The organism is Pseudomonas triticifolii (assembly GCF_014358015.1).
GTDB classification, from domain to species: domain Bacteria; phylum Pseudomonadota; class Gammaproteobacteria; order Pseudomonadales; family Pseudomonadaceae; genus Aquipseudomonas; species Aquipseudomonas triticifolii.
On the sequence record NZ_JACONV010000007.1, the window covers coordinates 57,672 to 115,342 of the forward strand.

44 protein-coding genes and 4 pseudogenes (2 of these 48 cut by a window edge) are annotated in these 57,671 nt (G+C 57.3%); 37 read left to right on the plus strand and 11 right to left on the minus strand.

The annotated features are described in order from the left end of the window. Together dnaN and dnaA are read right to left on the minus strand one after the other, a co-directional pair. Positions 1 to 856, minus strand: the 5' portion of a protein-coding gene (gene dnaN / locus H8S56_RS12480; RefSeq protein WP_024694924.1) for a DNA polymerase III subunit beta. The gene continues 248 nt to the left of window position 1, outside the view; only the first 856 of its 1,104 coding nucleotides appear in the window; the start codon lies at positions 854 to 856; its stop codon lies off the left edge, out of view. Between the two features lie 38 nt (positions 857 to 894). Continuing rightward, a complete protein-coding gene (dnaA, locus tag H8S56_RS12485) occupies positions 895 to 2,427 on the minus strand; it encodes a chromosomal replication initiator protein DnaA (protein WP_187518806.1) in 1,533 nt (510 codons plus the stop codon). 584 nt (positions 2,428 to 3,011) lie between these two features. Here dnaA and rpmH point away from each other — a divergent pair. From rpmH to H8S56_RS24695, 24 genes are all read left to right on the plus strand, one after another. Further along, entirely contained in the window at positions 3,012 to 3,146 is a 135-nt protein-coding gene (gene rpmH, locus H8S56_RS12490; RefSeq protein WP_002551315.1) for a 50S ribosomal protein L34, read from the plus strand. 16 nt (positions 3,147 to 3,162) lie between these two features. Beyond that, positions 3,163 to 3,564, plus strand: coding sequence for a ribonuclease P protein component (gene rnpA / locus H8S56_RS12495; protein ID WP_024686644.1), 402 nt, complete (start codon positions 3,163 to 3,165; stop codon positions 3,562 to 3,564). Then, complete coding sequence (yidD, locus tag H8S56_RS12500) at positions 3,557 to 3,802, plus strand: membrane protein insertion efficiency factor YidD (RefSeq protein ID WP_024686643.1); 246 nt, start codon at positions 3,557 to 3,559, stop codon at positions 3,800 to 3,802. The genes rnpA and yidD overlap by 8 nt, the downstream gene beginning before the upstream one ends. 2 nt (positions 3,803 to 3,804) lie before the next feature. After that, on the plus strand, positions 3,805 to 5,490 hold the full coding sequence (gene yidC / locus H8S56_RS12505) for a membrane protein insertase YidC (RefSeq protein ID WP_187518807.1): 1,686 nt from the start codon (positions 3,805 to 3,807) through the stop codon (positions 5,488 to 5,490). 78 nt (positions 5,491 to 5,568) lie between these two features. After that, complete coding sequence (mnmE, locus tag H8S56_RS12510; protein ID WP_187518808.1) at positions 5,569 to 6,939, plus strand: tRNA uridine-5-carboxymethylaminomethyl(34) synthesis GTPase MnmE; 1,371 nt, start codon at positions 5,569 to 5,571, stop codon at positions 6,937 to 6,939. Between the two features lie 690 nt (positions 6,940 to 7,629). After that, positions 7,630 to 9,522 carry a tRNA uridine-5-carboxymethylaminomethyl(34) synthesis enzyme MnmG gene (mnmG, locus tag H8S56_RS12515; RefSeq protein WP_024686640.1) on the plus strand — a complete coding sequence of 631 codons (1,893 nt, stop codon included), beginning with the start codon at positions 7,630 to 7,632 and terminating at the stop codon, positions 9,520 to 9,522. Continuing rightward, positions 9,519 to 10,175, plus strand: a complete 657-nt coding sequence (gene rsmG / locus H8S56_RS12520) for a 16S rRNA (guanine(527)-N(7))-methyltransferase RsmG (RefSeq protein ID WP_187518809.1) — start codon at positions 9,519 to 9,521, stop codon at positions 10,173 to 10,175. The genes mnmG and rsmG overlap by 4 nt, the downstream gene beginning before the upstream one ends. An 18-nt stretch (positions 10,176 to 10,193) precedes the next feature. After that, a complete protein-coding gene (locus tag H8S56_RS12525) occupies positions 10,194 to 10,985 on the plus strand; it encodes a ParA family protein (RefSeq protein WP_024686638.1) in 792 nt (263 codons plus the stop codon). A 9-nt stretch (positions 10,986 to 10,994) separates the two neighbouring features. After that, positions 10,995 to 11,867, plus strand: a complete 873-nt coding sequence (locus H8S56_RS12530) for a ParB/RepB/Spo0J family partition protein (RefSeq protein ID WP_024686637.1) — start codon at positions 10,995 to 10,997, stop codon at positions 11,865 to 11,867. Positions 11,868 to 12,013: 146 nt separating this feature from the next. After that, entirely contained in the window at positions 12,014 to 12,421 is a 408-nt protein-coding gene (locus H8S56_RS12535; RefSeq protein ID WP_004882442.1) for a F0F1 ATP synthase subunit I, read from the plus strand. Between the two features lie 16 nt (positions 12,422 to 12,437). After that, positions 12,438 to 13,307 carry a F0F1 ATP synthase subunit A gene (gene atpB / locus H8S56_RS12540; protein WP_024686636.1) on the plus strand — a complete coding sequence of 290 codons (870 nt, stop codon included), beginning with the start codon at positions 12,438 to 12,440 and terminating at the stop codon, positions 13,305 to 13,307. Between the two features lie 138 nt (positions 13,308 to 13,445). Beyond that, complete coding sequence (gene atpE / locus H8S56_RS12545; protein WP_002555987.1) at positions 13,446 to 13,703, plus strand: F0F1 ATP synthase subunit C; 258 nt, start codon at positions 13,446 to 13,448, stop codon at positions 13,701 to 13,703. A 57-nt stretch (positions 13,704 to 13,760) separates the two neighbouring features. Continuing rightward, positions 13,761 to 14,231 (plus strand): F0F1 ATP synthase subunit B, encoded by a 471-nt coding sequence (locus H8S56_RS12550; protein WP_024686635.1) that lies wholly within the window; start codon positions 13,761 to 13,763, stop codon positions 14,229 to 14,231. Positions 14,232 to 14,243: 12 nt separating this feature from the next. After that, complete coding sequence (locus H8S56_RS12555; protein ID WP_004882439.1) at positions 14,244 to 14,780, plus strand: F0F1 ATP synthase subunit delta; 537 nt, start codon at positions 14,244 to 14,246, stop codon at positions 14,778 to 14,780. 21 nt (positions 14,781 to 14,801) lie between these two features. Beyond that, the gene (gene atpA / locus H8S56_RS12560) at positions 14,802 to 16,346 is read left to right on the plus strand and encodes a F0F1 ATP synthase subunit alpha (protein WP_024686634.1); all 1,545 of its coding nucleotides are present in this window, start codon (positions 14,802 to 14,804) and stop codon (positions 16,344 to 16,346) included. A 50-nt stretch (positions 16,347 to 16,396) separates the two neighbouring features. Further along, positions 16,397 to 17,257, plus strand: a complete 861-nt coding sequence (gene atpG, locus H8S56_RS12565) for a F0F1 ATP synthase subunit gamma (RefSeq protein WP_024686633.1) — start codon at positions 16,397 to 16,399, stop codon at positions 17,255 to 17,257. 27 nt (positions 17,258 to 17,284) lie between these two features. Next, positions 17,285 to 18,664: a F0F1 ATP synthase subunit beta gene (gene atpD / locus H8S56_RS12570; RefSeq protein ID WP_004882436.1), complete on the plus strand. Its 1,380-nt coding sequence runs from the start codon at positions 17,285 to 17,287 to the stop codon at positions 18,662 to 18,664. Between the two features lie 44 nt (positions 18,665 to 18,708). Then, the gene (locus H8S56_RS12575) at positions 18,709 to 19,134 is read left to right on the plus strand and encodes a F0F1 ATP synthase subunit epsilon (RefSeq protein WP_004882435.1); all 426 of its coding nucleotides are present in this window, start codon (positions 18,709 to 18,711) and stop codon (positions 19,132 to 19,134) included. A 121-nt stretch (positions 19,135 to 19,255) separates the two neighbouring features. Next, entirely contained in the window at positions 19,256 to 20,623 is a 1,368-nt protein-coding gene (gene glmU, locus H8S56_RS12580) for a bifunctional UDP-N-acetylglucosamine diphosphorylase/glucosamine-1-phosphate N-acetyltransferase GlmU (protein ID WP_187518810.1), read from the plus strand. Positions 20,624 to 20,844: 221 nt separating this feature from the next. Next, entirely contained in the window at positions 20,845 to 21,612 is a 768-nt protein-coding gene (locus H8S56_RS12585; protein ID WP_024686458.1) for a DeoR/GlpR family DNA-binding transcription regulator, read from the plus strand. Between the two features lie 9 nt (positions 21,613 to 21,621). Further along, positions 21,622 to 23,457: a glutamine--fructose-6-phosphate transaminase (isomerizing) gene (gene glmS, locus H8S56_RS12590; RefSeq protein WP_187518811.1), complete on the plus strand. Its 1,836-nt coding sequence runs from the start codon at positions 21,622 to 21,624 to the stop codon at positions 23,455 to 23,457. A 210-nt stretch (positions 23,458 to 23,667) separates the two neighbouring features. Next, entirely contained in the window at positions 23,668 to 24,219 is a 552-nt protein-coding gene (locus tag H8S56_RS12595) for a hypothetical protein (RefSeq protein ID WP_187518812.1), read from the plus strand. Between the two features lie 662 nt (positions 24,220 to 24,881). Next, complete coding sequence (locus tag H8S56_RS12600; protein WP_187518865.1) at positions 24,882 to 25,283, plus strand: hypothetical protein; 402 nt, start codon at positions 24,882 to 24,884, stop codon at positions 25,281 to 25,283. Between the two features lie 558 nt (positions 25,284 to 25,841). Next, the gene (locus H8S56_RS24695) at positions 25,842 to 27,863 is read left to right on the plus strand and encodes an FIST N-terminal domain-containing protein (RefSeq protein WP_187518861.1); all 2,022 of its coding nucleotides are present in this window, start codon (positions 25,842 to 25,844) and stop codon (positions 27,861 to 27,863) included. A gap of 638 nt (positions 27,864 to 28,501) precedes the next feature. On the opposite strand, the gene H8S56_RS12610 is transcribed toward H8S56_RS24695, so the two are convergent. Then, positions 28,502 to 28,657 (minus strand): hypothetical protein, encoded by a 156-nt coding sequence (locus tag H8S56_RS12610; protein ID WP_187518813.1) that lies wholly within the window; start codon positions 28,655 to 28,657, stop codon positions 28,502 to 28,504. A gap of 127 nt (positions 28,658 to 28,784) precedes the next feature. Next, positions 28,785 to 29,444, minus strand: a pseudogene (locus H8S56_RS12615) (EamA family transporter); the annotation flags it as partial. Between H8S56_RS12615 and H8S56_RS12620 the strand changes: the two are divergent. The 3 genes from H8S56_RS12620 (at position 29,380) to H8S56_RS12630 (ending at position 36,564) form a co-directional block, all read left to right on the plus strand. Then, entirely contained in the window at positions 29,380 to 29,787 is a 408-nt protein-coding gene (locus tag H8S56_RS12620; protein ID WP_408003812.1) for a winged helix-turn-helix transcriptional regulator, read from the plus strand. The pseudogene H8S56_RS12615 and the gene H8S56_RS12620 overlap by 65 nt on opposite strands. Before the next feature lie 547 nt (positions 29,788 to 30,334). Next, entirely contained in the window at positions 30,335 to 35,626 is a 5,292-nt protein-coding gene (locus H8S56_RS12625; RefSeq protein WP_187518815.1) for a PAS domain S-box protein, read from the plus strand. Continuing rightward, on the plus strand, positions 35,623 to 36,564 hold the full coding sequence (locus H8S56_RS12630; protein WP_187518816.1) for a diguanylate cyclase: 942 nt from the start codon (positions 35,623 to 35,625) through the stop codon (positions 36,562 to 36,564). Before H8S56_RS12625 ends, H8S56_RS12630 begins: the two co-directional genes overlap by 4 nt. A 92-nt stretch (positions 36,565 to 36,656) precedes the next feature. Here H8S56_RS12630 and H8S56_RS12635 read toward each other — a convergent pair whose 3' ends face one another. Next, positions 36,657 to 37,601 (minus strand): methyltransferase, encoded by a 945-nt coding sequence (locus tag H8S56_RS12635; RefSeq protein ID WP_187518817.1) that lies wholly within the window; start codon positions 37,599 to 37,601, stop codon positions 36,657 to 36,659. Beyond that, complete coding sequence (locus H8S56_RS12640) at positions 37,598 to 39,049, minus strand: iron-containing redox enzyme family protein (protein ID WP_187518818.1); 1,452 nt, start codon at positions 39,047 to 39,049, stop codon at positions 37,598 to 37,600. The genes H8S56_RS12635 and H8S56_RS12640 overlap by 4 nt, the downstream gene beginning before the upstream one ends. Positions 39,050 to 39,568: 519 nt before the next feature. On the opposite strand from H8S56_RS12640, the gene H8S56_RS12645 reads away from it, so the two are divergent. From H8S56_RS12645 to H8S56_RS24885, 6 genes and pseudogenes are all read left to right on the plus strand, one after another. After that, entirely contained in the window at positions 39,569 to 39,793 is a 225-nt protein-coding gene (locus tag H8S56_RS12645; RefSeq protein ID WP_024686085.1) for a DUF6555 family protein, read from the plus strand. Between the two features lie 47 nt (positions 39,794 to 39,840). Continuing rightward, positions 39,841 to 40,080 (plus strand): hypothetical protein, encoded by a 240-nt coding sequence (locus H8S56_RS12650; protein ID WP_187518819.1) that lies wholly within the window; start codon positions 39,841 to 39,843, stop codon positions 40,078 to 40,080. Positions 40,081 to 41,351: 1,271 nt separating this feature from the next. Continuing rightward, positions 41,352 to 41,519, plus strand: a pseudogene (locus tag H8S56_RS24870) (HAMP domain-containing protein); the annotation flags it as partial. A gap of 159 nt (positions 41,520 to 41,678) precedes the next feature. Next, on the plus strand, positions 41,679 to 42,389 hold the full coding sequence (locus H8S56_RS24875; protein ID WP_408003813.1) for a methyl-accepting chemotaxis protein: 711 nt from the start codon (positions 41,679 to 41,681) through the stop codon (positions 42,387 to 42,389). Between the two features lie 429 nt (positions 42,390 to 42,818). Beyond that, positions 42,819 to 43,805: pseudogene (locus H8S56_RS24880) on the plus strand (methyl-accepting chemotaxis protein); the annotation flags it as partial. A 309-nt stretch (positions 43,806 to 44,114) separates the two neighbouring features. Beyond that, positions 44,115 to 44,708, plus strand: a pseudogene (locus H8S56_RS24885) (methyl-accepting chemotaxis protein); the annotation flags it as partial. 280 nt (positions 44,709 to 44,988) lie between these two features. On the opposite strand, the gene H8S56_RS12665 reads toward H8S56_RS24885, so the two are convergent. Beyond that, positions 44,989 to 45,780: a substrate-binding periplasmic protein gene (locus H8S56_RS12665; protein ID WP_024694477.1), complete on the minus strand. Its 792-nt coding sequence runs from the start codon at positions 45,778 to 45,780 to the stop codon at positions 44,989 to 44,991. A 262-nt stretch (positions 45,781 to 46,042) separates the two neighbouring features. Here H8S56_RS12665 and H8S56_RS12670 point away from each other — a divergent pair, with 262 nt between their 5' ends. The 4 genes from H8S56_RS12670 to H8S56_RS12685 are packed head-to-tail and all read left to right on the plus strand — an operon-like array spanning position 46,043 to position 50,879. Continuing rightward, positions 46,043 to 47,797 carry an ABC transporter permease gene (locus tag H8S56_RS12670; RefSeq protein WP_187518822.1) on the plus strand — a complete coding sequence of 585 codons (1,755 nt, stop codon included), beginning with the start codon at positions 46,043 to 46,045 and terminating at the stop codon, positions 47,795 to 47,797. Positions 47,798 to 47,822: 25 nt separating this feature from the next. Next, on the plus strand, positions 47,823 to 49,124 hold the full coding sequence (locus H8S56_RS12675; protein WP_024685993.1) for an ABC transporter ATP-binding protein: 1,302 nt from the start codon (positions 47,823 to 47,825) through the stop codon (positions 49,122 to 49,124). A gap of 52 nt (positions 49,125 to 49,176) precedes the next feature. Then, a complete protein-coding gene (locus H8S56_RS12680; RefSeq protein ID WP_187518823.1) occupies positions 49,177 to 50,241 on the plus strand; it encodes a sensor histidine kinase in 1,065 nt (354 codons plus the stop codon). Beyond that, positions 50,241 to 50,879 carry a response regulator transcription factor gene (locus H8S56_RS12685; RefSeq protein WP_187518824.1) on the plus strand — a complete coding sequence of 213 codons (639 nt, stop codon included), beginning with the start codon at positions 50,241 to 50,243 and terminating at the stop codon, positions 50,877 to 50,879. The genes H8S56_RS12680 and H8S56_RS12685 overlap by 1 nt, the downstream gene beginning before the upstream one ends. A gap of 163 nt (positions 50,880 to 51,042) precedes the next feature. Here the strand turns inward: H8S56_RS12685 and H8S56_RS12690 are convergent, their stop codons facing one another. From H8S56_RS12690 to H8S56_RS12705, 4 genes are all read right to left on the minus strand, one after another. Further along, positions 51,043 to 52,926, minus strand: coding sequence for an acyltransferase family protein (locus tag H8S56_RS12690; protein WP_187518825.1), 1,884 nt, complete (start codon positions 52,924 to 52,926; stop codon positions 51,043 to 51,045). 374 nt (positions 52,927 to 53,300) lie between these two features. Then, positions 53,301 to 54,629 (minus strand): glycoside hydrolase family protein, encoded by a 1,329-nt coding sequence (locus H8S56_RS12695; protein ID WP_187518826.1) that lies wholly within the window; start codon positions 54,627 to 54,629, stop codon positions 53,301 to 53,303. 12 nt (positions 54,630 to 54,641) lie between these two features. Continuing rightward, complete coding sequence (locus H8S56_RS12700) at positions 54,642 to 55,943, minus strand: hypothetical protein (protein WP_187518827.1); 1,302 nt, start codon at positions 55,941 to 55,943, stop codon at positions 54,642 to 54,644. A 558-nt stretch (positions 55,944 to 56,501) separates the two neighbouring features. Continuing rightward, positions 56,502 to 57,671, minus strand: partial view of a glucan biosynthesis protein D gene (locus H8S56_RS12705; RefSeq protein WP_024686437.1) — the 3' portion only. It continues 450 nt past the right edge of the window; the window shows 1,170 of its 1,620 coding nt (coding positions 451-1,620); its start codon lies off the right edge, out of view; the stop codon is at positions 56,502 to 56,504.

Sequence of the window (57,671 nt, forward strand, 5' to 3'; positions counted from 1 at the left end):
GTTGCAGGCGAATGCCGCGGTACTTTTCGTTGGACAGAATCGCCGTTCGGCTAAAGGCTTCACGCAACGCCTGACGATCACCAAGCACCAGCTTGTCGCCGCCTTTTGGCAGAACGCGCTCGTAGTCGGGGAATTTGCCATCGACCAGTTTGGAGGTGAACGTGAACTCGCCGGTCGTAGCTCGAATGTGGTGCTGACCCAGAACAATGCTGACCAGGCCGTCTTGCTCGGTGAGCAGGCGCGCCATTTCCAGAATACCTTTGCGTGGCACGATGACTTGATGACGATCGGCATGTTCGATGTCTGCCGTCATGGAGCACATCGCCAGACGGTGACCGTCTGTGGCAACGGCGCGCAACACGCCTGCACTGACTTCCAGCAGCATGCCGTTGAGGTAGTAACGGACATCCTGTTGAGCCATGGCGAAGCTGGTGCGCTCGATCAGACGGCGCAGTTTGCTCTGCACCAGTTCGAATTTCAGCGAGCCCGGGCCTTCTTCGACGGTCGGGAAATCATTGGCTGGCAGCGTGGACAGCGTGAAGCGGCTGCGACCGGCCTTGACCACCAGCTTGGCGTCGTCGACCTTGATATCGATCAGCGCGTCATTGGGCAGGCTCTTGCAGATGTCCATCAGCTTGCGCGCAGGGACGGTGATTTCCCCTGGCTCGGCAGGCTCTTCCAGCTGGACACGGCCAACCAGTTCCACTTCAAGGTCCGTACCGGTCAGCGACAGCTGCTGACCTTCGACGACCAATAGCACATTGGATAGCACCGGCAAGGTCTGGCGGCGTTCAACCACGCCGGCGACCAATTGCAGGGGTTTCAACAGGGCTTCGCGTTGAATGGTGAAATGCATGGTCTAGTCCCTTGCCTTAATAAGCTGCACTGGCGTCATCACGTGGTCAGAGTTCGCAGCAGGTTCTTGTAGTCCTCGCGGATATCCGCGTCGGATTCCTTGAGTTCGTTGATCTTTCTGCAAGCGTGCAGAACAGTGGTGTGGTCTCGTCCGCCAAACACGTCGCCGATCTCGGGCAGGCTGTGGTTGGTCAGCTCCTTGGAGAGCGCCATTGCGACCTGCCTCGGTCGCGCGACAGAACGCGAACGTCGCTTGGACAAGAGATCGGAGATTTTGATCTTGTAGTACTCGGCCACCGTGCGCTGAATGTTATCCACACTCACCAGCTTGTCCTGGAGTGCGAGCAAATCCTTGAGGGACTCACGGATCAATTCGATGGTGATGTCACGGCCCATGAAGTGCGAGTGGGCGATGACCCGCTTGAGCGCACCCTCCAGTTCACGGACGTTGGAGCGAATACGCTGGGCAATGAAGAACGCCGCATCGTGGGGCAGATCGACCTTCGCCTGGTCTGCCTTCTTCATAAGAATCGCGACGCGGGTCTCAAGCTCTGGGGGCTCGACCGCAACGGTCAGGCCCCAGCCGAAGCGCGACTTCAGGCGCTCTTCAAGACCTTCAATCTCTTTCGGGTAGCGGTCGCTGGTCAGAATGACCTGCTGTCCGCCTTCCAGCAACGCGTTGAACGTGTGGAAAAACTCTTCCTGCGAACGCTCTTTGCGGGCGAAGAACTGAATGTCATCGATGAGCAGCGCATCGACCGAGCGATAGAAGCGCTTGAACTCGTTGATCGCATTGAGCTGCAGCGCCTTGACCATGTCGGCGACGAAGCGCTCCGAATGCAGGTACACGACCTTGGCATTGGGGTTCTTCTTGAGCAGGTGGTTACCCACCGCGTGCATCAAGTGAGTTTTACCCAGGCCCACACCGCCGTACAAAAACAGCGGGTTGTAGCCATGCTTGGGGTTGTCGGCCACCTGCCAGGCAGCGGCGCGTGCCAGCTGGTTGGACTTACCTTCGACGAAATTCTCGAAGGTGAACGTGCGGTTCAGGTAACTGGTGTGCTTGAGCGCACCTTCGACCTGCACGGTCCGTTGTTCGGCACGTGCCGGTGCCTGCTGTGAGCTGGCACCTGCCATCGGATCAAAGCTGTCGCGGGACGGTTCATCGTGAGTCGTTGCAGTCTGGACCGCTGGCGAGGGCGTTGCCACGGGAGCGGCCTGCGCAACAGGAGCCGGGGCTGGCGCGCTATTGACCGACGAAGCAGACAAGGCCTGCGAGGCGGCAGCCGCCAGCGGTGCATTGGGAGCAGCACGAGGCGCGGAGCTGCGCTTGCTTCCTATTAATAAGGAAAGCGAAGGCGCCATGCCCTGGCCACGCTCACCCAGAAGCTCGAGCAGACGACCGAGGTATTTTTCATTGACCCAATCGAGTACGAAGCGGTTCGGTGCATAGACGCGCAACTCGTCGCCTTCGGCTTCGACCTGTAGCGGACGGATCCAAGTGTTGAATTGCTGGGCAGGCAGCTCCTCGCGCAAAAGCTCCACGCACTGCTGCCAAAGTTCCACTGACACGGATATCCCCTAAGTTGAAAGCCGGTGAGGCAAAAACAACCGCCATTGTAACGATCCGGGGAAGACTTATCCACATGTAGCGTATGCACAGAGGGCTATAAATCAGTCATTTATGACCTTGAAACATGACGAACGGTATGTGAATAAGCCCTGTGGATAAACCGCCCTCAGCCCGTTGCATAACCCGGGTCGTAAATCTGTGGATAACCAGCCTGTGGATAAGATGGCATTCCATGCACAGCTTTTCCGACGGTGTGGCACAGGCAAAGCACCGTTTCTGGACAACCTTTTGAAACGCTGTACACCTTGCTGATCAAGCCTTTCAGAATGTTATCCACAGATGATCGCTGCGTAAGAGTTATAAGCTCTATAAAGAAGCTTTAAATACTCTCTCTTCTTATTTCTATAACAGGTCAACCTCGGTGCAGACAAAAAGGCACGGCCGAAGGGCAAATGACCCTTGTCAGGGCTATATGAAGAAAAACTGGTTGGAAATTGACCTGAGGCCCTGCTTTCTCTAGAATCCCCGGTCTCTTAAAACGGGGGCCATTCCGGCCCGTAGTGGACGAACCAGGTAACACGCCATGAAACGTACTTTCCAACCCAGCACTATCAAGCGCGCCCGCACCCACGGTTTCCGTGCACGTATGGCCACCAAAAACGGCCGTGCAGTCCTGTCGCGTCGTCGCGCCAAAGGCCGTAAGCGTCTGGCAGTTTGATAAATCGGCACAGGAGGTGAGTCGAGACTTCAGTCGGGAAAAGCGTTTGCTGACTCCCCGGCATTTCAAGGCAGTCTTTGACTCCCCTACCGGCAAGGTTCCGGGGAAAAATCTCCTGCTCCTTGCGCGCAACAACGACCTTGATCATCCCCGCCTGGGGCTGGTGATAGGTAAAAAGAGCGTGAAGCTTTCCGTTGAGCGCAATCGTTTGAAACGCCTGATGCGCGAATCATTTCGCCAACACCAAGACAGTTTGGTCGGTTGGGATATCGTTATCGTCGCGCGTAAAGGTTTGGGTGACGTAGAAAACCCTGAACTCATTCAGCATTTCGGCAAGCTGTGGAAACGCCTGGCACGTAGCCAGCCTGTTCCTGCGGCGAAATCCGAACCTGCAGGGGTGGACAGTCCCGATGCGTAAACTGGCACTCGTTCCGATCCAGTTTTATCGCTATGCCATTAGCCCGCTCATGGCCAGCCACTGTCGTTTCTACCCCAGTTGCTCCTGCTACGCGTATGAAGCCATCGATAATCATGGCCTTTTACGCGGCGGCTGGCTGACAATTCGTCGCCTGGGTCGCTGTCATCCGTGGAATCCCGGTGGTTATGACCCGGTTCCACCTGTTCCCACCTCCCGTTCTTCTTCGATGGCCGAGTAATCATGGATATTAAACGCACGATCCTGATCGTCGCCCTGGCAATCGTGACCTACGTCGGGGTTCTGAAATGGAACCAGGACTACGGTCAGGCAGCCATGCCGACCCAGAATGTTGCAACCAGCAACACCGCACCGGGTATTCCGGATACGGCTGCTGGTAATAATGGTTCTGCTAGCGCCGATGTTCCAAGCGCCAGTGCGACCAATGCCACGGCACCTCTTGAGACTCCGGCCGTAGCCAGCAAAGACCTTATCCAGGTCAAGACCGACGTGCTCGATCTGGCGATCGATCCGGTAGGTGGTGACGTTGTACAGCTTCGTCTGCCTCTGTACCCACGCCGTCAGGATCGTCCTGACGTTCCGTTTCAGCTGTTTGATAACGGCGGCGAGCGTACTTTTCTCGCACAGAGCGGCCTGACAGGGACCAATGGTCCTGATGCGCGTGCTTCCGGTCGTCCGGTTTACACCTCGGCGCAGAAGACTTATCAACTGGCTGACGGCCAGAACGATATGGTCGTTGACCTGAAATTCTCGGATAACGGCGTCAATTACATCAAGCGCTTCACGTTCAAGCGCGGCCTGTATGACCTGGTCGTGACGTACGTTGTGGATAACCAGAGCGCTCAGCCGTGGGCCGGTAATCTGTTCGCGCAATTGAAGCGCGATTCCAGCTCCGATCCTTCGTCGACCACCGCTACCGGCACCGCAACTTACCTGGGTGCTGCCCTGTGGACAGCGGCCGAGCCCTACAAGAAAGTGTCGATGAAAGATATCGACAAGGGTCAGGTCAAGGAAACGGTTCAAGGTGGCTGGGTTGCATGGTTGCAACACTACTTCGTCACCGCGTGGATCCCTGATCACAACGCAACCAACGTCGTTCAGACCCGCAAAGACAGCCAGGGTAACTACATCATCGGCTTCACCAGCCCGACGTTGTCCGTTGCTCCGGGTGCCAAAGGCGAAACCACTGCTACGTTGTACGCAGGTCCGAAAAGCCAGGCGGTACTCAAAGAGTTATCCCCAGGCCTGGAGCTGACTGTCGACTACGGCTTCCTGTGGTTCATTGCCCAGCCGATCTTCTGGTTGCTGCAACATATTCACGCCATCCTGGGCAACTGGGGCTGGTCGATCATCGTCCTGACCATGTTGATCAAAGGCCTGTTCTTCCCGCTCTCGGCAGCCAGCTACAAATCCATGGCTCGCATGCGCGCCGTGGCGCCTAAACTGGCGCTGTTGAAGGAACAACATGGCGATGATCGCCAGAAAATGTCCCAGGCCATGATGGAGTTGTACAAGAAAGAGAAGATCAACCCGCTGGGTGGATGCTTGCCGATTCTTGTGCAGATGCCGGTGTTCCTGTCGCTGTACTGGGTTTTGCTGGAAAGCGTGGAAATGCGTCAGGCCCCGTGGATCCTGTGGATAACCGACCTGTCGATCAAGGACCCGTTCTTCATCCTGCCGATCATCATGGGCGCAACCATGTTCATCCAGCAGCGTCTGAACCCTACGCCTCCGGATCCGATGCAGGCCAAGGTCATGAAAATGATGCCAATCATCTTCACGTTCTTCTTCCTGTGGTTCCCTGCCGGTCTGGTTCTGTACTGGGTTGTGAACAACACCCTGTCGATCGCACAGCAGGCCTACATCACTCGCAAGATCGAAGCGGCTACCAAGAAAGCTGCTGCCTGATCTAACCTGTGAATAAGTTCTACAAAGCGCCCCCTCGTGGGGCGTTTTGCTATCTGTCAGTTGTACAGGAGCCGGACCATGAACGTCCCTCGTGAAACAATCGCCGCCATCGCCACCGCTCAAGGTCGGGGAGGCGTCGGCATCGTCCGTATCTCAGGGCCATTGGCCAGCAAGGCTGCGCACGCCATCATCGGCCGAACGCCCAAACCGCGTTATGCCCATTACGGACCGTTCACCGACGCAAACGGCCAGGTCCTGGACGAAGGCATCGCCCTGTATTTTCCCGGCCCGAACTCGTTTACCGGTGAGGATGTGCTGGAGCTGCAGGGCCATGGTGGTCCGATCGTGCTCGACATGTTGTTGCAGCGTTGTCTGGAACTGGGCTGCCGACTGGCACGTCCTGGTGAATTCAGTGAACGGGCATTCCTCAACGACAAGCTGGACCTTGCGCAGGCCGAGGCCATTGCCGACCTGATCGAAGCCAGTTCTGCACAGGCTGCGCGTAATGCACTGCGCTCACTGCAGGGCGTTTTTTCCCAGCGTGTGGATAACCTCACCGAGAAACTGATCAGTCTGCGGATCTATGTCGAAGCAGCCATCGACTTTCCGGAGGAGGAAATCGACTTCCTCGCCGACGGCCATGTGCTGAGCATGCTCGATGATGTGCGCGATGAGTTATCCACAGTCCTGCGCGAGGCGGGTCAAGGCGCTTTGTTGCGTGATGGCATGACGGTGGTGATCGCAGGTCGCCCCAACGCGGGAAAATCCAGCTTGCTCAATGCACTGGCCGGGCGCGAAGCGGCCATCGTGACCGAAATCGCCGGCACCACCCGTGACGTATTGCGCGAACATATCCACATCGATGGCATGCCGTTGCACGTAGTGGACACAGCCGGTTTGCGTGACACGCAGGATCAGGTGGAGATGATTGGTGTACAACGCGCTCTGAAGGCCATCAGCGAGGCCGATCGGATCTTGCTGGTAGTGGATGCCACAGCACCAGAAGCGCGTGATCCCTTTGCCCTGTGGCCCGAATTCCTTGAGCAACGCCCAGACCCGGCCAAGGTCACGCTGATCCGTAACAAGTCGGACCTCAGCGGCGACAGAACTGAACTTGAAACCAGCCAGGACGGGCACGTGACCATCAGCCTTAGCGCCAAGGCGGGTGGAGAAGGCCTTGAACTGCTGCGTGAACACCTCAAAGCGTGCATGGGCTATGAGCAGACGTCGGAAAGCAGCTTCAGCGCCCGTCGCCGGCACCTTGAGGCACTGCGACATGCCAGCGACTCTCTGGAGCACGGAAGGGCACAATTGACGCTGGCGGGTGCAGGAGAGCTGTTGGCCGAGGATTTACGCCAGGCGCAGCAGTCGCTGGGTGAAATCACCGGTGCTTTCAGCTCAGATGATCTGCTCGGCAGGATCTTCTCCAGTTTCTGCATCGGAAAGTAGCCAGGCAACACGCTGACGTCATCTGTTTTTGAACAGGGCGTCAGCATCCGGGCACCCGTCATGTCACTCACGACACCACGGTAAGGACACGGCAATCGTTCCTGCGGCCTGTTGATAAGTCATCACATCAACCTGCATCTCAGCCCATATGAGACTCACTAACGGCCGAATGTGTTGCTGAGTGAGTATGTTCGTGCAGGTCGTTCGTCCAGAAAATACGATTTTTGACCGCTGTGGAATTCATTCACGGCCGCATAACGCCTCTCAAAACGTACCCAACAACGGAATTTCAACATTTTCTGTGAAATAAGCCCTGTGCATAACCGCGCCTTAGCTCGGTTGATAACCGGGGTTGAAACCTGAAGATAAACCCGCCTGTGGACAAAGTGCACTTTAATCCACAGGCTCAGGACGGTTATCCCAAACCCTCATTGGCACCTGACCACAGACTTTTGATTCTCTGTACACATTGAAAATAAAGGCCTGTAGCGATCTATCCACAGAAAGTAGGCCCAGTAAGAATAAACATAAAAACAAGGCTTTATAAACTTTCTTTCCTTTTTATTTTCTTTATCCGCGAGTTTTCCACAGCTGGTTAAATTTTGTGCAACGGGTTTCATTCAGGTGGGGTAAGTCCCTATACTTGTCAGCTATCCCAATTTCCCATCGACAACAGGCACGAGGTGCGTGGTGGATTTCCCTTCCCGTTTTGAAGTGATCGTCATCGGTGGCGGTCATGCCGGTACCGAGGCCGCACTTGCGTCGGCACGCATGGGTGTCAAAACCCTGTTGTTGACGCATAACGTGGAAACCCTCGGCCAGATGAGCTGCAACCCCGCTATCGGTGGCATCGGTAAAAGCCATCTGGTCAAGGAAATCGACGCCCTTGGCGGCGCGATGGCCATGGCCACTGATAAGGGCGGCATCCAGTTCCGCGTGCTGAACAGCCGCAAGGGCCCAGCGGTACGGGCAACCCGTGCGCAGGCAGACCGGGTTCTGTACAAGGCGGCTATTCGTGAAACGCTCGAGAATCAGCCGAACCTGTGGATATTTCAGCAGTCCTGTGACGACTTGATCGTCGAGCAGGACCAGGTACGCGGTGTCGTGACCCAGATGGGTCTGCGTTTCATGGCCGACTCTGTTGTGTTGACCACCGGTACATTCCTGGGCGGCCTTATCCACATTGGTATGCAGAACTATTCCGGTGGCCGTGCAGGTGATCCGCCGTCCATCGCACTTGCACGCCGTCTGCGTGAACTGCCTTTGCGAGTAGGGCGCCTGAAAACAGGCACACCGCCACGTATCGATGGTCGATCTGTCGATTTTTCGGTGATGACCGAGCAGCCGGGTGACACACCGATTCCGGTCATGTCGTTCATGGGGTCCAAGGAACAGCATCCGGCGCAAGTCAGTTGCTGGATTACCCATACCAACGCGCGGACTCACGAAATCATCGCGTCCAACCTTGATCGCTCGCCGATGTATTCCGGTGTGATCGAAGGCATCGGCCCGCGTTACTGCCCGTCGATCGAAGACAAGATTCATCGCTTTGCTGACAAGGAAAGCCATCAGGTCTTCATCGAACCGGAAGGGCTGACTACGCATGAGCTTTACCCGAACGGGATTTCCACGTCGTTGCCATTCGACGTTCAGTTGCAAATCGTTCGCTCGATTCGCGGTATGGAGAATGCGCACATCGTTCGCCCGGGTTATGCCATCGAGTACGATTACTTCGATCCTCGCGATCTGAAGTACAGCCTCGAAACCAAAGTGATCGGCGGCCTGTTTTTCGCAGGCCAGATCAACGGCACAACCGGCTACGAAGAAGCGGGTGCTCAAGGTTTGCTGGCCGGAACCAATGCCGCGCTGCGCGCGCAGGGCAGAGACAGCTGGTGCCCGCGCCGGGACGAGGCGTACATCGGCGTGTTGGTCGATGACCTCATCACCCTGGGTACCCAAGAGCCTTACCGGATGTTCACGTCTCGCGCCGAATACCGTTTGATCCTGCGCGAAGACAACGCCGACCTGCGTCTGACCGAAAAGGGTCGCGAACTGGGTCTGGTCGATGACGTACGCTGGGCTGCGTTCTGCACCAAGCGTGAAAACATCGAACGCGAAGAGCAGCGTCTGAAAAGTACCTGGGTCCGTCCCGGTACCGAACAAGGCGATGCCATTGCCGCACATTTCGGCACGCCACTGACGCACGAATACAACCTGCTCAACCTGCTGACGCGTCCGGAAATCGATTACGCCAGCCTGATTTCCCTCACGGGTGAAGGCTGCAGCGACCCACAAGTCGCCGAGCAGGTCGAGATCAAGACCAAATACGCTGGTTACATTGATCGGCAGCAGGACGAAATCGCGCGTCTGCGGGCCAGCGAAGACACGAAACTGCCTGAAGACATCGACTACGCCGGGATTTCCGGGTTGTCGAAAGAGATTCAAAGCAAGCTGGGGATAACTCGTCCCGAGACGCTCGGACAGGCCTCGCGCATTCCGGGCGTTACGCCGGCGGCGATTTCCCTGTTGATGATTCACTTGAAAAAACGCGGCGCGGGCCGTCAGTTGGAGCAAAGCGCTTGAGTTCTATGGTCACCCCGCAACACGCAGCAGAGTTATCCACCGGTGCCCGTGAACTGGGCATCAGTCTGACCCAGACTCAGCATGAGCAATTGCTGGCGTACCTGGCGCTGTTGATAAAGTGGAACAAGGCCTACAACCTGACGGCTGTGCGCAACCCCGATGAGATGGTGTCCAGGCATTTGCTGGACAGCCTGAGCGTGATTTCTTTCATCGAAGGCGGTATCGAAGGCGAGCGCTGGCTCGATGTGGGCAGCGGTGGCGGTATGCCTGGTATTCCCATGGCCATCATGTTTCCGCAGATGAAAGTTTCGCTGCTGGACAGCAACGGCAAGAAGACTCGCTTCCAGACCCAGGTCAAACTGGAGCTGAAGCTGGACAATCTCGAAGTTATCCACAGCCGTGCAGAAACCTATCAGCCGGCGCTACCGTTCAACGGAATCATTTCCCGTGCGTTCAGCAGTCTGGAAGACTTCACCGGATGGACTCGCCACATGGGCGACATACAGACACGCTGGCTGGCGATGAAAGGGCTGCATCCTGCCGATGAGCTGGTAGCATTGCCCTCGGATTTTCAACTCGATAGCGCACAAGCCTTGACCGTTCCAGGTTGCCAAGGCCAACGCCATCTGCTGATACTGCGCCGCACGGCATGATTGGGAACACAAGCGATAATGGCTAAGGTATTCGCGATAGCGAACCAGAAAGGTGGAGTAGGCAAGACCACCACATGCATCAACCTCGCCGCGTCACTGGTTGCTACCAAACGACGCGTGCTGTTGATCGACCTCGATCCCCAGGGCAATGCGACCATGGGGAGCGGTGTGGATAAACACAATCTGGAGAACTCCGTCTACGACCTGCTGATCGGCGAGTGCGATCTTGCCGAGGCCATGCAGTTCTCCGAACACGGCGGTTATCAACTGCTTCCGGCCAACCGTGACCTGACGGCGGGCGAAGTGGTGCTGCTGGAAATGCAGATGAAGGAAAGCCGTCTGCGCAATGCGCTGGCGCCCATTCGCGAAAACTACGATTACATTCTCATCGACTGCCCGCCATCGCTGTCGATGCTGACGCTCAACGCCCTGGTGGCGTCCGACGGTGTGATTATCCCCATGCAGTGCGAGTACTTCGCGCTCGAAGGTTTGAGCGACCTTGTGGATAACATCAAGCGCATCGCTGAACTGCTCAATCCGCAGCTCAAGATCGAAGGGCTGTTGCGCACGATGTACGACCCGCGCCTGAGCCTGATCAACGATGTCTCGGCGCAGCTCAAGGAGCACTTTGGCGAACAGTTGTACGACACGGTGATTCCAAGAAACATCAGGCTGGCCGAGGCCCCGAGCTTCGGCATGCCGGTACTCGCCTACGACAAGTCCTCCCGGGGAGCGCTGGCCTACCTGGCGCTCGCCAGTGAACTGGTACGTCGTCAACGTCGCGGTACGAAAACCGCTCAGCCAACCTAAGGAATTCCCATGGCCGTCAAGAAACGAGGTCTCGGACGTGGGTTGGACGCACTTCTGAGCAGTCCAACCGTCAGTTCGCTGGAAGAGCAGGCCATCAAGGCGCCCGAACGCGAGTTGCAGCATGTGCCACTGGACATGATCCAGCGTGGCAAATATCAGCCACGCCGTGACATGGACCCTCAGGCGCTTGAAGAACTGGCGCAGTCGATCAAGGCCCAAGGCGTGATGCAGCCCATCGTGATTCGTCCGATCGGCGACAACCGCTTCGAAATCATCGCCGGTGAACGTCGCTGGCGCGCCAGTCAGCAGGCCGGTGTCGAAACAATTCCGGCCATGGTTCGCGATGTGCCGGATGAAACCGCTATCGCCATGGCGTTGATCGAGAACATCCAGCGCGAAGACCTCAACCCCATCGAAGAAGCGATGGCATTGCAGCGTCTGCAGCAGGAGTTTCAGCTGACTCAACAACAAGTGGCCGATGCCGTCGGCAAGTCGCGGGTCAGTGTCGCCAACCTGCTGCGTCTGATTGCGCTGCCTGAGGTCATCAAGACCATGCTGTCCCATGGCGACCTGGAGATGGGGCATGCACGTGCACTGCTCGGTCTGCCGGAAGAGAGACAGGTTGAAGGGGCGCGACACGTTGTCGCACGTGGGTTGACCGTACGCCAGACAGAAGCACTGGTCAGGCAGTGGCTCAGCGGCAAGGAAACCCCTGCTGAACCGGTCAAGACCGATCCTGACATCAGCCGGCTTGAACAGCGTCTGGCCGAGCGTTTAGGGTCTGCCGTCCAGATTCGTCACGGGCAGAAGGGAAAAGGGCAATTAGTCATCCGTTATAACTCGCTGGATGAGTTGCAAGGTGTGCTCGCCCACATTCGCTGAAACAATTACTCCGTAGCGTATAGTCGGAAATCACTACCTGACTGTTGAATAGGGACTTAACCGCCCCTATACTCTGCGCGCATTTTGTCGGCACAAATTATGCCAAGTTACAGATGATGGCGACCGACAGCCAAGGAGCAGATGCGATGGAATCACGCATGCCAGACCGCTTGCCGTTTCATCGCCTCGCGGTTTTTCCGGTTTTGCTGGCTCAATTGATCGTCCTGCTGATAGCCGCGTTGGCGCTGTGGCAGTGGCGTGGAGTCGTAGCAGGATACTCAGGACTCTGTGGAGGCCTGATAGCCTGGCTACCCAATTTATATTTCGCTCACAAGGCGTTCCGGTTTTCCGGGGCCCGAGCCGCTCAAGCCATCGTCCGGTCGTTCTACGCCGGTGAGGCGGGCAAACTTATTTTGACGGCAGTGCTGTTTGCGCTGACGTTTGCAGGCGTGAAGCCGCTGGCACCGCTGGCGGTTTTCGGGGTGTTCATGTTGATCCAGGTGGTCAACTGGTTCGCTCCCCTGCTCACGAGAACAAGACTTTCGAGACCTTAGGGCGTTTGAGGCAACCATGGCAGAGCAAACAGCTTCGGGCTATATCCAGCACCACTTGCAGAACCTGACATTCGGGCACCTGCCCAATGGCGAATGGGGCTTTGCCCACACCGCAGCAGAAGCCAAGGAAATGGGTTTCTGGGCTTTCCACGTCGATACCCTCGGCTGGTCGGTTGCGTTGGGTCTGATTTTCGTTCTGATCTTCCGCATGGCGGCCAAGAAGGCGACTTCCGGCCAGCCGGGCGCCCTGCAGAACTTCGTTGAAGTCCTGGTCGAGTTCGTCGACAACAGCGTGAAAGACAGTTTCCACGGTCGTAGCGCGGTCATCGCGCCACTGGCCCTGACCATTTTCGTCTGGGTGTTCCTGATGAACGCCGTCGACCTGGTGCCGGTCGACTGGATTCCTCAACTGGCGATGATGGTGTCGGGCAATGAGCACATTGCGTTCCGTGCCGTTCCGACTACCGATCCAAACGCGACTCTGGGCATGGCCCTGTCGGTCTTCGCGCTGATCATTTTCTACAGCATCAAGGTCAAGGGCATCGGCGGCTTCATCGGCGAACTGACCCTGCACCCGTTCGGCAGCAAGAACATCTTCGTTCAGGCACTGCTGATTCCGGTCAACTTCCTGCTGGAGTTCGTGACGCTGGTAGCCAAGCCGATTTCTCTGGCACTGCGTCTGTTCGGCAACATGTATGCTGGCGAGCTGGTGTTCATCCTGATCGCCGTCATGTTCGGCAGCGGTCTGCTCTGGCTGAGCGGGCTGGGTATCGTTCTGCAATGGGCATGGGCTGTGTTCCACATCCTGATCATCACCCTGCAAGCGTTCATCTTCATGATGCTGACCATCGTCTACCTGTCGATGGCTCACGAAGATAACCATTGAGATCCGCCTCCGGGCGTTTCTGATGACCGTCTCGCCATGTGCGGACGGTGCCCGCAAGGGCTGATGTAACAAACGATTTTGCTTTACCGCTTTAATTAAAAAAACCTAACCAATACGACGTAAAAGTCGGGAGGAAAGATGGAAACTGTAGTTGGTCTAACCGCTATCGCTGTTGCACTGTTGATCGGCCTGGGCGCACTGGGTACTGCAATCGGTTTCGGCCTGTTGGGCGGCAAATTCCTGGAAGGCGCAGCGCGTCAGCCGGAAATGGTTCCAATGCTGCAAGTTAAAATGTTCATCGTTGCGGGCTTGCTCGACGCCGTGACCATGATCGGTGTTGGTATCGCTCTGTTCTTCACCTTTGCGAACCCCTTCGTTGGTCAACTCGCTGGCTGATCACTCGAATTTTCGAGTTGATTGGTGTGATGGACAACGAACGAGCGAGGTGTTGGCGTGAACATTAATGCAACCCTGATTGGCCAGTCCGTTGCGTTCTTCATTTTTGTGCTGTTCTGCATGAAGTTCGTGTGGCCTCCGGTCATCGCGGCTTTGCACGAACGTCAGAAGAAGATCGCGGATGGACTGGACGCTGCTTCCCGAGCAGCTCGCGACCTGGAGCTGGCCCAAGACAAAGTGGGTCAACAACTGCGCGAAGCTAAGGCTCAAGCAGCTGAAATCATTGAGCAAGCCAAGAAACGCGGTACTCAGATTGTCGACGAAGCCCGTGAACAGGCTCGCGTTGAAGCTGACCGTGTAAAGGCTCAGGCTCAGGCCGAGATCGAGCAGGAACTGAACAGTGTCAAAGACGCCTTGCGCGCCCAAGTGGGCAGCCTGGCAGTCAATGGCGCAGAGAAGATCCTGGGTGCCACAATCGATCAAAACGCGCACGCGGAGCTGGTTAACAAACTGGCTGCTGAAATTTAAGCGAGGGCGATCATGGCAGAACTGACCACGTTGGCCCGACCTTACGCGAAGGCGGCCTTCGAGCACGCGCAGGCCCACCAGCAACTGGCCAATTGGTCAGCCATGCTCGGCCTGGCTGCTGCGGTGTCGCAAGACGACACCATGCAGCGCATGCTCAAGGCCCCGCGACTGACGAGCGCACAAAAGGCCACCACTTTTATTGAAGTGTGTGGCGACAAGTTCGATGCCAAGGCACAGAATTTCATTCACGTCGTTGCTGAAAACGACCGCCTCCCGCTTCTGCCGGAGATCGCCGAACTGTTCGACCTGTACAAGGCCGAGCAGGAAAAATCGGTCGATGTGGATGTCACCAGTGCTTTCGCATTGAACCAAGAACAGCAAGACAAACTCGCCAAGGTTCTCAGTGCACGGCTCGGCCGGGAAGTGCGCCTGCATGCTGCGGAGGATGCCACCCTTATCGGTGGTGTCGTAATCCGCGCCGGCGACCTGGTTATCGATGGCTCAGTTCGCGGCAAAATCGCGCAACTAGCCGAAGCATTGAAATCTTGAGTTTGAAGGGGCAGCAGAGCAATGCAGCAACTCAATCCTTCCGAAATAAGTGAAATCATCAAGGGTCGCATCGAGAAGCTCGATGTAACCTCCCAAGCCCGTAACGAAGGCACAGTCGTCAGCGTGTCTGACGGTATCGTGCGGATTCACGGTCTGGCCGACGTAATGTACGGCGAGATGATCGAGTTTCCGGACGGCGTCTACGGTATGGCGCTGAACCTTGAGCAAGACTCCGTGGGTGCCGTTGTACTGGGCGCTTACACGACTCTGGCTGAAGGCATGAGCGCCAAGTGCACTGGCCGCATCCTGGAGGTTCCGGTAGGTAAGGAACTGCTGGGTCGCGTAGTCGATGCACTGGGTAACCCAGTTGACGGCAAAGGTCCGCTGAACAACACCGAGACCGATGCGGTCGAGAAAGTTGCTCCAGGCGTGATCTGGCGTAAGTCGGTAGACCAGCCTGTACAGACTGGCTACAAGGCTGTCGATGCCATGATTCCAGTCGGCCGTGGCCAGCGTGAGCTGATCATCGGTGACCGTCAGATCGGTAAGACCGCTCTGGCCATCGACGCAATCATCAACCAGAAAGACAGCGGCATCTTCTGCGTCTACGTGGCAATCGGTCAGAAACAATCGACCATCGCCAACGTTGTTCGCAAGCTCGAAGAAAACGGCGCACTGGCTAACACCATCGTCGTGGCTGCAAGTGCTTCTGAATCCGCTGCGCTGCAATTCCTTGCACCGTACTCGGGTTGTACCATGGGTGAATTCTTCCGCGACCGCGGTGAAGACGCGCTGATCGTTTATGACGATCTGTCCAAGCAAGCAGTGGCTTACCGCCAGATTTCCCTGCTGCTGCGCCGTCCGCCAGGCCGTGAAGCGTACCCAGGTGACGTGTTCTATCTCCACTCCCGTCTGCTGGAGCGCGCATCGCGTGTTTCCGAAGAATACGTAGAGAAGTTCACCAACGGCGCAGTGACCGGCAAAACCGGTTCCCTGACTGCACTGCCGATCATCGAAACCCAGGCTGGCGACGTTTCCGCGTTCGTTCCGACCAACGTGATTTCCATCACCGACGGTCAGATCTTCCTGGAATCGGCCATGTTCAACTCTGGCATCCGTCCAGCTGTGAACGCCGGTGTTTCGGTATCGCGTGTAGGTGGTGCCGCTCAGACCAAGATCATCAAGAAGCTCTCCGGTGGTATCCGTACCGCTCTGGCTCAGTACCGTGAACTGGCGGCATTCGCCCAGTTCGCTTCTGACCTGGACGAAGCGACCCGTAAGCAACTTGAGCATGGTCAGCGCGTTACCGAGCTGATGAAGCAGAAGCAATACGCACCAATGTCGATCGCTGACATGGCGCTGTCGCTGTATGCCGCTGAGCGTGGGTTCCTGACCGACGTCGAAATCGCCAAGATTGGCAGCTTTGAACAAGCGCTGATTGCTTACTTCAACCGCGATCACGCCGATTTGATGGCGAAGATCAACGTGAAGGGTGACTTCAATGACGAAATCGACGCTGGCATGAAAGCCGGTATCGAGAAGTTCAAGGCCACCCAAACCTGGTAAGCCGCAGCGGGGGCCGCAAGGCTCCCGCTTGCTAACCTGATAGGTGTTACATGGCAGGCGCAAAAGAGATTCGCAGCAAGATTGCGAGCATCAAAAGCACGCAAAAGATCACCAGCGCCATGGAAAAAGTGGCGGTCAGCAAAATGCGCAAGGCTCAAATGCGCATGGCTGCTAGCCGTCCTTACGCGGAGCGCATCCGCCAGGTGATTGGTCATCTTGCCAACGCTAACCCGGAATATCGCCACCCGTTCATGATCGAGCGCGAAGTAAAGCGTGTCGGTTATGTCGTCGTGAGCAGTGACCGTGGTCTGTGCGGTGGCTTGAATACCAACCTGTTCAAGGCTCTGGTCAAGGACATGGCGGTAAACCGTGAAAACGGCGTAGAGATCGATCTGTGCGTGGTTGGCAGCAAAGGTGCGGCATTTTTCCGCAACTTCGGCGGTAACGTCGTCGCTGCGATCAGCCACCTGGGCGAAGAGCCGTCGATCAATGACTTGATCGGCAGCGTCAAGGTGATGCTGGATGCCTACCTGGATGGCCGTATTGATCGCCTGTCCGTGGTATCCAACAAGTTCATCAACACCATGACGCAACAGCCAACGGTGGAGCAGTTGATTCCGCTGGTGGCAACCCCGGATCAGAAACTCAAGCACCACTGGGACTATCTCTACGAACCCGATGCCAAAGAGCTGCTCGATGGCTTGATGGTTCGCTACGTTGAGTCGCAGGTGTACCAGGCGGTGGTCGAGAACAACGCAGCTGAACAAGCGGCGCGGATGATTGCAATGAAGAACGCCACCGACAACGCCGGTGATCTGATCAGTGATTTGCAGCTGATCTACAACAAGGCGCGTCAGGCAGCGATCACCCAAGAGATCTCGGAAATCGTCGGCGGCGCTGCCGCGGTTTAACGGTTCAAATATTAGAGGAACCAGCTAATGAGTAGCGGACGTATCGTTCAAATCATCGGCGCCGTGATCGACGTGGAATTCCCACGCGATAGCGTACCGAGCATCTACAACGCGCTGAAAGTACAAAGCGCGGCAGAAACCACCCTGGAAGTCCAGCAGCAGCTGGGCGACGGCGTGGTTCGTACCATTGCGATGGGCTCCACCGAGGGCTTGAAGCGTGGTCTGGAAGTGACAGACTCTGGCACAGCCATCTCCGTACCGGTCGGTAAAGCGACACTGGGCCGGATCATGGACGTACTGGGCAACCCGATTGACGAAGCCGGTCCGATCGACACCGAAGAGCGCTGGGGCATTCACCGTCCTGCGCCAACCTTCGCTGAGCAAGCGGGCGGCAACGATCTGCTGGAAACAGGCATCAAGGTTATCGACCTGGTCTGCCCGTTTGCCAAAGGCGGTAAAGTCGGTCTGTTCGGTGGTGCCGGTGTCGGCAAGACCGTAAACATGATGGAACTGATCCGTAACATCGCCATCGAGCACAGCGGTTATTCCGTGTTCGCCGGTGTGGGTGAGCGTACTCGTGAGGGTAACGACTTCTACCACGAGATGAAGGATTCCAACGTTCTGGACAAGGTTGCTCTGGTCTACGGCCAGATGAACGAGCCGCCGGGTAACCGTCTGCGCGTAGCCCTGACCGGCCTGACCATGGCCGAGAAGTTCCGTGACGAAGGTAACGACGTTCTGCTGTTCGTCGACAACATCTACCGTTACACACTGGCCGGTACTGAAGTATCCGCACTGCTCGGCCGTATGCCTTCCGCAGTAGGTTACCAGCCGACCCTGGCTGAAGAGATGGGTACTCTGCAAGAGCGCATCACTTCGACCAAGAACGGTTCGATCACCTCGATCCAGGCGGTATACGTACCGGCGGACGACCTGACTGACCCGTCGCCAGCGACCACGTTTGCCCACTTGGACGCAACCGTCGTACTGTCCCGTGACATCGCCTCCCTGGGTATCTACCCGGCGGTCGATCCACTGGATTCGACTTCGCGCCAGCTGGATCCGAACGTTATCGGCCAGGAACACTACGACACCGCTCGCGGCGTTCAGTACGTGTTGCAGCGTTACAAAGAGCTGAAAGACATCATCGCGATCCTGGGTATGGACGAGCTGTCGGAGACCGACAAGCAGTTGGTTAACCGTGCTCGTAAGATCCAGCGCTTCCTGTCCCAGCCTTTCTTCGTGGCAGAAGTCTTCACCGGTGCTTCGGGTAAATACGTTTCCCTGAAAGACACCATTGCTGGCTTCAAAGGCATCCTCAACGGTGACTACGACCACCTGCCAGAACAAGCGTTCTACATGGTCGGCGGCATCGAAGAAGCGATCGAGAAAGCCAAGAAACTGTAATCCCGGCGCCCGGCAACGGGCGCTAATCAGGTTGAGGCAAGCAAATGGCTATGACAGTCCATTGCGACATCGTCAGCGCGGAAGGGGAAATCTTCTCCGGTCTGGTCGAGATGGTGATTGCGCACGGTAACCTGGGTGATATCGGTATCGCTCCAGGCCACGCGCCGCTGATCACTGATCTGAAGCCGGGCCCGATCCGCTTGATCAAGCAGGGTGGGGAAGCCGAGGTGTTTTACATCTCCGGTGGTTTCCTTGAGGTTCAGCCGAACATGGTCAAGGTGCTTGCCGATACTGTGCAACGTGCTGCCGACCTGGACGAAGCCTCCGCTCAAGCAGCTGTAAAGGCTGCCGAGAAGGCCCTGAACGAGAAAGGCGCAGACTTCGACTACGGATCTGCAACTGCTCGTCTGGCCGAGGCCGCAGCTCAGCTGCGCACCGTTCAGCAAATTCGCAAGAAGTTCGGCGGCTAACCCCGCTGCTTCACGCGCGATTGAGAAAAAGGGTAGCCTCGGCTACCCTTTTTCTTTTTTCAGAATCAGCCCGTTCCCGGTACGTGGCCCTGTTTGCCGCCCCGCTCAGTTGGTAGTCCTCATGTCCCTCGATATCGTTATTCTCGCTGCTGGCCAAGGTACCCGGATGCGTTCGGCTCTGCCGAAGGTCCTTCATCCGGTTGCTGGCAACTCCATGCTCGGTCATGTTATCCACAGCGCCCGTCAGTTATCCCCAACCGGTATACACGTCGTCATCGGCCACGGCGCGGATGTGGTTCGTGAGCGTCTGGCGGCTGACGATCTGAATTTCGTGATGCAGGACAAGCAACTGGGTACTGGACACGCCGTCGCTCAGGCCGTGCCGGCGTTGACCGCCGATACCGTCCTGATTTTGTACGGCGACGTGCCACTGATTGAAGTCGATACGCTGCAGCGCCTCCTCAAGCGTGTGACTCCCATGCAACTGGGTTTGTTGACCGTCACGCTTCAAGATCCGACCGGCTACGGTCGGATCGTGCGTGACGAGCAGGGCCGTGTGTCCGCCATCGTCGAGCACAAGGACGCGACCGAGGCGCAGAGGACGATCAAGGAAGGCAACACCGGCATTCTGGCAGTGCCTGGCAAGCGACTGGCCGATTGGCTGGGTCGTCTGTCCAACAACAACGTGCAGGGCGAGTATTACCTCACCGACGTGATTGCCATGGCGGTAGACGACGGCCTGGTGGTCGCCACCGAACAACCGCACGACCCGATGGAAGTGCAGGGCGCCAATGACCGCAAGCAGCTTTCCGAGCTCGAGCGTCACTACCAGTTGCGTGAGGCCCGTCGTCTCATGGCCGCTGGCGTGACCCTGCGCGACCCTGCGCGCTTTGATGTGCGCGGTAACGTCAGCGCCGGTCGTGATGTGTTGATCGACATCAACGTGGTGCTGGAAGGCAACGTTGTGATTGAGGATGACGTGATCATCGGTCCCAACTGCGTCATCAAGGACAGCACCCTGCGCAAGGGGGTTGTGGTGAAGGCCAACACGCACATCGAAGGCGCAATTCTGGGCGAGGGCAGCGATGCCGGTCCTTTTGCACGTCTGCGTCCAGGCAGCGTGCTGGGTGCGAAGGCGCATGTGGGTAACTTTGTCGAGCTCAAGAATGCCGTGCTCGGTGAAGGTGTGAAAGCCGGGCACCTGACTTACCTGGGTGACACGGTTATCGGGGCTCGTACCAACATCGGTGCCGGTACGATCACCGTTAACTACGACGGTGCGAACAAGCATCAGACCACGATCGGAGAGGACGTCTTCATTGGGTCGAACAATTCGCTGATCGCGCCTGTGGATATCGGAAGCGGTTCGAACACAGCGGCAGGCTCGACCATCACTCAAGATGTGGATAAGTCACAGCTCGCCGTGGCTCGCGCTCGCCAGCGCAACATCGACGGCTGGAAGCGTCCGGTGAAAATCAGGAAGGACTAGTTATCCACAGCCTGACTGTATGTAAGGGCCGTTCAAGCGTTAAACAGGTCTTTCTTGGGAGCCAGCTTGCTCGCGAAAGGCCTGGCGCTGACGCCATGGCCTACATCGCTTGATGAGCAATCTCACTCCCTGGCTCTGTGAGCCACCTGAGCGCTTGACCAATGCCTTCAAATAGGTTTTGATTGCCTTCGTTATCTTTCGAAACGAAACTTAAGGTTGTCATGTCGAAGCGCAATACACCGCAACGCCGCCACAACATCCTTGCCTTGCTCAATGAGCAGGGTGAGGTCAGCGTGGATGACTTGGCCAAGCGCTTCGAAACCTCCGAAGTTACGATTCGAAAGGATCTGGCCGCGCTCGAAGCCAATGGCCTGTTGTTGCGTCGTTACGGCGGCGCCGTCACGTTGCCCCACGAGCTGATCAGCGAAGGCAGCCAGCCGGTCTCCAAATACAAACAGGCCATTGCCCGCGCCGCCGTCACGCGCATTCGTGAGCACGCCCGAATCATCGTCGACAGCGGCAGCACCACCGCAGCGTTGATCCCTGAACTGGGCGCACAGCCTGGCCTTGTGGTCATGACCAACTCGCTGCACGTCGCGCGCGCCCTGACCGAGCTGGAACAGGAGCCCGTCCTGCTGATGACCGGCGGAACGTGGGACCCGCATTCCGAGTCCTTTCAGGGGCAGGTCGCCGAACAGGTGCTTCGCTCCTACGATTTCGATCAATTGTTCATTGGTGCCGACGGCATCGATCTGATCCGTGGTACCACGACCTTCAACGAACTGCTGGGCCTGAGCCGCGTCATGGCTGAAGTCGCCCGGGAAGTCGTCGTGATGGTCGAGGCCGACAAGGTCGGCCGCAAGATCCCCAATCTGGAACTGCCCTGGGGCAGTATCCACACCCTTATTACCGATGATCGTCTGCCCACCGAGGCGCGCGACCAGATAAAGGCCCGCGGCATCAATCTGATTTGTGCCGCTGTCAGCTAGGAGAAAACCATGTGTGGAATCGTCGGCGCAGTCGCTGAACGGAATATCACGGCCATTTTGCTCGAAGGCCTGAAACGTCTTGAATACCGTGGCTATGACAGCGCAGGCGTGGCTGTTTTCAGCAATGACGGCACGCTGGAGCGTCGTCGTCGTTCGGGCAAGGTCAGCGAGCTGGAGCAGGCACTTGCCGGCGAGCCACTGGTCGGCCGTCTGGGCATCGCCCACACCCGCTGGGCCACCCACGGTGCGCCCTGCGAGCGTAACGCCCACCCACATTTCTCGGCCAACGAGCTGGCAGTTGTCCACAACGGCATCATCGAAAACCATGAAGCCCTTCGTGAGCAGCTCAAGGCTTTGGGCTATGTGTTCTCGTCCGATACCGACACCGAAGTCATCGTTCACCTCCTGCACCACAAGCTCAAGGACACGCCGGACCTGGCCGTTGCCCTGAGGGCGGCGGTCAAGGAACTGCACGGTGCTTACGGGCTGGCAGTGATCAGCGCTGCCCAGCCGGATCGTCTGCTGGCGGCACGCAGTGGCAGCCCGCTGGTGATCGGTATGGGCCTGGGCGAAAACTTCCTCGCTTCCGACCAGCTTGCATTGCGTCAGGTGACTGACCGCTTCATGTACCTGGAAGAGGGCGACATCGCCGAGATTCGCCGCGACAGCGTGCAGATCTGGACCGTGGACGGCCTGCCGGTCGAGCGCGAAGTGGTGCAGTACCACGAAGGTGCCGAAGCCGCTGACAAGGGCGAGTATCGCCACTTCATGCTCAAGGAAATCCACGAGCAGCCCAAGGTCGTGCAGCGCACACTCGAAGGCCGCCTGGGTCAGCAGCAGGTGCTGGTCCACGCCTTTGGTCCACAGGCCGCCGAGCTGTTTGCCAAGGTGCGCAACGTGCAGATCGTGGCGTGCGGCACCAGCTACCACGCCGGTATGGTCGCGCGTTACTGGCTCGAAGGCCTGGCCGGCATTCCGTGTCAGGTAGAAGTGGCCAGCGAATTCCGTTATCGCAAGGTGGTGGTTCAGCCCGACACGCTGTTCGTGTCGATCTCCCAGTCCGGCGAAACCGCTGACACCCTGGCTGCGCTGCGCAACGCCAAGGAACTGGGTTTTCTGGCCAGCCTTACGATCTGCAACGTGGGCATCAGCTCGCTGGTGCGCGAATCCGACCTGACCCTGCTGACCCAGGCCGGACCGGAAATCGGCGTCGCCTCCACCAAGGCATTCACCACTCAGTTGGTCGCCTTGCTGCTGCTGACCCTGTCGCTGGGTCAGGTCAAAGGCTCGCTGGAAGAGGGCGTCGAAGCGCAACTGGTCGACGAACTGCGCCGCCTGCCAACCCGCCTGGGCGAAGCGCTGGCGATGGACACCACGGTGGAGAAAGTCGCCGAACTGTTCGCCGAGAAGCACCACACCCTGTTCCTCGGACGCGGCGCGCAGTTCCCGGTTGCGATGGAAGGCGCACTCAAGCTCAAGGAAATCTCCTACATCCACGCCGAAGCCTACCCGGCTGGCGAACTGAAACACGGCCCGCTGGCGCTGGTCGATGCCGACATGCCGGTGGTCACGGTCGCGCCGAACAACGAACTGCTGGAAAAACTCAAATCCAACCTGCAGGAAGTCCGCGCACGTGGCGGAGAACTGGTGGTGTTCGCTGATGAACAGGCCGGAATGAAAAACGGCGAAGGCACCCACGTCGTCGCGATGCCGCACATCATCGATGCCCTGGCACCGATTCTGTACACCATCCCGCTGCAGTTGCTTTCGTACTACGTGGCGGTGCTCAAGGGCACGGATGTGGATCAGCCACGCAATCTGGCGAAGTCGGTGACGGTGGAGTAGTTATCCACAGGGTGTGTGGTTGTGTGAATCAAACCGGTCGCTTGTGAATTAAAACGTTCGCAAGTGGCCGCTTTCCCACTTCGAGTTTTCATGACGCCGCGAATGCAGCGAGCTGTGGTCTGAGCGATCAGGGCATCTAGCTTCTGCGCAACAAATTGCTGTTGGCTAGTACTTAACCAACATGGCATTTAACAGGGTTTGAATTTATCTATGGGTCGTTCCTTTGCCTGGGTCTTTCCGTTGTGCCTGGTGGCTGTTTTGGGTGCGGGTTGTTCTTCTCATAAAGGCCCGCCGCCGGCCAAACCCAAGCCGGTCGTACTGATGGCAGATGACCAACATGCGAAGATTATTTTCAGAATGCTCAGCACCGAATCGCTGGTGAGCTTCAGCGCTGGGCCCGCGGGGAATCTGAGCAGCGTGGGGGTTGTTTACAACGATTCCCTGGAGCAACAGGCGCCGGCGTTGTTCCGAGGGTTATACAAGGGCATGGTCCGTGGGCTCAATCGTGCCCGGCCGTTCCGTGAGACGTTGGTGCCGGCGGATCAGTGGACGGTGGTGGAGGGCGTTGCGAACTGGCGCATTCATCACGGGACCACGTACAGCCTGGAAAAGTGCGGGCCGTTGCCGCTCAGCTTTCTGCCGAAAGCGAACAAGACCTATCTGGTTGAGTTTGATTTGCAGGGGTTCTCGGAGTGCAGCCAGAAGGTTTATGACGTGACGGTGGAAGGGCAGAAGGAGTTGGTTTTACCGGTAACGAAATGAGCATTCACGACGCGCAAAATACGGCGAGCGCCGCGATCACTCTTGAAAAACGGCGCCTACTCCAGAACTTCTCCGAGGAATACCTGTGCAACGAATTGCGTTATTGCTTTCCATGGCAGCCGTAGGGGGGGCTGTTAGTCAGCCAGTGTCGCTGAACAACAGTGCGGTAAAGGCATGGGGCAGTTCGGGATCAGCATCAACAGCCAGGTTTCAACAGGTTATGAAAGTATCCGAAAACGCCGTGTTAGAGCATGGCTGGTTGTATGCGCATACAGTCTGATTTTGGCGCATGCTTTGTGTCACGAAGGTTCTCAATTGGCGATTACTGCCTGCAGGTAAAAATACACCGGCAGCCCGGGTAAAATCATTGACGTCGGCAGTCCCATTCGTGGCGTATAACGATGTAAAACATCTATCAACTCACTACTATAGACACGTCTAGTGCGAATCGAGTAGGTTGTCAGGCGAATTTGCTTGAGCACGAAGTCGAGCAAACAAGGGTTTCCATCCATGGTGTATAACGTTTTTATACAGCCGTCGGTATGCTGAAAAGCCTTAGCCAGACACGGGTGGCCAGAGGAACAAGGAATGTTGTACACCAGGCCCTCCGGCCAGTTCGCACTGTTGGGTGTCTACTTAGATTTATGCATAAGGATATCTAAATGTATCAAGTTCAAGCCGCATTGATTTGGGTTATTTTGCTTGGGGTTCCATACTTATTTTTACTTAAAAAAGCTGGGCTCTCTCCGTACTGGTCATTAATATTCTTGTTAACACCATTGGGCATACCTGTAGGCGCATGGCTTGGCTTCCCTATTCTGGCGCTTAGAGCTTGGCCTGCCAGAAATGAATTACCCAATAAATACTTCCTGGCAACGCCTCAAAACATAATGTTGATCGTTGCCCATATTGTCATGCCGATACTGTCACTTTTTTTAATTTTCAAGAAGACAGGATACAGCGGATGGTGGTGTTTAACCGCTTTGTTTCCACCTCTTGCAATTATCATGCTATGGGTGTGTGCATTTAAAAAGAATGTAACGCAAGGGTTTGAAAATCCATGAGAAGTCATTAAATCGTTCGCTTTTTAGTGGTGATATGATCCCGGATACGACGTTAAGTCTTTTTCCATTCTGAGCGGATGTTGGTAATCAGAGCTCAAACCATAAGAACGACAGTCTACGACCATTTCAAGCGGACATGATCGCCCTGCCATAAAGCGTCATCATTGAGTCACCCAGCAGGTTCGATGTTCACTTCGGGCTGGAACTTTCCTGAGCTGAACGACTGAAATCAGACGATTCTGTTGAAAAGTCGGTTTTCTCAGATTGCCAGGAATCTGATCGGTGAAAGGGCCATTTTGCGCGGTGCTACGTGAAATCAGTGTCCGGATGCCTGTCCGGCAATTCAAGATTTCAATCTCATGCGCGCACTTTTCTGCCGTTAAAACCGCGTCCGACTTTTTCAACAGAATCGGTCGAAAGCAGCCGGTCAATAACGGTGAAACTCCCTAAAACCGCGTCCATCCGTCATATCTTCCTACAGCCCCCACCCAACCTGCCGATAACCCCACTAATCGTATGACTATCCCCTGTTGCCCCCCCCTCGATCGAGTCCACCACATGAACCCACTCCACCTTCTAAAAAAAGCCCGGGCTGATCGTCAAGGTACCGCCACGCTCACCAGCACTGACAACAACCTGGACGCCGCACTCACCGCTTTACGCATCACCCCCACCCTGATTACCGGCTTTATCTCGCCGCATCTGGACATCGACTCCATCGCCGCCAAGCTCAAACGCCGTTTCCCGCAATCCACACTTAGCCTCTGCACCACTTCCGGCGAACTCTGCAATGCACCCAATTCGCTGTATTGCGCCACGGGTGAGCGCTGGGACCGGGTCGTGTTGCAGCTGTTCGATGACAGTTTGATCGTCTCGGCCGAGGTGGTGATGGTGCCGTTGGAGTGTGAGGATATTCGCGGTGGGGGTAAGCGGTTGGGGATGCAGGAGCGGATTGCCAAGTTGGTTGCCAATATCAAGCGAGTGCAAGTACGCACGTCGATTGATCATCGCGATACGTTGGCGTATGTGGTGTTCGACGGGTTGTCGGCGTCGGAGTCGTTTTTTATGGAGGCGCTGTATGAGTCGGGGCGGTTTCCGTGTTTGTTTGTGGGGGGATCGGCCGGGGGTAAGTCGGATTTCCAGAAGACGCTGATTCATGACGGCCAGCGCAGTTATCAGAACCATGCGCAGATCGTGTTCCTGAAGACGGCGGCGCATGTGCGGTTTGGGGTGTTCAAGAGCCAGAACTTTAAACCGGCGGATCTGACCTTCAGTGTGCTGACCGCGTCGGTGGAAGACCGCACGATTGACCAGGTGATCGACAGCAACGGCAATATCAAGAGCATGGTGCAAGCGCTGTGTGATGCGTTCAGTTGCGCGCCCCAGGCGCTGGATTCGAAGCTGGCGGACTATTCGTTTGCGATCCGGGTGGGCAGTGAGTTGTTTGTGCGATCCATCGCACGCATCGATTATGAGCAGCAGATCGTGCGGTTGTTTTGCGACGTGGCGCCGGGTGAAGAGTTGGTGATGGTGCGGCGCACGCCGTTGCGCGAGGCGACGCGGCTGGACTATGAGCAGTTCCTGCGCGGCAAGGGTGGCCAACCGGTGGCGGGAATGTTGAATGACTGCATTTTGCGCCGACTGAACAACGGCGCCGAGCTGGGCAGCATGGCCGGCATTTTTGGTGATGTGCCGTTGGCGGGGTTTTCGACCTTCGGGGAGATTTTGGGCTTGAACCTGAATCAGACGCTGACGGCTATTTTCTTCTTTCGGGTGGCCAAGGCTGCGAGTTTCAGTGATGAGTACGTGGACAATTTCATCGCCCATTATGGCGAGTTCAAGGCATTTTTCCTGCGGCGCCAGGTGAAGAAGCTGACGGGGTTGAACCATGTAGTGGTCAAGCAGATTACCGCGTTCAAGAACAATGACTTCAGCAATACCCTCAATACCCGTGGGCTGGACCGCAATGTCCTGCCGGTGTTCGAAGGCTTGGCGGACTTGGGTATGGTGTTGGCCCATGCCGAGCGTCAGCAGGAGGACATCGCAGCGCAGCTCAAGCATTACTCGGGTGAATTGCACGCGTCGATGGATGAACTGGTGGGTACGATCGACCGGCAGAACGCCGTGTCTGCCCAGGCCGGGACTACGGTGGAAGGGCTTTCCAGCCAGGCGGATGTGGCGGTGGAAGGTGCGCGCACGCTGGCCGGGTCGAGTTTGCGTATCCAGTCGATTGTGCAGGTGATCCAGCAGATCGCCGGGCAGACCAACCTGCTGGCGCTTAACGCCGCCATTGAAGCGGCGCGCGCGGGCGACCTGGGTCGGGGTTTTGCGGTGGTGGCGGACGAAGTGCGCAAACTGGCGGAAATCACTCGTAAGAATGCGGCGGAAATCGGCGTGGATATTGACTTGCTGTCCAGTGAGATCCAGCGGGTTGCCCAGCAGATCGAAGACCAATCCACCGGAGTCGTCGCGTTGCGCGAAATGCTCAATGCACTGGAGGCGTCGAGCCGCGCGACCGAGGGTACGGCGCAACGCACTAAAACCATTGCGGATACGTTGACCGGGCTCACCCATGCGTAGGCGCAAGCCGAGTCGCCAGCGCTAAAACGCTCATCCGCAATAAGCCGTTGCTGCGCCTGACTGATACGCGGCTTCAAGGTGTGGAATTTTTGATCAGATTGAACAGATGACTGGGCCATACCTAACGTGGGCTCGGCTTTTCGCGGTTACCTGAAAGCGCGTGGAAAATCGTGTGCTCACGCCCTGCGTCTTTGGGAAGGCTCAGGCCGGAGTGCTTAGAACCTGGAACGTCAGGCGGGTCCACTGGCTTGCTGAGTAAGCCAGTGGACTGGTCTATCGTATAGCCCGCCGCCTTGCCTTTCTCGGTGAAGATCCATACTCGGAGTGCAGCCAGAAGGTTTATGACGTGACGGTGGAAGCGCAGAAGGAGTTGGTTTTACCGGTAACGAAATGAGCAGTCATGACGCGCAAAATACGGCGAACGCCGCGATGACTCTTGAAAAACGGCGCCTGCTCCAGAACTTCTCCAAGGAATACCTGTGCAAAGAATTGCGTTACTGCTTTCCATGGCAGCCGTAGGGGGGCTGTTAGTCAGCTAGTGTCGCTGAGCAAGAGTGCGGTAAAGGCATGGGGCAATCCGCGGTCAGCATCAACAGTCAGGTTTTCAACAGGTCATGAAAGTGTCCGAAAACGCCGTGTTAGAGCATGGCGACAGCTTTAATCTCTAGCACTTTTGCTTCCAGTAGCTTTTCGGGCTGTCGCCAAAGAATTAAAACCTGTAAAAAACCGATGCCGGTGCGAACTGGCATCAAACACGCGGCCAACGCCGGACCGATCGTCAGGCGTCCGGTCATGTGTCGGGACAGGTGCTTCCTACCTGTGAGTTTGCTGCCCTGCGAACATGTTGCCTCCAATCAGGGGCGCTCCTACAGTGGGGCCATAAAATCACGTCCCCCAGACTCATACCTGTTCCTTATCGATTCACACTGAAGTGCGCACAGGACGCGCGAACATTGCATTGAAAATACGCTGACCATATAGGCCGACGGCCAGGCCGAGTACGATCAGTACTAACGCCAGTACTTTGCTCACCGGCACACTTTCGTTGAACACCACTACCGAGCTGAGCATGCCGAAGATCGGCACCAGCAGAGACAGCGGCGCCACTGTGGAGACCGGATAGGTTTTGAGCAGCGAGTTCCAGATCCAGTAAGCGAACAACGTGTTGGGATAGACCTGGAACAGGATCGATAACACAGCAGTCGTGTTCACCTGACTGACAAACGCGGTGTAGCCGGCGCTGCCGTTCACCGCGTAATCGAGGATGAACAGCGGAATTGGTGCAAACGCGCTGGACCAGACCAGAAAGCCGAAGACATCCTTGGTGTTGGCTTTCTTGTTGATGATGTTGGCAACGCTCCAGGACGCCGCGCCCACCAGCACCAGCAATACGCCAGTGAGGCTCACCGAAACGTCACTGATCTTGATGATGCACAATAGCCCCGCGAGGGCGATCAACATGCCCAGCACCTGGAAGCGGGTCAGCGCCTCCTTGAACACCCAACTGCCGAGCAGGATGGTGAAGAACGCGCTGAACTGCAGCACCAGCGACGCGATGCCCGCCGACAGCCCGGCCTCGATACGCTTCAATGAATTTCAGAAACGTCTGGGTCTTGCCAAGAATATCCTGACGGTCAAGCTCAAAATGCTTGTCGAGTTGGGCGTATTCACCATCCAGCCGGCATCCGACGGCAGTGCCTACAAAGAATATGTGCTGACGGATATGGGGCGCGCGGTGTTTCCCATCGTCGTCAGCATGCGCCAGTGGGGGGAGCGCTACTTGTTCAACACAGGGGAGAGCTACTCGGTGCTGCTCGACAATGAATTGTCGGAGCCGGTAGAAACCATCGCCGTACGTTCCAAGGCGGCCAAGGTGCTCACTCCGACCGATTGTCATCGGCGCGTCGTCAAGCGTTGGGGTTGACGCGAGTCGAAACGACGGGTCGACAGCAACGGATTGCCGATCAAGTTGGTCCGAAGCGCTGCATCGAACGTAGACCTTGTCGCCGCTGATGCGCAATTGACCCAGCTGCCGAAATCTCGCTGAGCCAAGCTTCTACTTCGTAAAGGGTTAGCAGGTCTGACGTTGGGCTGAACACTTATGGGACAGCGCCAAATCGGCGGATGGGTCTATTCTGGACCAGCGATAATAAACAGATCTCACAGACAGTGAGATTTGATCTGCTATCGTGGATCACACTACATTTCACCCAGGTGGGAGCGATAGTTCAGATTGCGCAAAGCCTCAGACGGGTCGCAGAAGGGGTTGAGCACGAAATTCAAGCTCAAGCACTGCTTGCTCCCGGTAGCTAGGTCATGCGGTGGTATCTAAATGGTATACCGATGCTCGCGTCTGATTTCGAGGCCTTTGTGTTCCGAGGACTTGGTTAACCGCTCAGAAAAAAGCGATGACCCGAATATCGGGTCAGCATTTCGGTTTTTACGCTGCATGCCCAAGTGAAGGAACATGAATGTCCGATTTTATTGACTTAAGGGCGTCAGCTTCAAAGAGGCGTCTTCCCTTTTGGACGTTGCCCGCTTTGATGCTCATGCTAGGGTTGCTTGCCACGGCGGCATTTTGTTTATGGGCTTCACAGCGCAACCAAAATGCTACACACGAGGCAATGGTTGCAGCCACTGAGCAGGCCGTTTCAGCTATTCAGTCCCGGCTCCAGCGCTATCAGTACGGCCTTCGTGGAGCCCGGGGTGCAGTGCTCACAGCAGGCGAGCGTACAGTCACACGTGAGCAGTTCAAGCGTTACAGCGACAGTCGTGACCTTGCTCTCGAATTTCCCGGCGCGCTTGGTTTTGGCTTTATAAGAAGGGTCCCGCAACCCGCAGAAGTCAGTTTTATCGAGGCTGCACGTCGCGATGGCATGCCTGACTTTTCGATAAGGGAGCTCTTCCCGAACGAGGGAGAGCGATACGTAATCCAGTACGTTGAACCGTCCGAACTGAATCGGCCAGCGATTGGCCTGGACATCGCTTCGGAGAGCAATCGCAAGGGTGCTGCACAAAGTGCGATGCTCAGTGGCGAACCCACTCTGACAGGGCCAATCACGTTGGTTCAAGCAACTGGCCAGGCCAACCAATCTTTCCTGTTCTTGATGCCTATTTACCGCACGGGTAAAACACCTGAAACAGAAGCAGAAAAAATAAACCAAGCCTATGGCTGGAGTTATGTTGTTCTGAGGATGCAGGATGTACTGGGCAACAGCGGAGTCAACCTGAAGCAACTACGTTTAGAGTTGCAGGACCTCACAACACCGGAGCGTCCTGTGTTGTTTTACTCGACCGCAAGCCCAGAAGACTCAACACCCGTCATCGATAGTTATGCTGTCAAACAGAGCGTGTATGGCCGGACCTGGCAACTCAAACTGAGTATCTATCCAGCCTTCATTAATTCACTTCATTTGCTGTCCGTGAGCACCTTGGCTTTTATAGGTGTCATGGTGAGCCTGATCATTGCAGGGTTTACCCTATTATGGAGCAATAGCCAGCGCCGCAAAGATCAGCTTGTGATGGCGAGACTAGAGCTTGCCACCATTATAGACACTTCAATTGATGGCATCATTGCAAAAACACTCACGGGCACGGTCGTCAGTTGGAACAAAGCCGCGGAACGTCTTTTTGGCTATACGTCCACTGAAGCGACCGGTCAGTTACTTAGCTCATTGATCGTGCCTGTAGATCTTCAAGAGGAGGAAATATACATCCTGGAGCGTGTTCGCGGCGGCCATGCAGTCGAGCACCTTCAAACCGTTCGGCAACATAAGGACGGTCACCTGATCCAGGTGGCTGTTTCCGTGTCCCCGATGTACGACTCCGCAGGAAGAGTTACGGGAGCCTCCAAGACTATCCGCGACATCACCAAAGAAAAGGAGGCTGAAGCGCAGGTGTTGGCAAGCAATCTCCGGCTGGAGGGGGAGGTCCAGAAACGCACGGCTGAGTTGGACAGCACACAGCGCGCACTGCGAACCGTTTTGGATGGCATTCCGTCAATGATTGGCTATTGGGACACGCAGCTCATTAACCGCGTCGCCAATCATGCCTATCAAGTCTGGTTCGGGCTCGATCCAGAGACATTACCCGGAAGCTCAATGCAGGATGTTTTGGGTGAGAAGTTATTTCAGGCCAATCTCGGTTATATAGAGGCTGTGCTGCGTGGAGAACCGCAGACCTTCGAACGATCGATCCCCGGACCAGATGGGAAGATTCGACATTCGCTTAGCCACTACATTCCGGATATTGCTCAAGGTGAAGTAAAGGGTTTTTTTGTGATCGTACATGACGTGTCTGAGATCACCGAGAACCGCCTCAAACTGGCGCAGGCGCTTCGTGAAAATGACCTGTTATTGCAGACGATAAACGAGCAGTTACTTTACTCCGCAACCAATATAAACGGCGTCATTCTGGATGTGAACGAGCGCTTCTGTGAGGCTCACGGGTTTGCACGAGATCAGCTACTGGGCCAGACTCACCGCTTGCTCCAGTCGGGCGTTCATTGCGAATCATTCTGGGAATCGATGTGGTCGACGCTCCAAGAGGGGAAAGCATGGCATGGCGAAATTTGCAACCGTACCCGCGATGGCCGTCTGTGTTGGTTCGATACCGTTATAGCGCCCCGTTTTGGGACTGACGGCGGTATAAAGAGTTATATTGCATTGCGCATCGATATCACGCATCGACGCGCTGCAGATGAGGAAGTTTCCAGGCTGCATTTGTTACTGCAAACAGTGTTGCAAGCCGCTTCAGAAGTATCCATTATTGCAACTGATAGAGAGGGCGTGATTACCGTATTCAATGCGGGCGCTCAGAATATGCTGGGTTATGAGGCGAGTGAGGTAGTGGGTGTGTTGACGCCGGCCAACTTCCACCTCGAGGATGAAGTCATCGCCCGTGGTCAGGTACTGACCACAGAGTTTAATCAAGTCATTGAAGGCTTCCGTGTATTTATACATATCCCTGAAATCGCCGGCGCTGAAACACGGCAATGGACTTACGTGCGTAAAGATGGCTCACACGTGACCATTTCATTAATCGTTACCGCCATGCGCGATTTACAGGGCAGTATTACCGGTTATCTGGGCATTGCCACCGACATTACTCAGCAAGAACTACAACGACGTGACCTTGCTGCGGCGCGGGATCAACTTGTTCTGGCCGCCGAGGCAGCGCAGCTGGGTATATGGAGCTGGTTGCCTGCGCTAAACGTGATGGAGTGGAATGACCGGATGTTCAGTCTCTATGACACGCCCAGAGACTTAAAGCATGGTGATCAACTCTATGATCACTGGCGCTCGCGTATACACCCGGAAGATGTTGTCGCGACCGAGGCCAGCTTGCTTGCTGCAATAGAGGGCAAGGGGAAATACAATCCCGTATTTAGAGTGATAAAGCCCGACGGTTCAATTCGTTATGTGCAGGCAGGCGCATACGTTGAACGCGATCAAGCTGGCAACGCCACTCGCATAACGGGTATTAACCTGGATACTACCGAACGCAAGGAGGTCGAAGCCGAGCTGCTTGGCGCTATAGAGCGCGCAGAACAAGCCAGCCAGGTCAAAGGCCAGTTTCTGGCTAACATGAGCCACGAAATCCGCACCCCGATGAATGGGGTGCTGGGCATGCTAGAGCTGCTCCGCAAGGGCGGGTTGGATCGGCGACAAGACGACTACGCAAGAAAAGCTCAGACAGCGGCTCAGTCTCTTCTCGGTCTTCTCAACGACATACTCGACTTTTCGAAAATGGATGCGGATAAGTTAGAACTTGACCAGCATCCATTCAGCGTTGAAACACTCATGCGTGACCTGGCGGTTATCGTCTCTGGTAATTTGGCCGGCAAAGACGTCGAATTGTTATTCGATATTCCCGCCCACTTACCCAGTGTTTTGATCGGCGACCAACTTCGTCTGCAGCAGATATTGATTAACCTGACAGGGAACGCAATAAAATTTACCCATGAGGGGCACGTTGCCGTACAACTCACCGAGTTGGCACGCACTGACGAGCAGGTGATATTGCGCATTTCTGTTACAGACACCGGCATCGGTATAAGCCCTGCACAGATCAGCGGGATTTTTGACGAATTCACGCAGGCGGAAACCTCAACAACCCGACGCTTTGGTGGCACTGGCCTCGGTCTGGCGATCAGTAAACGCTTGGTTCAGATGATGGGCGGTGAGCTAAAAATTCGTAGCGAACTGGGACACGGCAGCACGTTCTGGTTTGATATTGCATTTGCTATTGATGATACCGCGCCGCTCACATCGATTCAGATTTCCACGCAGTCCTGCCGTCGTGTATTGGTTGTTGATGACAACGTCTTATCAGGACAGATTTTAGTCAAGACGCTTGAAGCGTTCGGCTGGGATGTCGTTTTTACCAATGAAGGCAGCGCGGCTGTTCAGTTGGTTAATCAATCCATCCAGCTAGGCATGCCTTTCGATGCCGTGATTATGGATTGGCGAATGCCCGAGATGGATGGTGTGACAGCAGCCAGCTTGATAAAAAATTCCCCCGATAACCCAAGCCCTCCAGTGATTGTCATGTTGACAGCATTTGGCCGTGAAGAACTGGCTGACGCGGTTAAGGATCAAGACGCTCCCTTTGAGGACTTCCTTACCAAGCCGATTACGCCCCAACAACTTTATTCTTCGATTCAATATTCCTTAGGAGGCCCTGTTCCCTCCGACGTTTTCCACGCTGCACAGACAACCGCTCGGCAGCTTGAAGGGCTACGCGTTCTTGTGGTTGAAGACAATGCACTCAACCGACAAGTCATCAGTGAGTTGCTGAGTGCTGAAGGTGCTGAAGTGGCCTTGGCAGACTGCGGTCTGCTAGGTGTCGAACTGGCTACACGGGAAAAAGGCGAATTCGATGTCGTCATCATGGATGTACAAATGCCAGATATCGACGGGATGGAAGCCACCCGCCGTATTCGATCCCATGGTCAGTTCGCGTCACTGCCCATCGTCGCCATGACTGCAAATGCATCACGTGCTGATCGCGACGCCTGCCTCGCTTCAGGTATGAATGAACATTTAGGCAAACCCATCGACATGGCCGAAGTCATACCCGTATTACAAAAATTGACGGGGCGAGAGATGGGGAGCCTGTTTAAAGAGGTCGATTCACAGTCTCTCGATCGCAAGAATTTCATTGAGCCGATTGCCAAAATCTTACAACGCCTGGGAGGAAGACTTGATATATACGCCCTGGCGCTAAACACTTTTGGTGGTGAATGTGAACGTCTACTGGGTGAGTTGCAAAAACACGCTGAGACTCTTGAAGCGCGTCGTATTGCCGATACCTTGCACGCCATAAGAGGCGTCGCAGCGACAGTTGGCGCCACGGCTTTAGCCAAACAGGTCGGTGAGTGGGAAGTTTTAGCACGGAAAACGCCGCCGAACGTACCTGTGCCTGGGCTAACCCTTGATGTGATCGCTTCCCTTGCAGAATTGATGAAGGCGAGTAATGAAGGGTTGCAGAGTGCATTTGATACTGGGAGTATCCCGATATCGCGTGAGGAGCCAGAAGAGTCGCACTGGTCTCCCGAACAATGTATTGCATCGCTGGAGGAGCTTTTAGTAATGCTGGATGCAGGTGAGATGAGAGCGCTGGACCATGTCGCTGAGCTAGAGGCCCATACTCCCCGATCCCTAAGGACTTTGATCGGCCCGCTCGTCAGGCAGGTCAGAGACCTGAACTTCGATGAGGCGATACAAACAGCCAGGCATTTACTGGCGGAGCAGTCTAAATGAAAGCGCTTCTCAATGAGCTCATTGCCAATCGAGGGTTCAGGCCAAAAATTCTTGTGGTCGACGATCAACCTGTGAATATTCGACTTATCAACGAACTTTTAAAAGATGAGTACGACATCATTATGGCGACGGAAGGCAAGCAGGCTCTTCTCAAATGCCAAACACAAAACCCGGATTTGATCCTGCTGGACGTATTGATGCCTGGCATGTCAGGCCATGATATATGCCGTAGTCTTAAAGCTGACGAGCAGACACACGATATTCCCGTTATTTTCCTGACCTCCCAGGATGAGGAAGCCGACGAAGCGCTGGGTTTCGAATTAGGCGCCGTGGATTTTATTACCAAACCCGTCAGGTCTACGGTTATCAGCGCGCGGGTCATCGCTCATCTAACGCTCAAGTTACAATCTGATTTTCTGAAAACGATTGGGCTGACGGATGGTCTGACGGGCGTTGATAATCGCAGAATGTTTGATGAAAGCCTGCAGCGGCATGTGCGGCAGTGCGCCAGAAATGTGCAATCCATTTCCCTCTTGATGATCGATATTGACCATTTCAAACTCTACAACGATCACTATGGCCATCAACAAGGAGATGAATGTTTGCGTGCGGTTGCCAATGCAATAAGCAACGGGCTCAGACGTCCTTATGATTCGGTCGCCAGATATGGCGGTGAAGAATTTTCTTGTATTTTGCCAAATACGGATGCCACCGGTGCGTTGAAAATTGCGCAGGATGTGCTGCAGGAAGTCCGAGCATTGGGTATCGAGCACATTAACTCTACGACGCGTGAAATTGTGACCATCAGCATCGGTGTGGCGACTGCAGTTCCGACTACCGATATGTCGCCCGATGAGTTAATTAAAGCAGCGGATAAAGAGCTGTATAAATCAAAACAGTCAGGTCGTGACAGGCTTAGCGCTATCCAGATTAGCTGATTCCTGACGCATAGAAATGTAGCATGCTCGTAAATACAGAGCTCTGAGCCGCCACCTTGAGTCTATACGGCGTGACACACGCTAGCCTTCAACTACCCTCGCCGCGTCACCACCAATTCAACCGCCGCAATACGCTCCGCTTCTTCATAACCTTCTTCCAACAGTTCTTCTCCGAACACGTCCGGGTCCAGCTCGCGATAGGTCCAGTTCAATGCCGTGTTGTCGATATCGCTCTTCACGGCTTCAAGAAACGGATCGTGCTCGCCGGTCATAGCGACACCGGTGTACAGCACCAGCGAGCCGCCGGGTGTGAGGCGGTCGATGGATTCGCGCACGATGCGCACTGACAGGTCAGCGCCCAACGAATCGCCGCCATGGCGATAGGCACGCTTCTGAGTGTCTTTCATGTACGGCGGATTGGCGACGATCAGGTCGAAGCTGCCGGTCAGTCCAGTGAGAATATCGCTGTGGCTGCACTCCAGGTTCTCAAGACCTGCAACGGCGGCGTTGGTGTGCGCAAAGTGCAGGGCCTTGGGGTTGATGTCCACAGCGTGCACATGAGCACCCGGCCGGGCGTGTGCGATGAGCAGCGCACCTGCGCCAGTGCCACAGCCGATGTCCACCGCGCGGGCGATGGTGTGCGGGGTGCTGTGCAAATGGGCTTTGATGGACTGCGCAAACCGGTAGGTGTCCGGGCCGAAGAACACGGAGTCTTCGTCCAGGGTCGGGAAGGCGGAATGCACCAGCAGCAAGTCATCCAGGCTGGAAAATCTGACCCGGCTTTTCAAACCATCATCGCTTCTCGCCAGAATACCGGCTTCCAGCAGCCCTTGAGCTTCCGAGGCGGGCAGCATGGATTCCGGGATGATCCGACTCCATCCGAACACATCACGCAGCGACAAGGCGACGCGATTTTCCGGGCGCTCGTTGACCCGTTGGTGGGTGAGGGGGGTTGGCGTAATGAACCGGTATCCGCCTGCTTTCAAGCGCTGGGCGAGGGTTGTCAGTGCCATGCGGTCGGGCAGCGTCGGATTCATGCGTGAGCTCCTGTCATGCGCTCGGCCATGTGGGAAACGAACAGGCGAGTGGCGTGCAGACCGGCAGCGCTCGCATGGCGTGCAGGTGACATGCTGTCGATCAACGTGGGCATCCTTTCGATTGCAGCAACGGATTCGAGTTTTGCATGCAGTTCGCGGACATCCGGATCCACGTCCGTCGAGGTGTGGGCAGCCTGCAACGGTGCCGGCTGACCGGTGCCAGGGAGGTTGCGAAACCGTGAGCGGAATGCTTCCGGCAGGCGCTTTCCTGCACTGGGCTGAGCGCTGCCATCGGCCAGCCAGTCGCCCGCAATCCAGTCATGCACCAGTTGTTTTTCGTAGCCGTTGAACACGCCGAACATGGGCGCGCCGACACCTTCGAACAATTGCCAGAAGCGGCTGTGGATCGGGTCCTGATGCCGCTTGATCCAGCCTCGGTTCTCCAGAACGGCGAGAAATTCAGGGATCTGATCGGGTTGGGCCAGCCACTCATTGACGGTTTTTCCGTCCAGACGGCAGTAGTCAGAATGCATGTGCTGGCCGAAGGTGCGTTTGCGTTCAAGCATGGCAATGACTTCCTGCTCCAGATCGAACGACTGGATCACCGCAGAAGAGCCGATCCCCAGCTCATTCAGCTTGTAGCCGCTGGCAACGCGGCGATAAAACTCGTCGCGCTCCTGGCCGACAGGCATCAGCGCCATGACGCTCTGCGCTGCCTTGCGGGCATGGCCCGTGCTGGCGTTGTCGATGGTGACATGCAGGGTGAAATAATACGGATCAATGCCCAGCTCGTTCAGCTCGAACGAGGTAATGAGCAAATGCAGAGGCAGTTGTTCATAACCCAGGTTGTAGCCAATGACCTCGGGCAGGTACTGATCGCTCGATACACCCAGCGAAAGCTGGATCGCGCCTTGCAGATAGGCATCGTCCTGCAGCGGGGCGCGGGTATCGCAATCCAGGTCCGACAGCAGCTTGCGATACAGCGACACGTGATTCTGTGCCTGTTCGCCATCGCCCAGCTCTTCCAGATACGTGCGAATCAGCCCGTGAAAACGGTAATCCGCCCAATGCGGCAGCAGTCCATAGAGCCAGGCGCCGTCCACCAGTTTGGTGGGTGCGACCTGCTGGATAAAATACATGGCATGAGCTTTGTTCTTGAAGAAACGTCGCGGCTCGCCCGCCCGGCGTTGTTTAAGGTACGTCGCGTATTGATCGGCAACCTGAGCCACGTTCTGCTCGATCCAGGATTCGAGCGCTTCCGGCTGTTGCGGAAGGTCACAGGTTTCCCGGTCTGCCAAAGCAAGACAACGTTCCAGAAATGCAGCCGCCTCGTGCCGTAGGGCTTCAGCGTTCTCTCTCATGCAAGACTGGTAAACGGTTTTCGATTCTTCTTCCACGAGGGTTGGTTTGACGACAGTGCTGCCCGTCATCATTTGAAGAGACGTCATAAAAAACATACCTCGGCAGTTGAGTGTCACGAGAGACGATCGCGCGAGACTTTCTGTTGTTCTGGTTTAGAAAGGAGTGCCGGGCGTTGCAGAAAATTCAGCGTTTTTTACCGTCTGCCGATAGGTGGCCCCTACCTGAACACTCTCGGGCGATTGCCCCCGCAGCTGCGGATAATCAGGCGCCCACACTCGTCCGGCCTATGAATAGGTGACGGAAAACGTGGATAACAGGAGTTCAATAGAATTTCGTTATTTACCATGGGGTTGCGCAGGCTGCTCCCGATCCATGCCCAGGCGTCTGAAAACAACGGATGCATGAAGCCTTCATCGTATGTCACCGGGCATTAAATTTTTTGCACTTATTAACAATACCTATGGCACAACTTTGGCAACTTCCCTCCTTATGAATCGGCGGCAGGGATGGCTATATGATATCGACTCTATGATCCCTTAAAAAAGTTGGAATTTTTCGAAATGAGCACGATCTGTTTTGCGAGTGGACAAAGCAGGAGCACCAAAATGGCTGATGAAAAACACTACCGCATTGATTATCTATTGCACGGTAGCTACAAGACGTTCTACATCAGGGCCGTCAATATGGATAACCAGGAAGCCTGGCATTGGGCGACGGTCGATGCAGGGTTCGGTGCGATTCCCAAGTACCGCTCCGACAGGGCGCCAAAGCTAAGCAAGCCTCAGGCCGAGAAACTCGGGTTGTCGGATGTGGAGTGGAAGCAGGCGTGAGGCCGGGTCACTGAATAGGCGATGACATTCACCCGCGTGCAGGTTCGATGCCGCAAGCGGGTGGAGGGGTGTGGGGCGATCGATCTGATCCAGCGGCCTTCCATGACGATAACCCTGCAACGGCAGCCAGCACGCAGGCAGCCTTGCTCATGGGGCCGCAACAGCTTCATCCGGCGCAGGTGTTCATTCTGCGTGTCATCAATGGAATCACGTTTCAAATGATCGAGGAGGCGGTGTGCGCCGACCTCGAACTGTGGCGTGCACAAACTTTTCAGCAGAAACAGTGAGTTACACAAATTCATTGCCAAACCTGTTGACGAAAGTCATTTCTGCGTCAATTCGCCGCGCTCAGGTTCCCCTCCAATAGGCCGATAGGTCGGGTATCACATTGCATCGCCCCCATTGAACTAACCAATGAGTGCACGCTCAGAAGTGATGTCACAGTGCCTTCACTCGATATGGGTGTATCCGTTTGAGTGTAAAAAGTGACTGACCGCCCACCTGTCGCGATGCAAAGAAGGGAGTTCTTTCAGCCGTACCAGGCCCCCATTAGAAAGAGAACGATATGAATATTTTGTCGCCTGGTATCTCCCTGACCAACCGTTTGCGCTTCCCTGCCAAGTTCACCGTTTTAGCCATCATCATCGTGATTCCGTTGCTTGTTCTCGGGATGCGCGTGTTCAACAGCCTCAATACGAGTATCGATACCGTCGCGCAAGAGCGCATAGGGCGTGAATACCTGAACGTCGTGACACCGGTATTGCGCCTCTCCATGTTGCAGCGTGCGCTGACCAATAGGATGCTGAACGGCGACGCCGCTGCGGCTCAAGACCTCGTTGCCAATCGCAGCCAGCTGGAAGCCGCGTTCGCCAACCTGGCGGACATTGACGCTCGTCTAGGCCGTACCCTGGAGACAGAAAGTCGTGTTCAACAACTGCGTGATGGTGCCCGTACGATCATGGACAACGTCAAGCCCGGTGCCTCGCCGGACGAAGTGTTCACTCAGTGGAACGAACAACTCACCCAGACCCTCAACTTAATCTATTACCTGTCGGCTACGTCGGGGTTGGTGCTGGATGAAGACTACGCGTCCTTGTTTCTGATCGACCTGAGCACCATCCGCATGCCTCGTCAGATCAACATGGCAGGCCAGATTCGCGGCGTCTCATCCAGTCTGAGCACAGGTCAGAACCTGAGCCCCACCATGCGTGGTTCGCTGGACAGCCTGTTCAAGCAGGAGGCGCAGACCCGCCTGGAACTGGAACAGAGCATTCGCCTGCTCAAGCGCCGAGCGCCCGAACTGGCCGAGCGTATCAATGCGCCGGTCGTGGCCGCCATCGCCGCGATGGACAGTTACCGTGATGAACTCAAGGCCTACGTGAGCGGCACCACGCTGTCGGTACAGCAAGGGCAGTCGTTGAATGCTCGCGGTAATGCCGTTGTTGCCGCTTTCTACAAGGCGCAGGACGAGATCCAGGTTTCGCTGCAAGGCGAGCTGGACTCACGTTACGACGCGCTGTTGCTGCAACGCGAAACGGTGATCGCCATCTGCGTGTTCATGGGCCTGCTGCTGCTCTATGCGTTCTGCAGCATCTATCGCGCCTTGCGTCTGGCTATCGACGGGCTGCTGGACGTCACGCGCCGTCTGGCAGATGGTGATCTGAGTGCACGCGTTCAGGTCCGCAGCCAGGACGAAGTGGCAGACATCGGCAATGGCCTGAACCTGATGGCGCAAGCCTTCTCGGGGTCCATCTCGCACATGGACCGCACGTCTTACGAGTTGTCTGAAGTGGCCGCGCGGCTGGGCAACTCCATCAGCCTGGCCAAACAGTCGATGAACGCCCAGCAGGCTGAAACCGAACAAGTAGCCACCGCCATCAACGAAATGACCGCCAGCGTCGCCGACGTCGCGCAGAACACAGAAGGCGCTGCGCAGGCTGCTGACGAGGCGAATACCGCGTCGCGTACCGGGTTGCGTGTCATGCATCAGGCGCATTCGACGATTCAGGCACTGGCCGAAGAAGTGGAGCTCAGCGCTCAGAAAGTCCAGGCGCTGGCGCTGCACAGCCAGTCGATCGGTGGCGTCATTCAGGTGATCAGCACCATTGCCGATCAGACCAACCTGCTGGCATTGAACGCCGCCATCGAAGCGGCACGTGCCGGTGAGCAGGGTCGTGGCTTTGCGGTGGTGGCTGACGAGGTTCGCACGCTGGCATCGCGGACCCAGTCCTCCACCGAAGAAATCCGCAGCATCATCCAGCAACTGCAAGGTGCGACCGAAGCAGCGGTGCAGCAGATGCAGGCCGGCCAACAGAAAGCGCAGGCGTGCATCAGTGCCGCCGGTGAGGCGTCGGGTAGCCTGTCGAGCATCAGCCAGGGTGTGGAGCGGATCGTTGAAATGAATACCCAGATCGCCAGCGCCGCTGTCCAGCAGCACGCGGTTTCCGAAGACATCAACCGCAACGTGATGGGCATTCGCAGCAGCTCTGGAACCCTGATGGAAGGTATCGAGAACAATGCAGTCACGGCTGACGAACTGGGCCGCGTGGCCAGTGAAATGCGCTTGGTGGTGTCGCGATTCAAGCTGAGTGCGTGACCTGAGCTGAATGAGCATTACCTGATGGTGGGAGGCGGCGTGTAGGCGCCGCTTCCTGTCAAACAACCTGTAACGCGCTGAATACACGCGCTTTTGTGGGAGCGAGCTTGCTCGCGAAAAGGCCAGTACATCCGACAACTATTCAGCGACTGAAACAGAGTATTCGCGGACAAGCAGAACGCCGCCCGGTCCGCTCCTACGAGGTCCGGTTTTTGCTGCACGCCGTGTCGAAACACAGCCCAATCTCTCCTGAATCAGCGCTTTTCCCGCGGATTCTGTCTTTTCGATCAAGTTTTTCCTGATGCCAGCCGATAGCTCTAGCGCGCAGGTTTGCTGTTCATAAAAACAAATCTTCAGCTCTTTCGTTGCGCATAAAAAGCATATTCAGGAGATTGCATGAACAGTAGCTTTGCGAACATCAGCGTCAACATGAAGTTGGCTCTGGGATTTGGCGCCGTCCTTTTTTTCACTGCCATTCTCGCCCTGGTCGGTTGGACCAGCCTCGACACACTCATCTATCGCACCGACAGAATCAGTGACATCACCCAGCTCGGCAACAAGCTTACCGACCTGCGAGTCGCCCGACTGCAATACATGCTGGCCGACGGTGATGAGACCGCTGCGCAGAACATGCAGGGCAAGCTGGATCTCTTCAAACAAAATCAACAATCATTGCTGGCAACCTTCACCAACCCCGCCAACGTCAAAACCCTCAACCAGCTCAGCGACGTCATTCGCGACTATGAGGCGTCGTTGAACCAGATGCGCGCGGTCTACCAGACCGGTGCCAGAGTGCGTAATGAGATGAGCGCCAGCGCGGCCGTGGCCATGCAGTCGATCGGAGCGCTCAACGATGCGGTCCTGCAACTGGATGCCTCGGACCCGGCGCGTTTTGATCAGGTGCAGCTGGTGAACACGGCCCGGCAGGATCTGATCCTGGTGCGCTACGAGGTGCGCGGCTACACCGCCAAGCCCGGCGACAAGTCAGAGAAGGCTGCCTTTGAGCAAATGGGCGTCGCCATTCAGCGCCTGGACAGCCTCAAGTCCGCCCTTGGCGCGGCTAACAGTGTACGGGTCGTGCAGTTGGAAAACGCACTGCGCAGCTATCGCCGTTCGATTGAGGCCTTCAAGGCCACGACTGTCGAAGCGGCAACGGTGCGCAAGGACCTGACTAACCAGGGCGCGACCATCGTCAAGCTGGGCGATGAACTCTATGACCTGCAGATGAAGCTGGGTGACACGGACACCGCTCAGGCGCGCAACCTGCAGATCGGCTGCGTTTTGCTGGTACTGGTGCTCGGGATTCTGGCTGCAGTCATTATCACGCGTCAGATCACGCGGCCGTTGCAGGAAACCCTGGCCATTGTGGATCGCATCGCTTCTGGCGACCTGACGCACACCGAAGTCATCACCCGACGCGATGAGCTGGGCGTGCTGCAGCAGGGCATTCAGCGTATGGGCGCGACCTTGCGTGAACTGATTTCCGGCATTCGTGATGGCGTGACGCAGATTGCCAGCGCCGCCGAAGAGTTGTCGGCGGTCACCGAGCAGACCAGCGCGGGCGTCAACAGCCAGAAGGTCGAGACCGATCAGGTCGCCACGGCCATGAACGAAATGTCGGCCACCGTGCACGAAGTGGCGCGCAACGCCGAACAGGCCTCCGTTGCAGCCTCCGATGCGGACAAGGAGGCGCGCGCCGGTGACAAGGTCGTCGGTGAAGCCATCGGCCAGATCGAACGACTGGCCGCCGAAGTCATTCGTTCTTCCGACGCCATGACGGTGCTGGAGCAGGAGAGCGACAAGATTGGCAAGGTCATGGACGTGATCAAGGCCGTGGCCGAACAGACCAATCTGCTGGCGCTCAACGCCGCCATCGAAGCAGCACGTGCTGGCGAAGCGGGTCGCGGATTTGCTGTCGTGGCGGATGAGGTCCGTGGCCTGGCGCAGCGTACTCAGCAGTCGACCGAGGAAATCGAGGCCCTGGTCGCCGGTCTGCAGAACGGCACGCGTCAGGTCTCGGAGATCATGCTGGGCAGCCGCACGCTGACCGACAGCAGCGTCGAACTGACCCGTAAGGCCGGTGTGTCGCTGGAAAGCATCACCCGTACCGTGTCGAATATTCAGGCCATGAACCAGCAGATCGCCGCCGCCGCCGAGCAGCAAAGCTCAGTGGCCGACGAGATCAGCCGCAGCATCGTGAATGTGCGCGACGTGTCCGAACAGACCGCCGAAGCCAGCGAAGAAACCGCCGCGTCCAGCGTTGAGCTGGCGCGTTTGGGTGGTCAGTTGCAGATGCTGGTCAGCCATTTTCGGGTCTGATGGTTTGACCGGGCGGCGTTCCGCTTGTCCACGAATGCTGTGTTCCAGTCGCTGGATAGTTGTCGGATGTCCCGGCTTTTTCGCGGACAAGTCCGCTCCCACTGGCTGAAACCGGTTTTCAATCTGTGGGCGTGGACGTGTCTACGAAGACTGACTTCCAGACGCGAAACTTCGACTGGATACACCGGCCCCTTCGCGGACAAGTCCGCTCCTACACTCCTTTATTTGTTGCAGTGTGTTCCGCAGGTTCTGACGGCGGCCTCGAGATCCCTTTCCGGGTTCAGCAGGTCACGCCTTTTGTCGTGCAGCCTTTCGAGGACACCTTCGGCAGGTAAGCGTCGCGTATCCGTTGGAGCTCGCCGCGACGTTGCATGTCGAGGATCGCGGCATTGATTTTCGGCAGCAGCGCAGCGTTGCGGTTCGCCAGCATGATCGACAAGTTCGATTCGCTGAGCAGGGCGCCCTGACGAAACCGGTCAGGGTCGATCTGGTGGGTCGTGATGAGGTAGTCATACAGGTCGTCGACCATGGCGACGGCATTCACGCGCTTGTTGGCGATCAGCTCGAGCAGGGCCGAATCCTCCGAGGTTTCAAGCTTGGTCACACGCCGTTCCTGAAGGGCGGAGTCCAGCGCGTGGTAGGTGTAACCGCGGACCATGCCAATCGTCACGTCCTGCAACTCACTCAGCGGCACATGCAACAGTGGATCACCAGCGGCAAAGTATAAGTGTTCACGCACGGCGAGATACGGCATGGAAAAGACATAGTTGTTCGCGTTATTGGCACTGGTCCAGTTCGGTGATTCGGCATAACTGATGTCAATCTTTCCCTTATCCAGCATCACTTGCATGCGGTTGCCCGGATAGGAAACAAACTGAACATCAATGTTCGCCTGTTTGAATACCTGGCGGGCAATATCCGTGGAAACACCGCGCAAGGTGTTGTACTCATCGGTATAGATGAAAGGCCGCCATTCGGTACTGGCGGCTATGTACGACTGTGCCTGCGCCAGGCCGATGGGGTGGCAGATTGCCCATGCACAGGCCAGGACCAGAACGCGTAATCCTCTCATTCGATACCCTTTCTTCGTTCCACCGATACGCACTGATGGGTCGGTCGGACGTTCAGCGGTATGTATATACCTTGGTATATGACATTCATACTTTCGAGTCGATACGGTCTACGTTTGCAGGTTTTAACTGCGCGCCAAAAATCGATAAGCTTTTGTTCAACGAGTGCTTGGACACTCACTGCCATTTTCCCTGTATCCGCTGACATTCAGTTTTCTGAAACGCTGTCGGCGCGTACCCGTGCAGCCGTTTCGAGGTGAGCCCATGCAATCGATTTTCCAGCCCGGTAAAAGCCTGCGTGCCACCCGCTATGGCGATGCAAGAGCCCGCATGCCGTATTGGGTCGACCTCGTCTGTGTGGCGTTGCTGGCGTCGGTGGTCATGCTATTGATGCACGGCGTCGGGCAGATGTTTCAGCCGCTGTCCCTGCTGACGTCAAACCCCATGACCCTTGATCCAGCCAACCTGCCGGAATATGCGTTACGCACCACGCTGCGCATGTTCATCGCGCTGGCGGCCTCGCTGGTCTTCACCCTGATTGTGGCCACGCTGGCCGCCAAAAGCCGCAAGGCCGAACAGGTGATCATTCCAGCGCTGGATATTCTGCAATCGGTTCCTGTGCTGGGGTTTCTGACGTTCACCGTGACCTTTTTCATCGGTCTGTTTCCGGGGCGGCAACTGGGCGTCGAGTGCGCGGCGATCTTTGCCATCTTCACCAGTCAGGCCTGGAACATGGCGTTCAGCTTTTACCAGTCACTGCGCACGGTGCCCAACGATCTGAGTGAGGTCAGCCGTCAGTTTGGCTTGTCGCCGGTGCTCAGGTTCACCCGGCTTGAACTGCCGTTCGCCATTCCGGGGCTGGTCTGGAACATGATGATGTCGATGTCCGGTGGCTGGTTTTTCGTGGTGGCTTGCGAGGCGATTTCGGTGGGCGATACCACCGTCAATCTGCCCGGCATCGGTTCGTGGCTCGCGCTGGCAATCGCACAGAAAGACCTGACGGCGATTGCCTGGGCGGTCGCTGCCATGGCGCTGGTGATCGTGGCCTACGACCAGTTGCTGTTTCGGCCGGTGGTGGCCTGGGCGGACAAGTTTCGCTTCGAACAGACCGCTTCGCAAAAGCGCCCGCGTTCCTGGATGTACAGCCTGCTGGGTCGCTCCCGAATCGCGCCGTTGCTGGGCGCAGCGCTGGGGGCACCCTGGAAGGGCCTGATGCTGATCGACTGGCGCGGCTTGACGCGCTTCTGGAACGTCAAGCCAACGCCAGGGCTCAGTCGTTTTCTCGACACCGCCTGGCTGGGGCTGGTGATTGCCGGTTGTCTGGCCGCCAGTGTCTGCCTGTTCCGCTTCATCGAGGCATCGCTGGGGCTGGGCGATCTGGCCACGGCGTTCGGGTTGGGCCTGGCTACGCTGCTGCGAGTCAGCGTACTGATCGTGATCGCCAGCGTGATCTGGGTGCCTGTCGGGGTGTGGATCGGCTTGCGTCCGGTGTGGGCCGAGCGGTTGCAGCCCATCGCGCAGTTTCTGGCGGCGTTTCCCGCGAACGTGCTGTTTCCATTCGCGGTCATCGCCATCGTTGGCCTGCACCTGAACCCCGACATCTGGCTGTCGCCGCTGATGGTGCTTGGCACCCAGTGGTACATCCTGTTCAACGTCATCGCCGGTGCCAGCGCCTTGCCGACCGACCTGCGCGAAGCGGCCACGATGTTCAATATGCGTGGCTGGCAGTGGTGGCGTCGGGTGGCGTTGCCAGGGGTGTTTCCTTACTACATTACCGGCGCGCTGACGGCATCGGGCGGTTCGTGGAATGCCAGCATTGTGGCCGAGGCCGTGTCCTGGGGCGACAAGCATCTGGAGGCAGCCGGTCTGGGTTCGTACATCGCCAACGCCACTCAGGCGGGCGATTACGCACGGGTCGCGCTGGGCATTGCCGTCATGTCGGTCTTCGTGATCGCGTTCAACCGGTTGCTGTGGCGCCCACTGTACGGGTTCGCCGAGCGACGTCTGAGTCTTGTCTGATGTTGGGTTTGGGGAGGATGCCACGATGATGGCTGTCGAAAAGCGTTGCCTGGTGGATGTGCAGAAGGTTCGACATGTGTACGGCAAGGCCAGCAAAGAGCGGCTGGTGCTGGATGATGTGACGCTGCAACTCCACGAAAACGAAATCATCGGCCTGCTGGGGCGCTCCGGCTCGGGCAAGTCCACGCTATTGCGTTCCATCGCAGGGCTGGTAGTGCCCACCGAAGGCCAGGTGCTTTTCCCCAACCGTGCGCAGGGCAAGGCCATGTCGGTGGGCATGGTGTTCCAGAGCTTCGCGCTGTTTCCGTGGCTGACGGTCCTGCAAAACGTCGAAGTCGGGCTTGAAGCGCAAGGCGTACCGGCTTCACTGCGACGCAAGCGGGCGCTGGCGGCCATCGACCTGATCGGTCTGGACGGCTTCGAGAGTGCCTATCCCAAGGAGCTGTCGGGCGGCATGCGCCAGCGGGTCGGCATGGCGCGGGCGCTGGTGATCGATCCTGACGTGCTGCTGATGGACGAGCCGTTTTCGGCGCTCGATGTGCTGACGGCCGAAACCCTGCGCACCGACCTGCTGGACATGTGGAGCGAAGGCCGCATGCCGATCAAGTCAATCCTGATGGTGACGCACAACATCGCCGAGGCCGTGCTGATGTGCGACCGCATCCTGCTGTTCTCCTCCAATCCGGGTCGGGTGATCAGTGAAATCAAGGTCGACCTCCCGCAGCCGCGCAACCGTCAGGACCCGATCTTTCAGGCACTGGTCGAAGAAATTTACGTGCTGATGACTCAGGACAGTGACGCGGGCGCGATTCGTCAGGGTGTGTTTCCGGGGACCGGGCTGGGCATGGTCCTGCCGCACGTATCGACCAACGCGCTGGCCGGCCTGATCGAGGCGATTCATGCGCCGCCCTACAGCATGAAAGCCGACCTGCCGGAACTGGCCAGTGCGCTGCACTACAACGCCGACGAGCTGTTTCCGATTGCCGAAGTGCTGCAACTGCTGCGCTTCGCCGAACTCAAGGGGGGCGACATTCGCCTGCTGCCTGCGGCCAATCGTTACGCGCTGGCGGACGTGGATGAGCGCAAGCAGTTGTTCGCCCAGCACCTGCTGAGCTTTGTGCCGCTGGTGGCGCATATTCGCCGGGTGCTGGATGATCGCTCCACCCATACCGCCCCGGCACGGCGTTTTCGGGATCAACTGGAAGACTTCATGTCCGAAAGCGATGCTCGCCAGACGCTGGATTCGGTGACGCAGTGGGGACGCTACGCCGAGTTGTTCGCCTACGATGAACTGGCCGATCAGTTCAGTCTGGATAACCCTTCCTGAGGCGTGTCAGCGCATACTGCGCTGGGCCCTTTAAACGAGTGAGATGGTGCTGATGCGCGAGCCTGAATCCTTTGGCAAGGCCGCGATGGCGGTCAGGCTGGCGGCCTTGCTGGTCCTGGCGGTCGTGATCGCGATTGCCGACACCCTGACCGATCTGGAAATTGCCGTGGGTGTGTTCCAGATTGCCGTGGTGCTCATGGCGGTCACGTTCCTGCCGGTCGGGGGAGTTATCGCTGTCGCGGTGACCTGCATGGCGCTGACGGTGCTCAGCTACGAGCTGACGATATCGCGAGGCAGTGAGGCGGCGCTGATCAACTGCATCATCAGTCTGGCGGCGATTGCCATGGCGACTTACCTGGCACTGCGCATGGCGATAGCCATCCGTTCGGTCCACGAAGCACGCTCGCAGCTGGCGCAGATCGCCCGCGTCAACATGCTGGGTGAGCTGACAGCGTCCATCGCCCATGAAATCAATCAGCCGTTGTCGGCCATCGTCACCAGCGGCAACGCCTGTACGCGCTGGCTGGACGCGGAGCCGGCCAATCTGGGCCGGGCGCGCCAGGCGCTTGCGCGAATGATCGGCGATGCCAATCGGGCGGGCGATATCATTGTGCGAGTGCGGGCAATGGCCAAGCGTTCGGCTGCGCACAAGGAGTGGATCAACGTGGCCGATACGGTGGCCGAGATCGTCTCGCTGGCCCACAGTGAAATCGACGAGCAGCAGGTCGCGCTCGCGGTTCAGGTGTCGGAAGGGTTGCCGCCGTTGCTGGCAGACCGGGTACAGATTCAGCAAGTGCTGCTGAACCTGATGCTCAATGCCGTGGACGCGATGAGAAAGGTCGAACCCGGTGAGGCCCGGCTGGAGGTGATGGTGGACTGGAACGCAGGCGGGGAGGTGAAGTTCTCGGTGCGCGACAATGGCGTCGGCGTGCAGCCGGAAAACATCGAGCGCATTTTCGACGCGTTCTACACGACCAAGGAGGAGGGGATGGGAATCGGTCTGGCGATCAGCCGGTCCATTATCGAGGCACATGGCGGGCGTATCTGGGTAACGCCCGATTCGTCAGTCGGTGCTACGTTTCACTTCACGCTGCCTACCGGAAAGATGGACTCCTGATGAACACCACCGACACTACCGTGCAGGCCGAAGAACCCATCATTTACGTGATCGACGACGACCTGTCGGTGCGCACTTCGCTCGAAGACCTGCTGGCGTCGGTGGGGCTGCGTAGCCTGCTGTTCGGCTCTACGCAGCAATTCATGGACACGCCCCGGCCCGAGGCGCCGGGTTGCCTGATTCTGGACATCCGTATGCCAGGCATGAGCGGCCTGGAGTTTCAGGAGCAGATGGCGCGATCGGGGATTTTTCTGCCCGTGATCTTCATCACCGGGCACGGCGACATTCCTATGTCGGTGCGGGCCATGAAAGCCGGGGCGGTGGAGTTTCTGACCAAGCCGTTTCGCGAGCAGGACCTGCTCGATGCCATCCAGCAAGGCCTGGCGCTGGACCGTGTTCGCCGTCAGAGCGCTGCGGTGGAAGCCGAGCTGCGGCGTCGGCATGCGAGCCTCAATCAGGGCGAGCAACAGGTCATGGCACTGGTGGTTACGGGGTTGCTGAACAAGCAGATCGCGGCGCGATTGAACGTCAGCGAAATCACCGTCAAAGTCCGTCGCGGCTCGATGATGCGCAAGATGCAAGCCGACTCCCTGGCTGAGCTGGTCAGGTTTGCCGAGCGTCTGCAGGCGGGAGATTGAGTGGACGAGCGTGTCCGTGCGCCGTGTTCATCGTGATACACACGTCCTGCAGCAATCACTGAACTGACGCCATCGCCGGCAAGCCGCCTCCCACAGGTTATGCGTCCAGTCGGACATTCTGGTTTTAGCCACGTTTTGCCTGGATACGACCAAACCGCGGCAGCTAATTCACCAGGCCGGGCAGCACGTAATGCTTTACCACAAACAGCGAGCCTTCCTTGCTCAGGTGCCCCGAATCGATCTGCAGCAGCGAGTCGGTGTCTTCAAGACGCGCCAGGCAGGCGTCGGCGATGCACAGCCTGTCGATCAGGGAAACGAACTGGATGTCTGCCGACGCGGCCAGTTGCCGGGTCGCCTGATCCACGGCCATGACGCCCTGATCCAGAGCCGGGTCGCTGATGTGTGATTCGTTCAGGCCCCAGTGACGGTTGGCAATGACGCTGGGCAGCGATGGATTCCACTGAGGCAGCGGGCCGATCAACACCACATGTTTCACACCATACCCCTTGAGCCGGATCGCAATGCCGTTCCAGTCGGTCTTGTCGTGACCGTCCTTCTGGGCGATGACCACGATGTTGGGGCGCAACGTTTCGATGCTGTGCAGCGCCAGCCTGTTGGAGTAATCACAGGCCTTGCTGGTGGGAGAGGTCCTGCCCTGATGGACACTCAGGCCGGGGCGGCAACTGGCTGACGCGACCTGATAGAACGGCGTGTCCCTGGCCAGCAAAGTTCGCAAACCCAGCGACAGGGCCTGCGCATGCGAGTCGCCCCACAGAAACACACCGCCTTCACCCTGTTTGCGTGTGCATGACTCATCGATGCTCGATTGCCCGCGCTGCGTGAACGCCGAAAACGCGTCGCACTTGAGCCAGTAGGGCTCGTACAGGTTCTGCTGCCGGTTTACGTAATCCTGAATGAATGAGGCCTTGTCGGACAGGCTGATTTCCCGCATCGGCGAGACCATACCCTGCGTCGCGCTCACTGCCGTGCCGCCCGCGAATACCAGCGCAACGGCCGTACCGAGCGTGGCGAACGCCCAGCGTTGCCTGGGGCGTGCACGGCCAGTGGGTTTTTCGATCAGTTCGTACGAGGCGATGGCCAGCAAAAAGGCCACGCCGATGCCCATCAGGACGTTGCCGACATCGCCCAGCCATCCGGCGTAATTCATCAGCACGACCACCGGCCAGTGCCAGAGGTACAGCGAGTATGAGAGTTTGCCGGTCCACTGCGAAAGCGCGTGGGTCGTCAGCAGCGAGTGCTGACGTGCAGCGACGATCACCGCAAATGCGCCCAGCACGGGCAGCAGCACTAGGTAGCCCGGCCATAGGTCCTGCACCGACACCAGAAAGAAACTCGCCAGCATGAGCGTCAGCCCGACGCTTTCCAGAATGCGCTTCTGAAGGCTGCGCAGCTTGAAGGGAAACAGGCAGGCCACGCCGCCCAACATCAACTCCCAGGCGCGGGTCGGCAGCAGGTAAAACGAAGCCTCCGGCCAGCGTACCGAGGCGAACACGCACAGCACGAAGCCGGTCAGGCTGCCGCCCAGAATCCACCAGCGCAGATTCCGCTGCGCCACGAAGCGACGCAGTACCAGCAAGGTGATCGGGTACAGCAGATAGAACTGCCACTCGACCGACAGCGACCAGGTGTGCAGCAGCCATTTTTCGTGTGCATTGGCTGTGAAATAGCCCGCTTCGCGCCAGTAGACGAAGTTGGACGCAAAACCCAGGCTGCTCGCGACGTGGGTGCCCAGCGCGCTGTAGTCCAGCGGCAGCAGATAGAACCAGCCCAACCCCAGCAAGACGAAACACATCACCGCCAGCGCCGGCATGATCCGCCGCGCGCGGGATGTACAGAACGCCCCCAGGCTGAAGGTGCCATTGTTGAGACCGCGCATGATGATCCCGGTGATCAGGTAACCCGAAATCACGAAAAACACATCCACCCCGGCAAAGCCACCGGGCAGCCAGGCGGGATGGAAATGGAACAGCAGCACGGCGATAACCGCGATGGCGCGCAGGCCATTGATGTCTTTTCTGAAGTCCATGGGAGAGTGCCGGTCCGTGGGTGATCGGGGAGGTAGGTTCAGGTGATTGCGGCGATGCCTCTGCCTCCTGCAAAGCAGTGGTTCTTCAGAAGGGGATGTGTTGTCAGGTTGTCAGTCTTCGCGAGCAAGCTCGCTCCCACAGGAACGGTGAACGCCGTATAAGGACAGTGAAACCCGATCCCCGTGGGAGAGAGCTTGCTCGCGAAGGCCTGGGCTGATTCAACCCGGATCTGTCGTCGTAGGTGATTGCGGCGATGTCCCTGCCTTCCACAAAGCAGTGGTTCTTCAGAAGGGGATGTGTTGTCAGGTTGTCAGTCTTCGCGAGCAAGCTCGCGAAGGCCTGGGCTGGCTCGACTCGGATCTGTCGTCGGTACTCATTCTTTCTGAGCAATCTGCCCGCCGCGACTCGCCGGGCTTAAACGGATGATCTTGGGAAAGTTGGTCAGCGTGATCGAGGTCGAGCACTGATTGCCTTCGCAGTTCCAGGACTGACCACTGTCCACTTCTCCGCGTTCGGCATAGGCGGTGTCGATCATCCGCACCGGGCCGTTGGTGTTGCCCTGGCTGATCACCTGCACGTCACGCGGCTTACCGATGGCCCAGGCCACCAGCACCCGCTCGTTCCCCTTGCTGAAGTGCAGTTGATAAAGGTCTTTGGTCAGCGAGCTGGCCTGAGCGTCGTAGGTGAAGTCACGAACCACCGGCGCGATGGCTTTCATCATGGTGTAGGCGGGTTTGGGCGACAGGTCTTCATTGAGCAAACCGAAGTTGTGCTCCTGGTCGTAGCGATCCGGGCCATCGTTGTAGAGGTCGAACCACCACATGCCTTTGACGTTGGGGATGGTGCGGGCCAGAAAGTAGATCCGCGCCATGTAGCGCGCCTGGGTCAGTTCGCTTTTGCCACAAGGCCCCTGATGGCTGGGCCAGCCCATTTCCGTGAGGTAGATCGGCACATCACGGCCTGCCTTGGTGCGGATGTAGCGCTCGTAATCGGCCATCCACACCACCCACGCTTCGGGCGTATTGCCGTCGTCGGCGGCACAGTGCGCGTAGGGGTGCACAGACAACCCATCAATGAGGTCCAGCGCGCCGCTTTCAATCAAGGGGTCAGCGAAGCCATATTTCATGCCGTCCGGGGTCACTGAGCCGGCGAGAATCTTTGCCTGCGGGCCTGTGCCATTGCGTGTGTTCTTGCGGATGATCGGCACGGTTTTCTGCACCAGCGTCACGTAGTCCAACGCCAACTGATGGTCGGCGGAGGCTTCAAGGTCCCACTCGTTCCAGATCTCGTAATAGCTGATGCGGTTGCCGAGCTGGCGGGTGACGTAATCGACGTAATTCAGAAACGCGTCCATCACCACCGGCTCTCGAGGCTTCTTGTTGTCGTGAAAGTAAGTGCTGTAGCCCAGTATCGCCAGGCGGCTCATGTCCAGGTCCCGGGCGATAGTCAGGTAGTTGCGCCAGTTGGCGGTGATGCGCAGTTCGTGGGGATAAGGCGCTGCGGTTGACCAGAACGCATCGTCCTTGACCGAGTTGAAACCGGCTTCTGCGGTCAGCTCCAGTGGTTGTTTAAGCGTGCGGTCGAAGTTCATCAAGTGCGTCGCGATGCCGACGACAAAGGGCGACTCGGCCTGAGCCACCGGCACGACGCTCAGGCAGCCCAGCAGCAGGAGCGTCGCAGTGCAGCGTAAAGAGCGGGTCATGGCACAGCCTCCTCAGCGCAGGTCGGGAAAGGCAGTGAGTTGCAGTTCAGCCGGTCGGGATGTCATGGCCTGCTTTTTTTCCGCGATGACGTAGCCGATGGCCAGGCCTGCAAACAGATTGGCCACCGCGACCTCGAACATGTCCGTGGTCCAACTGATCAGGCACCAGCAGACACTGATCGACAGCAACATGCGACCGACCCGGCTTTCGTCCTCGATCAGTTTGAACAGCAGCGGAATCTGCAGCGTGTACAGCAAGCCACCGACCACGCCGAGCATCGCCCACAGGTACAGCGCCGAGTTGTCCATGCCCAGGAAAATCTCCGAGCCTTCCACCGGGAAGATGCCCATGGTGCTGCCGACCATGCCGAAGCCTGCACCGGTCAACACCCAGCCTTCGCGCGTCAGGGCGTTGATCACGTTGGGCCAGGTGTTGATCAGCCGGTCGTAGAGCGAGGCCAGCGTACTGCCGCTGCTGCTGACCGTGCGCGCATCGAAGCTCATCACCATGCCCAGCGTGGGCAGCAGCAGGCCGATGAACACCACCACAATGCACAGCGTCCGGCAGGTCCAGCTCATGCGCTGGATCAACAGCAGGCCCATGGTCAGCGCAAAGGCTCCGGCGGGCGCTTTACTGGTGGTCAACACGATGGCGTAGAGCGCGATGGCACTGAGCAGCATCATCACCAGCCGTGAACGCAGGAACATGAACAGGTACAGGGTGTAGAAGGCGATCAGGATCGATAGCACGTTGGAGACTCGCGCAAAGCCTGCGAGCCGGTCCTCATCGTCGGCGCTCCACGTGGTATTGGCGCTCAGCTCGGTTTCACCCATGCTGTAGCTGTAGCCTTTCCACGGCACGCTGGTGAACCTGTCCAGCGCCAGGCCCGCCAGCGAGGCCAGCAGGCAGAAACCGATGGCCCAGCACAGCAGCTTTTTGCGATGAATCAGGTGCTCGCTGCACACCAGCCCGAACACCAATGGACTCAACGCAAACAGGCTGAACGCCAGGTTGTGCGGGCTGGCGCGGTGCAGCATGGCCAGCAGCCCGGAGACCGCCCACAGGATGACAAAGGTCCAGAACAACCGTCCGGCCTTGAAGGTGCGCAGTTCCAGCGCGAACAAAAGGATGCAGGCCACTTTGGGCAGGTACAGCAGAGGGCCGATACCTGCCTTGTCAAAGTAGAAGCGCAAGGCACCGGAAAAGGTCTCGACCAGAATCAGGCTGATCGCAACCCAGACCACGACGGTGGATTTATCAAAAGAAATGATCGACGACGAATCGCCAGCTCTGTTCGCTGGGTTCAGCTCCATGAGGTCTGCCTTCTGAATGGCGTCAGGAAATTCGAACGGACAACGCTACCGCCCGACGACCGCGACAGGCGGGTCGATAGAAGGGGATGCGTTTGAGAACAAACAAGGGAGGTCTGGAGCGAATGCTCGCAACGGCGTGACAGGGTGTATATCAGTCGCAGTTCGGGAAACTGTCAATTAATTCGTCAGAATTAGCGGATTATCCGATGAGTGCCGCAGGCTGGATTGTTTCTGCGCGCTCCGGGCGGCCATCCAGCGATGAGGCCGGTGCATCCGCCCTACGGATGCAGCGCCTGAAAGACAGCCTTCGCGAGCAAGCTCGCTCCCACTGGACGTGCGATATTCAGCTGGTTGCTTGCGGAGTGATCCGTTTGATAGCTGCCAGCGCACAAGGCGATTGTGCTGACCGAATGCAACACCTGTGGGAGCGAGCTTGCTCGCGAAAGGGCCGGTCCGTCCAATCGAGAGGTTGCGTATGAAAAATAGCCTTCGCGAGCAAGCTCCCACACATTCCGGTGTGAAAGCAGAGTTGCCCGCGAATGTGCTTCAGTCAGCCCCTCAAGGATACTTGCGGCGATCCGGTGCTGGCGGGAAGTACTGGTACAGCCACGTCTCGCTCAATGTGCGATCACCGGTGCGGATGAACATGCGCATTTCCACAGGCGCCACCGAGTCGCTGTCCGGCACCCAGTCAAAGGTGACGCGGTAACCCTTGATGTCCGGCAGTACGAGGATGTTGAAGTCCTGCACCTTGCCATGGGAGACCGTAACAATCGGCTCGATGCCGGTCCCTTCCGGCAGGCGATCCAGACCGCCACCATGGAAGTCCACCGCAAAGCGGCGTGCCCAGGTTTTCGGGTAGTGCTCGCCCGGTGCCCAGCCTTCCAGGAAGCCGCCCATGCCGGAACGCGTGGCATGAACCTGCGCCAGCGGAGTACTGACCGGCGGCAACGGACTCCAGAACAGCTTGTAGCCGTAGTTCAGCGAGTCGCCCGCCTTGACCGGGGTCTTCGGCGTCCAGAACACCACGATGTTGTCCATCGTCTCGCCGGTGGTAGGCAGCTCCAGCAGGCTGACCTCGCCTTCACCCCACTGTGTGACCGGTTCGACCCACAGGCTAGGGCGACGGCTGTACCAGACCACCGTGTCCTGATAACTGGAGAATTCGTGATCGCTCTGCACCAGACCGAAACCTTTCGGGTCCTTGTCCGAGAACGCGCTGAACTGCGGTTTGACCGGGTTGTTCAGCGGGCGGCAGATCCACTCGCCGTTGCCGCGCCACATGGACAGGCGATCCGAGTCGTGGATCTGCGGGTGAATCGTGTCGCACATGCGGCGCTCGTGGGTGCCGCAACTGAACATGCTGGTCATCGGCGAAATGCCGAGCTGCTGGATGTCCACGCGGGCATTGATGTGCGCGTCGATCTCCATCACCACCTGACCGGCCTGGCAGTCGATGTCGAAACGGTACGCGCCGGTCGCGCTCGGCGAGTCGAGCAAGGCGTAGACCACAAAGCGGGTAGCGTTCTTGTCCGGCGTCTCGAACCAGAACTTGGTGAAGTCGGGGAATTCTTCCTGGCGCTTGGCGTAGCTGTCGATGGCCAGACCGCGTGCAGACAGGCCGTACTGCTTGTTGCTGTCGACTGCGCGGAAGTAGCTGGCGCCCAGGAAAGAAACCACATCGTTGATGGCGATTTCAGGTGCCTTGAACAGCTTGAAGCCGGCAAA

What these genes read in the sequence shown, in the direction of transcription:
- rpmH (WP_002551315.1), top strand. Translation starts at nt 3,012, where the DNA reads ATGAAACGTACTTTCCAACCCAGCACTATCAAGCGCGCCCGCACCCAC.
- yidD (WP_024686643.1), top strand. Translation starts at nt 3,557, where the DNA reads ATGCGTAAACTGGCACTCGTTCCGATCCAGTTTTATCGCTATGCCATT.
- yidC (WP_187518807.1), top strand. Translation starts at nt 3,805, where the DNA reads ATGGATATTAAACGCACGATCCTGATCGTCGCCCTGGCAATCGTGACC.
- mnmE (WP_187518808.1), top strand. Translation starts at nt 5,569, where the DNA reads ATGAACGTCCCTCGTGAAACAATCGCCGCCATCGCCACCGCTCAAGGT.
- H8S56_RS12525 (WP_024686638.1), top strand. Translation starts at nt 10,194, where the DNA reads ATGGCTAAGGTATTCGCGATAGCGAACCAGAAAGGTGGAGTAGGCAAG.
- H8S56_RS12530 (WP_024686637.1), top strand. Translation starts at nt 10,995, where the DNA reads ATGGCCGTCAAGAAACGAGGTCTCGGACGTGGGTTGGACGCACTTCTG.
- H8S56_RS12535 (WP_004882442.1), top strand. Translation starts at nt 12,014, where the DNA reads ATGGAATCACGCATGCCAGACCGCTTGCCGTTTCATCGCCTCGCGGTT.
- atpB (WP_024686636.1), top strand. Translation starts at nt 12,438, where the DNA reads ATGGCAGAGCAAACAGCTTCGGGCTATATCCAGCACCACTTGCAGAAC.
- atpE (WP_002555987.1), top strand. Translation starts at nt 13,446, where the DNA reads ATGGAAACTGTAGTTGGTCTAACCGCTATCGCTGTTGCACTGTTGATC.
- H8S56_RS12555 (WP_004882439.1), top strand. Translation starts at nt 14,244, where the DNA reads ATGGCAGAACTGACCACGTTGGCCCGACCTTACGCGAAGGCGGCCTTC.
- atpA (WP_024686634.1), top strand. Translation starts at nt 14,802, where the DNA reads ATGCAGCAACTCAATCCTTCCGAAATAAGTGAAATCATCAAGGGTCGC.
- atpG (WP_024686633.1), top strand. Translation starts at nt 16,397, where the DNA reads ATGGCAGGCGCAAAAGAGATTCGCAGCAAGATTGCGAGCATCAAAAGC.
- atpD (WP_004882436.1), top strand. Translation starts at nt 17,285, where the DNA reads ATGAGTAGCGGACGTATCGTTCAAATCATCGGCGCCGTGATCGACGTG.
- H8S56_RS12575 (WP_004882435.1), top strand. Translation starts at nt 18,709, where the DNA reads ATGGCTATGACAGTCCATTGCGACATCGTCAGCGCGGAAGGGGAAATC.
- glmU (WP_187518810.1), top strand. Translation starts at nt 19,256, where the DNA reads ATGTCCCTCGATATCGTTATTCTCGCTGCTGGCCAAGGTACCCGGATG.
- H8S56_RS12585 (WP_024686458.1), top strand. Translation starts at nt 20,845, where the DNA reads ATGTCGAAGCGCAATACACCGCAACGCCGCCACAACATCCTTGCCTTG.
- glmS (WP_187518811.1), top strand. Translation starts at nt 21,622, where the DNA reads ATGTGTGGAATCGTCGGCGCAGTCGCTGAACGGAATATCACGGCCATT.
- H8S56_RS12595 (WP_187518812.1), top strand. Translation starts at nt 23,668, where the DNA reads ATGGGTCGTTCCTTTGCCTGGGTCTTTCCGTTGTGCCTGGTGGCTGTT.
- H8S56_RS12600 (WP_187518865.1), top strand. Translation starts at nt 24,882, where the DNA reads ATGTATCAAGTTCAAGCCGCATTGATTTGGGTTATTTTGCTTGGGGTT.
- H8S56_RS24695 (WP_187518861.1), top strand. Translation starts at nt 25,842, where the DNA reads ATGAACCCACTCCACCTTCTAAAAAAAGCCCGGGCTGATCGTCAAGGT.
- H8S56_RS12610 (WP_187518813.1), bottom strand. Translation starts at nt 28,657, where the DNA reads ATGACCGGACGCCTGACGATCGGTCCGGCGTTGGCCGCGTGTTTGATG.
- H8S56_RS12620 (WP_408003812.1), top strand. Translation starts at nt 29,380, where the DNA reads ATGGTGAAGAACGCGCTGAACTGCAGCACCAGCGACGCGATGCCCGCC.
- H8S56_RS12625 (WP_187518815.1), top strand. Translation starts at nt 30,335, where the DNA reads ATGTCCGATTTTATTGACTTAAGGGCGTCAGCTTCAAAGAGGCGTCTT.
- H8S56_RS12630 (WP_187518816.1), top strand. Translation starts at nt 35,623, where the DNA reads ATGAAAGCGCTTCTCAATGAGCTCATTGCCAATCGAGGGTTCAGGCCA.
- H8S56_RS12635 (WP_187518817.1), bottom strand. Translation starts at nt 37,601, where the DNA reads ATGAATCCGACGCTGCCCGACCGCATGGCACTGACAACCCTCGCCCAG.
- H8S56_RS12640 (WP_187518818.1), bottom strand. Translation starts at nt 39,049, where the DNA reads ATGACGTCTCTTCAAATGATGACGGGCAGCACTGTCGTCAAACCAACC.
- H8S56_RS12645 (WP_024686085.1), top strand. Translation starts at nt 39,569, where the DNA reads ATGGCTGATGAAAAACACTACCGCATTGATTATCTATTGCACGGTAGC.
- H8S56_RS12650 (WP_187518819.1), top strand. Translation starts at nt 39,841, where the DNA reads ATGCCGCAAGCGGGTGGAGGGGTGTGGGGCGATCGATCTGATCCAGCG.
- H8S56_RS24875 (WP_408003813.1), top strand. Translation starts at nt 41,679, where the DNA reads ATGACCGCCAGCGTCGCCGACGTCGCGCAGAACACAGAAGGCGCTGCG.
- H8S56_RS12665 (WP_024694477.1), bottom strand. Translation starts at nt 45,780, where the DNA reads ATGAGAGGATTACGCGTTCTGGTCCTGGCCTGTGCATGGGCAATCTGC.
- H8S56_RS12670 (WP_187518822.1), top strand. Translation starts at nt 46,043, where the DNA reads ATGCAATCGATTTTCCAGCCCGGTAAAAGCCTGCGTGCCACCCGCTAT.
- H8S56_RS12675 (WP_024685993.1), top strand. Translation starts at nt 47,823, where the DNA reads ATGATGGCTGTCGAAAAGCGTTGCCTGGTGGATGTGCAGAAGGTTCGA.
- H8S56_RS12680 (WP_187518823.1), top strand. Translation starts at nt 49,177, where the DNA reads ATGCGCGAGCCTGAATCCTTTGGCAAGGCCGCGATGGCGGTCAGGCTG.
- H8S56_RS12685 (WP_187518824.1), top strand. Translation starts at nt 50,241, where the DNA reads ATGAACACCACCGACACTACCGTGCAGGCCGAAGAACCCATCATTTAC.
- H8S56_RS12690 (WP_187518825.1), bottom strand. Translation starts at nt 52,926, where the DNA reads ATGGACTTCAGAAAAGACATCAATGGCCTGCGCGCCATCGCGGTTATC.
- H8S56_RS12695 (WP_187518826.1), bottom strand. Translation starts at nt 54,629, where the DNA reads ATGACCCGCTCTTTACGCTGCACTGCGACGCTCCTGCTGCTGGGCTGC.
- H8S56_RS12700 (WP_187518827.1), bottom strand. Translation starts at nt 55,943, where the DNA reads ATGGAGCTGAACCCAGCGAACAGAGCTGGCGATTCGTCGTCGATCATT.